Annotated in this window: 53 protein-coding genes (2 of these 53 cut by a window edge); 21 read left to right on the forward strand and 32 right to left on the reverse strand. The window is 46.2% G+C overall.

The features are described 5' to 3' along the window. The 3 genes from sufB to CLV42_RS17960 form a co-directional block, all read right to left on the reverse strand. Positions 1-1066, reverse strand: partial view of a Fe-S cluster assembly protein SufB gene (gene sufB, locus CLV42_RS17950; protein ID WP_106603309.1) — the 5' portion only. Its footprint begins 380 nt before the window's first position; 1066 of the gene's 1446 nt are visible here — the first part of the coding sequence; its start codon is at positions 1064-1066; its stop codon lies off the left edge, out of view. Positions 1067-1110: 44 nt separating this feature from the next. Then, the gene (locus tag CLV42_RS17955) at positions 1111-1440 is read right to left on the reverse strand and encodes a HesB/IscA family protein (protein WP_106603310.1); all 330 of its coding nucleotides are present in this window, start codon (positions 1438-1440) and stop codon (positions 1111-1113) included. A 118-nt stretch (positions 1441-1558) separates the two neighbouring features. Continuing rightward, positions 1559-2140, reverse strand: coding sequence for an NADPH-dependent FMN reductase (locus tag CLV42_RS17960; RefSeq protein WP_106603311.1), 582 nt, complete (start codon positions 2138-2140; stop codon positions 1559-1561). Positions 2141-2232: 92 nt separating this feature from the next. Here CLV42_RS17960 and CLV42_RS17965 point away from each other — a divergent pair, with 92 nt between their 5' ends. After that, entirely contained in the window at positions 2233-2886 is a 654-nt protein-coding gene (locus CLV42_RS17965; RefSeq protein ID WP_106603312.1) for a helix-turn-helix transcriptional regulator, read from the forward strand. A gap of 892 nt (positions 2887-3778) precedes the next feature. On the opposite strand, the gene CLV42_RS17970 is transcribed toward CLV42_RS17965, so the two are convergent. From CLV42_RS17970 to CLV42_RS18000, 6 genes are all read right to left on the reverse strand, one after another. After that, complete coding sequence (locus CLV42_RS17970) at positions 3779-4192, reverse strand: EamA family transporter (RefSeq protein WP_106603313.1); 414 nt, start codon at positions 4190-4192, stop codon at positions 3779-3781. 10 nt (positions 4193-4202) lie between these two features. Next, positions 4203-4694 carry a GNAT family N-acetyltransferase gene (locus CLV42_RS17975; RefSeq protein WP_106603314.1) on the reverse strand — a complete coding sequence of 164 codons (492 nt, stop codon included), beginning with the start codon at positions 4692-4694 and terminating at the stop codon, positions 4203-4205. A 693-nt stretch (positions 4695-5387) separates the two neighbouring features. Further along, positions 5388-6107, reverse strand: coding sequence for a hypothetical protein (locus CLV42_RS17985; protein WP_146154413.1), 720 nt, complete (start codon positions 6105-6107; stop codon positions 5388-5390). Positions 6108-6236: 129 nt separating this feature from the next. Continuing rightward, positions 6237-6791, reverse strand: a complete 555-nt coding sequence (locus CLV42_RS17990) for a GNAT family N-acetyltransferase (protein ID WP_106603317.1) — start codon at positions 6789-6791, stop codon at positions 6237-6239. A 9-nt stretch (positions 6792-6800) separates the two neighbouring features. Continuing rightward, the gene (locus CLV42_RS17995) at positions 6801-7901 is read right to left on the reverse strand and encodes an AI-2E family transporter (protein WP_106603318.1); all 1101 of its coding nucleotides are present in this window, start codon (positions 7899-7901) and stop codon (positions 6801-6803) included. Between the two features lie 56 nt (positions 7902-7957). Next, entirely contained in the window at positions 7958-8884 is a 927-nt protein-coding gene (locus CLV42_RS18000; protein ID WP_106603319.1) for a helix-turn-helix transcriptional regulator, read from the reverse strand. A gap of 392 nt (positions 8885-9276) precedes the next feature. On the opposite strand from CLV42_RS18000, the gene porG reads away from it, so the two are divergent. From porG to CLV42_RS18015, 4 genes are all read left to right on the forward strand, one after another. Next, the gene (porG, locus tag CLV42_RS18005; protein ID WP_146154414.1) at positions 9277-10188 is read left to right on the forward strand and encodes a type IX secretion system protein PorG; all 912 of its coding nucleotides are present in this window, start codon (positions 9277-9279) and stop codon (positions 10186-10188) included. Between the two features lie 323 nt (positions 10189-10511). Continuing rightward, the gene (locus CLV42_RS33715; RefSeq protein ID WP_146154415.1) at positions 10512-10850 is read left to right on the forward strand and encodes a hypothetical protein; all 339 of its coding nucleotides are present in this window, start codon (positions 10512-10514) and stop codon (positions 10848-10850) included. 231 nt (positions 10851-11081) lie between these two features. Next, the gene (locus CLV42_RS18010; RefSeq protein WP_106603321.1) at positions 11082-13007 is read left to right on the forward strand and encodes a menaquinone biosynthesis decarboxylase; all 1926 of its coding nucleotides are present in this window, start codon (positions 11082-11084) and stop codon (positions 13005-13007) included. Beyond that, a complete protein-coding gene (locus CLV42_RS18015; protein ID WP_106603322.1) occupies positions 12979-13470 on the forward strand; it encodes a hypothetical protein in 492 nt (163 codons plus the stop codon). The genes CLV42_RS18010 and CLV42_RS18015 overlap by 29 nt, the downstream gene beginning before the upstream one ends. Positions 13471-13822: 352 nt before the next feature. Here the strand turns inward: CLV42_RS18015 and CLV42_RS18020 are convergent, their stop codons facing one another. Then, positions 13823-15406: a peptide chain release factor 3 gene (locus tag CLV42_RS18020; protein ID WP_106603323.1), complete on the reverse strand. Its 1584-nt coding sequence runs from the start codon at positions 15404-15406 to the stop codon at positions 13823-13825. Between the two features lie 110 nt (positions 15407-15516). On the opposite strand from CLV42_RS18020, the gene CLV42_RS18025 reads away from it, so the two are divergent. From CLV42_RS18025 to CLV42_RS18035, 3 genes are read left to right on the forward strand one after another with little or no spacing between them, the layout of a single operon-like run. Next, a complete protein-coding gene (locus CLV42_RS18025; protein WP_170117556.1) occupies positions 15517-16731 on the forward strand; it encodes an ABC transporter permease in 1215 nt (404 codons plus the stop codon). A gap of 30 nt (positions 16732-16761) precedes the next feature. Beyond that, positions 16762-17772, forward strand: coding sequence for a tRNA (adenosine(37)-N6)-threonylcarbamoyltransferase complex transferase subunit TsaD (tsaD, locus tag CLV42_RS18030; protein ID WP_106603325.1), 1011 nt, complete (start codon positions 16762-16764; stop codon positions 17770-17772). A gap of 8 nt (positions 17773-17780) precedes the next feature. Further along, positions 17781-18509, forward strand: a complete 729-nt coding sequence (locus CLV42_RS18035; protein WP_106603326.1) for a tRNA1(Val) (adenine(37)-N6)-methyltransferase — start codon at positions 17781-17783, stop codon at positions 18507-18509. A gap of 6 nt (positions 18510-18515) precedes the next feature. Here the strand turns inward: CLV42_RS18035 and CLV42_RS18040 are convergent, their stop codons facing one another. The 3 genes from CLV42_RS18040 to CLV42_RS18050 all read right to left on the reverse strand — a co-directional run bounded on the left by CLV42_RS18040 (position 18516) and on the right by CLV42_RS18050 (position 21904). Next, positions 18516-19715: an NAD(P)-dependent oxidoreductase gene (locus CLV42_RS18040; RefSeq protein ID WP_106603327.1), complete on the reverse strand. Its 1200-nt coding sequence runs from the start codon at positions 19713-19715 to the stop codon at positions 18516-18518. A gap of 223 nt (positions 19716-19938) precedes the next feature. Continuing rightward, a complete protein-coding gene (locus CLV42_RS18045) occupies positions 19939-20967 on the reverse strand; it encodes an alpha/beta hydrolase (RefSeq protein ID WP_106603328.1) in 1029 nt (342 codons plus the stop codon). 88 nt (positions 20968-21055) lie between these two features. Next, positions 21056-21904: an AraC family transcriptional regulator gene (locus CLV42_RS18050; protein ID WP_106603329.1), complete on the reverse strand. Its 849-nt coding sequence runs from the start codon at positions 21902-21904 to the stop codon at positions 21056-21058. 123 nt (positions 21905-22027) lie between these two features. On the opposite strand from CLV42_RS18050, the gene xth reads away from it, so the two are divergent. Further along, positions 22028-22807, forward strand: coding sequence for an exodeoxyribonuclease III (gene xth, locus CLV42_RS18055; protein ID WP_106603330.1), 780 nt, complete (start codon positions 22028-22030; stop codon positions 22805-22807). Position 22808: 1 nt separating this feature from the next. Here the strand turns inward: xth and CLV42_RS18060 are convergent, their stop codons facing one another. From CLV42_RS18060 to CLV42_RS18135, 16 genes are all read right to left on the reverse strand, one after another. After that, positions 22809-23213 carry a hypothetical protein gene (locus CLV42_RS18060; RefSeq protein WP_106603331.1) on the reverse strand — a complete coding sequence of 135 codons (405 nt, stop codon included), beginning with the start codon at positions 23211-23213 and terminating at the stop codon, positions 22809-22811. A 69-nt stretch (positions 23214-23282) separates the two neighbouring features. Continuing rightward, complete coding sequence (locus CLV42_RS18065; RefSeq protein WP_106603332.1) at positions 23283-26510, reverse strand: error-prone DNA polymerase; 3228 nt, start codon at positions 26508-26510, stop codon at positions 23283-23285. 15 nt (positions 26511-26525) lie between these two features. Then, positions 26526-28031, reverse strand: coding sequence for a Y-family DNA polymerase (locus tag CLV42_RS18070; protein WP_106603333.1), 1506 nt, complete (start codon positions 28029-28031; stop codon positions 26526-26528). Position 28032: 1 nt separating this feature from the next. Then, positions 28033-28770: an ImuA family protein gene (locus CLV42_RS18075; protein ID WP_106603334.1), complete on the reverse strand. Its 738-nt coding sequence runs from the start codon at positions 28768-28770 to the stop codon at positions 28033-28035. A 172-nt stretch (positions 28771-28942) separates the two neighbouring features. Then, the gene (locus CLV42_RS18080) at positions 28943-29740 is read right to left on the reverse strand and encodes a helix-turn-helix domain-containing protein (protein WP_106603335.1); all 798 of its coding nucleotides are present in this window, start codon (positions 29738-29740) and stop codon (positions 28943-28945) included. Positions 29741-29799: 59 nt separating this feature from the next. After that, positions 29800-30636, reverse strand: a complete 837-nt coding sequence (locus tag CLV42_RS18085) for an oxidoreductase (protein ID WP_106603336.1) — start codon at positions 30634-30636, stop codon at positions 29800-29802. A 102-nt stretch (positions 30637-30738) separates the two neighbouring features. Then, a complete protein-coding gene (locus tag CLV42_RS18090; protein ID WP_245901680.1) occupies positions 30739-32772 on the reverse strand; it encodes a glycoside hydrolase family 65 protein in 2034 nt (677 codons plus the stop codon). A gap of 136 nt (positions 32773-32908) precedes the next feature. Beyond that, a complete protein-coding gene (locus tag CLV42_RS18095; RefSeq protein ID WP_106603337.1) occupies positions 32909-33973 on the reverse strand; it encodes an ArsO family NAD(P)H-dependent flavin-containing monooxygenase in 1065 nt (354 codons plus the stop codon). Positions 33974-34068: 95 nt separating this feature from the next. Then, entirely contained in the window at positions 34069-34560 is a 492-nt protein-coding gene (locus tag CLV42_RS18100) for a GNAT family N-acetyltransferase (RefSeq protein WP_106603338.1), read from the reverse strand. A 204-nt stretch (positions 34561-34764) separates the two neighbouring features. After that, entirely contained in the window at positions 34765-35538 is a 774-nt protein-coding gene (locus tag CLV42_RS18105; RefSeq protein WP_106603339.1) for a metallophosphoesterase family protein, read from the reverse strand. A gap of 10 nt (positions 35539-35548) precedes the next feature. After that, positions 35549-36631 carry an ACR3 family arsenite efflux transporter gene (gene arsB / locus CLV42_RS18110; protein ID WP_106603340.1) on the reverse strand — a complete coding sequence of 361 codons (1083 nt, stop codon included), beginning with the start codon at positions 36629-36631 and terminating at the stop codon, positions 35549-35551. A 17-nt stretch (positions 36632-36648) separates the two neighbouring features. Then, the gene (locus tag CLV42_RS18115) at positions 36649-37494 is read right to left on the reverse strand and encodes an arsenite methyltransferase (protein WP_106603341.1); all 846 of its coding nucleotides are present in this window, start codon (positions 37492-37494) and stop codon (positions 36649-36651) included. Positions 37495-37548: 54 nt separating this feature from the next. After that, positions 37549-37878 carry an ArsR/SmtB family transcription factor gene (locus CLV42_RS18120; protein ID WP_106603342.1) on the reverse strand — a complete coding sequence of 110 codons (330 nt, stop codon included), beginning with the start codon at positions 37876-37878 and terminating at the stop codon, positions 37549-37551. Between the two features lie 55 nt (positions 37879-37933). Continuing rightward, complete coding sequence (locus CLV42_RS18125) at positions 37934-38473, reverse strand: LOG family protein (protein ID WP_106603343.1); 540 nt, start codon at positions 38471-38473, stop codon at positions 37934-37936. A gap of 133 nt (positions 38474-38606) precedes the next feature. Next, the gene (locus CLV42_RS18130; RefSeq protein ID WP_106603344.1) at positions 38607-39341 is read right to left on the reverse strand and encodes an SDR family NAD(P)-dependent oxidoreductase; all 735 of its coding nucleotides are present in this window, start codon (positions 39339-39341) and stop codon (positions 38607-38609) included. Between the two features lie 81 nt (positions 39342-39422). Further along, positions 39423-39863, reverse strand: coding sequence for a nuclear transport factor 2 family protein (locus CLV42_RS18135; protein ID WP_106603345.1), 441 nt, complete (start codon positions 39861-39863; stop codon positions 39423-39425). Positions 39864-40167: 304 nt separating this feature from the next. Between CLV42_RS18135 and CLV42_RS18140 the strand changes: the two genes are divergently transcribed. Next, entirely contained in the window at positions 40168-40566 is a 399-nt protein-coding gene (locus tag CLV42_RS18140; protein ID WP_106603346.1) for a winged helix-turn-helix transcriptional regulator, read from the forward strand. 39 nt (positions 40567-40605) lie between these two features. On the opposite strand, the gene CLV42_RS18145 is transcribed toward CLV42_RS18140, so the two are convergent. Next, complete coding sequence (locus CLV42_RS18145) at positions 40606-41079, reverse strand: hypothetical protein (protein ID WP_106603347.1); 474 nt, start codon at positions 41077-41079, stop codon at positions 40606-40608. A 379-nt stretch (positions 41080-41458) separates the two neighbouring features. On the opposite strand from CLV42_RS18145, the gene CLV42_RS18150 reads away from it, so the two are divergent. The 3 genes from CLV42_RS18150 (at position 41459) to CLV42_RS18160 (ending at position 44123) form a co-directional block, all read left to right on the forward strand. Continuing rightward, positions 41459-42190 (forward strand): hypothetical protein, encoded by a 732-nt coding sequence (locus CLV42_RS18150; RefSeq protein ID WP_146154416.1) that lies wholly within the window; start codon positions 41459-41461, stop codon positions 42188-42190. Between the two features lie 10 nt (positions 42191-42200). Continuing rightward, positions 42201-42791 (forward strand): hypothetical protein, encoded by a 591-nt coding sequence (locus tag CLV42_RS18155; RefSeq protein WP_211303478.1) that lies wholly within the window; start codon positions 42201-42203, stop codon positions 42789-42791. Between the two features lie 675 nt (positions 42792-43466). Further along, the gene (locus CLV42_RS18160) at positions 43467-44123 is read left to right on the forward strand and encodes a hypothetical protein (protein WP_106603350.1); all 657 of its coding nucleotides are present in this window, start codon (positions 43467-43469) and stop codon (positions 44121-44123) included. Between the two features lie 108 nt (positions 44124-44231). On the opposite strand, the gene CLV42_RS18165 is transcribed toward CLV42_RS18160, so the two are convergent. Continuing rightward, positions 44232-45332, reverse strand: a complete 1101-nt coding sequence (locus CLV42_RS18165; protein ID WP_106603351.1) for an NADH:flavin oxidoreductase — start codon at positions 45330-45332, stop codon at positions 44232-44234. Positions 45333-45944: 612 nt separating this feature from the next. Here CLV42_RS18165 and CLV42_RS18170 point away from each other — a divergent pair. Beyond that, a complete protein-coding gene (locus CLV42_RS18170) occupies positions 45945-47030 on the forward strand; it encodes a chymotrypsin family serine protease (RefSeq protein WP_106603352.1) in 1086 nt (361 codons plus the stop codon). Between the two features lie 603 nt (positions 47031-47633). Here the strand turns inward: CLV42_RS18170 and CLV42_RS18175 are convergent. Next, positions 47634-48119 carry an Lrp/AsnC family transcriptional regulator gene (locus CLV42_RS18175; protein ID WP_106603353.1) on the reverse strand — a complete coding sequence of 162 codons (486 nt, stop codon included), beginning with the start codon at positions 48117-48119 and terminating at the stop codon, positions 47634-47636. Between the two features lie 131 nt (positions 48120-48250). On the opposite strand from CLV42_RS18175, the gene CLV42_RS18180 reads away from it, so the two are divergent. The 7 genes from CLV42_RS18180 to preA form a co-directional block, all read left to right on the forward strand. Beyond that, positions 48251-49708: a CoA-acylating methylmalonate-semialdehyde dehydrogenase gene (locus CLV42_RS18180; RefSeq protein WP_106603354.1), complete on the forward strand. Its 1458-nt coding sequence runs from the start codon at positions 48251-48253 to the stop codon at positions 49706-49708. 27 nt (positions 49709-49735) lie between these two features. Further along, the gene (locus tag CLV42_RS18185; RefSeq protein WP_106603355.1) at positions 49736-51088 is read left to right on the forward strand and encodes an aminotransferase class III-fold pyridoxal phosphate-dependent enzyme; all 1353 of its coding nucleotides are present in this window, start codon (positions 49736-49738) and stop codon (positions 51086-51088) included. A 112-nt stretch (positions 51089-51200) separates the two neighbouring features. Continuing rightward, positions 51201-52715: an NCS1 family nucleobase:cation symporter-1 gene (locus CLV42_RS18190; protein ID WP_106603356.1), complete on the forward strand. Its 1515-nt coding sequence runs from the start codon at positions 51201-51203 to the stop codon at positions 52713-52715. Next, positions 52699-54081: a dihydropyrimidinase gene (hydA, locus tag CLV42_RS18195; RefSeq protein ID WP_106603357.1), complete on the forward strand. Its 1383-nt coding sequence runs from the start codon at positions 52699-52701 to the stop codon at positions 54079-54081. The genes CLV42_RS18190 and hydA overlap by 17 nt, the downstream gene beginning before the upstream one ends. A 28-nt stretch (positions 54082-54109) precedes the next feature. Beyond that, a complete protein-coding gene (locus tag CLV42_RS18200; RefSeq protein ID WP_211303479.1) occupies positions 54110-54976 on the forward strand; it encodes a nitrilase-related carbon-nitrogen hydrolase in 867 nt (288 codons plus the stop codon). A gap of 227 nt (positions 54977-55203) precedes the next feature. Then, positions 55204-56571 carry an NAD(P)-dependent oxidoreductase gene (locus CLV42_RS18205; RefSeq protein WP_106603359.1) on the forward strand — a complete coding sequence of 456 codons (1368 nt, stop codon included), beginning with the start codon at positions 55204-55206 and terminating at the stop codon, positions 56569-56571. A gap of 69 nt (positions 56572-56640) precedes the next feature. Next, positions 56641-57671, forward strand: the 5' portion of a protein-coding gene (gene preA / locus CLV42_RS18210) for an NAD-dependent dihydropyrimidine dehydrogenase subunit PreA (RefSeq protein ID WP_106603360.1). 238 nt of this gene lie beyond the right edge of the window; the window shows 1031 of its 1269 coding nt (coding positions 1-1031); the start codon lies at positions 56641-56643; its stop codon lies off the right edge, out of view.

Raw genomic sequence — 57671 nt, forward strand, 5'->3', positions numbered from 1 at the left:
TGCGGGTATTACGGCCCAGGTGATACATCTTGGTACCGGTGTCAGCGATCTGCTTGTTACGGGTTACCGCTACAGAGTAGAATTCGCCTTCAGCATCGTCGCCCTGCAGTATCACACTTGGATATTTCCAGGTGATGGCAGAACCGGTTTCTACCTGTGTCCAGGATATCTTGCTGCTGTTGCCTTTGCAGATACCACGTTTGGTCACGAAGTTGTAGATACCGCCGTTACCGTCTTTATCGCCCGGATACCAGTTCTGTACAGTGGAGTATTTGATCTCCGAATGGTCCATGGCGATCAGTTCCACTACTGCAGCGTGCAGCTGGTTCTCATCACGCTTAGGCGCTGTACAACCTTCCAGGTAGCTTACGTAAGCATTGTCGTCGGCAATGATCAGGGTACGCTCGAACTGGCCGGTATTTTCCGCGTTGATACGGAAGTAGGTGCTCAGTTCCATTGGGCAGCGTACACCTTTGGGAATATATACAAAAGAGCCGTCGGAGAATACTGCAGCATTCAGGGCGGCAAATATATTATCGGAGTGAGGTACTACGGTACCCAGGTATTTCTTAACCAGTTCAGGATGGGTCCTTACTGCTTCACCGAATGAGCAGAAGATGATGCCCAGTTCGTTTAATTTTTCCTTGAAAGTAGTGGCAACGGAAACGCTGTCAAAAACAACGTCTACAGCAACGCCAGCCAGTGCTTTCTGTTCGTTGATAGGAATACCCAGTTTTTCGAAAGTAGCCAGCAGCTCAGGATCTACTTCATCCAGGCTGTTGAGTTGTTTCTTTTTCTTAGGTGCTGCATAGTAGGAAAGCTTCTGAAGGTCCAGTTCGGGCATTTCAAAGTGCTGCCATTTAGGGAACTGCATCTTTTTAAAGGCCTGGAAACCTTTCAGGCGCCACTCCAGCATCCATTCTGGTTCTTCCTTTTTAGCAGAGATAAAGCGGATGGTGTCTTCGTTCAGACCCACCGGCGCCATCTCCATTTCGATGTCGGTAGTAAAGCCAAACTCATATTCCCGGTTGGCTATATCATCTATTATTTCGTTGCTGTTTCTCATTTTCCGAGTTAATTAAGTAATGCAGAAGTCCGGGTGATAAAGGATTATACCGCGAAGCTTTCCCCACAGCTACAGGTACGGGTAGCGTTCGGGTTGTTAAAGTAGAGTCCTTTACCATTAAGACCATCTGAATAGTCCAGCTCTGTGCCATACAGGTACAGGAGGCTTTTCATCTGCACCACGATCTTTACACCTTTATCTTCGAAGGTCTGATCACCTTCCTGTTGGCTGTCCGCTTCAAATTTCAATACATATTCCAGTCCTGAGCAACCGCCGCCTTTTACGCCAACGCGTACGAAGGTGCCGGGAACATGATTCTCCTTAACCATAAGGTCCTTTATATATTCGCCTGCTTTTTCTGATACTGTTATCATAATGCTTCCTTTTATACGAGATTCACCTTAGTTATTATTAATTGACCGGAGTGTTATGGTGTTTGTTATCGGTTCTTTTCAATCCTGTCACCCTTATTCTCCGATCTTTTTCTTGTGGTCAGGGATTTCCGCTGGTATCTTTTACATGCTTTTTGTCCCCGATCCTGGAGTCTCCCAGCAGGGAGATCATCCTGTCGAATTTCTTTTTATAAGATGCTGTAAATGTTTTGGTTTCAGCATCATACAAGTGTTCTTTCATGATTGGCACTGAAAAAGGCAGCACCCATGCCCGGAGGGCTTTTGCTACCGAATCCATTGCGTTGATGCCCTGCATGGCGTGGGAACCGTCTCCCCAGCATACCAAAGCTACAACCTTTCCCGTTAAATAAGGATTACTGAGCTTGCTGGTCATTTCCAGCCAATCCAGTGTATTCTTCATCACACCGGTCATACTCCCATGATAAAGTGGGGTAAGCCATACATGGACATCCGCTTTCAGGAATACTTCACACATATGTTTAACGGAGTCAGGTGCCTCACCCTTAGGATATGCAAAGAACGGAATATGACCGTCAACAGGACTGAACACTTCCGTAGAAAATCCCTTTTGCCGGAACTGTTCTGCGAAATAGCCCGTTAACTGGTTTGCAGTGGTATAGGGGCTACTGTCCATTGTGCCGTTGAAGATCAATACGTTCATTTAGTGTTTCTCTGTTTTAAGCTGTTGTTCTGGCAACAAATTTTTTTAACTCCTACAAAATTACGACATTTGAGAATAAAACAAGTAATAACTTGGAAAATTATAGACCCATCACAAAAGCAACTGCCGACAAGTTTCTGCAGTTACTGAAGACGAAGGGGCCTCAATCGGCCGCTAATCTGGCAGCCGCATTACGTATGACAGGAGAGGGCGCCCGCCTGCAGCTCTTAAAGCTGGCAGAGGAAGGGCTTGTGGTGTCGGCTACAGCATCCAGGGGAGTAGGCCGGCCCGTTCAAATCTGGGACCTTACACCGCTGGGCCACGCTCACTTTCCGGATACGCATGTGGAGCTGACGCTACAAATAATAGAAACCATCCGCAAGGAATTAGGGGAAGAGGCGCTCGAAAAAGTAGTGGCTGCCCGGGAGTTCCAGCAGCAGGAAAAATATATCAAGGCTTTGGCGGGTATTAACGGCCTGGCAGAGCGACTGGCACAATTTGCTACTATTCGCTCCTCCGAAGGGTACTTGGCGGAATGGCGGGAGGAAGAGGACGGGTTCATCTTTATAGAGAACCATTGTCCTATTTGTTGTGCGGCTACACAGTGTGCGAATATCTGCACTTCGGAGTTGAATACCTTCCGGGCGATTATGGGAGATGGTGCAGAGGTGAAACGGGTTGACCATATTATTGCAGGGGATAGGCGTTGTGTGTATGAGATTAAGGAATTGGTTATCAGTAGGTAAAGGGTAGTAAGTGAATATATTTAAAGAGGTGCGTCTTTGACGCACCTCTTTTTTTGTGGCTTTAATTCACGCTAAGTAGCTCTCCAATTCACGCGAGGCGGCTTCAATTCACGCTAAGTAGCTCCGGTTTCAGTATGGGATGTCGGTCGGCGCCTCTCTGGAATGCTATTTCACGTTGTCAAGCGAATTTGGGGTGGGATATCTATTAGGCTGCATCTGTCGTGTCACCGGAGAGCCGAAGGCCCGCCATTCCCATCTGAAACCGCTGCTACTTCCGCTGCCCTAACGAGAATATTGGGGTCGCTATAATAGGACTCCTATAGGAGTCCCGTTGTTTGTAGCGCGGGGTGATAACCCCGGGGTCGTAATGCGCGGGGTAAAACCCTCGTGCGCGCGCATTATAAAAAAGAAAAATTCGAAAATGCCTTCCGTATTGATTTGATAATTAATGTCATTAAGACTGTCAATTTCCAGCTAAATCTCTTTCACTCATAACTATCTATCTCTTCTCATTTATTAGGTCTCGCTCTGATCTCGCTCTGGCTTCGATACTTCCATATCGCTTTACCGTCATTTCTATATCATTTCACCGACATCTCTATATCGAATCGATATACACATGCCGGTAAAGTGATATCCAGATGACGGTATAGCGATATGGAGATATAGGGATCAAAGCGAAGATTGACCGAAGACAGATGGAAAACGAGGCTAACTCTTCCCCCGAAAAGAAACAATCCGCAGCGAGTTGCATACCGCTGCGGATTGTTATGAAAGAATTGAATTTTTGATTGTGTCAACTATCCATAATTGACTTATAATCAATTTTTTGATATATGGATGAGACAGGTGTGTATGACACCCTTTTTTGAGTGATTGACAATGTCAACTGTCACAAAATCAATACCAGTGTCCCGGAAATGATCAGTATTGCACCGATCGCTGTCTTGAGGGTCAGGGCTTCTCCCAGAAACACGACAGATAATATAATGGTGAGTGCAACACTCAGCTTGTCAACCGGGGCGACCTGCGATACCTTACCCATTTGCAATGCCTTAAAGTAAAAGATCCAGGACAGACCTGTCGCCATTCCTGATAGGATCAGGAAGATCAGGCTGAACTTTGACAGATGTTGAAGCCCCTTATTCTCGCCCCTGAAAAATACGATGCCCCAGGCCATGATCAGGATGATGATCGTCCGAATGGCGGTTGCCAGGTCGGAATTGACGTTGGATACTCCGATCTTGGCAAAGATAGCCGTCAGGGAAGCGAAGAAAGCTGAGAGCAATGCATATAACCACCACATATGATGCGATTTAATAGATCCGTTTGCCGAGAATATTCAGGCTCCTTTCCACGCCGTCCAGTACGGCGATATTTGGCAGGTGCGCCCATTCTGTAAATCCCAGTTGTTCAAATAAACGAAGGCTGGGAAGATTGTGTGCGAAGATGAACCCGAGCAGCGTATGTACCCCGATAGACGGACATTGCTCCATGGCGTAACGCAGGATCGTTTTACCATATCCCTTGCCACGCTGGTCCTCATGCAGGTAAATGCTGATCTCGCAGGTGCCGTCATATGCCGGCCGGCCATAGAAGGACTGAAAACTGGCCCATCCTACAGTGACGCCATTGTCTTCTACCATCCACAAAGGACGTTTTTCGGGAGAGTGTACATTGAACCAGTGAATACGGCTTTCAACGGTAACGGGTTCAGTATCAGCGGTTACCATGCGGCCCGCAATAGTAGTGTTGTAAATAGCGACGATTGCTGGCAGGTCTTGCAGTGTTGCGTTCCGGTAAGTCATTGTATGGAGAATGATTATAAGGTTACAAACGTAGTGAAAACCGGTAATAACGACATCATAAAATAAACAGGAGGCCAGCTTTGAAGATGAGCGGCCTCCTGTTTGTTATGTAGTAACTCTTATGGCTGTAGCCACAGGATCTTTGTATTTTTCCCCCTTTTTTTGTCTCGACTTGCATAGTGACATATATATTGTTTGTCTGGTCGTAATCTGAAATCGTGAAAGCTGCAAGTTTGTAGCTCTTTTTTCCATTTTCAAACAGATACTGGCGGTCGGGAAGGGAATTCGTTCCATCTATAGAGTAGTAGAAGGCGTCACATTTGCTCACTCCTATAATACTGATTTTTTTGCCGGACTTCAGTTCGTCGATATTACGTTCTGTATCGTTCAGGAGTATATAGTTTTTATTGCCGGTGTTGAGATAACAGAACGATTTGAACTGTTGGCCCTCAAACAGCTGATTACCGGTATAGTCTCTCCGGAATGATAAAAAGGTTCCAGCCAGGAGGGACTTAATAGTTGGTCTTTGGGAATAAGAGCAGACGTTTTCATGACGCCATCCCTGTTAAATGTTGACACAGCGACATCACTTTGAAGGCCGGACCTTCGGCTAATATTTTAAATTGTGCGGATGCTAACTGTTGTAATGACAATAGCAATATAACGACGTGTAGAATTTTTTTCATTTGAAGATTAGTTTTTAGGCACTAGGGACTTAAGCGCAGTGCTATCGGCATTCCCCGCTCTGTTTAATGTACTGTCGGTTTTGAGTGGTTTATAATACTGTTTGTTATAGATCTCCAGGGATTGCTCCAGATGTTTTTTAGCTTTTTCAGTATGGTAGCGATGAAGCGCGTAACCAGCATAAGCAATAGCCAGACCAGGCAGTACACGTGCAATCCCTTGTAATAGAGACGTTGAATAGCCAGAATCTTCATTATCGCTTTTGGTGGCCGCGGAATACAATCCGACTCCTGCGGCAACTGTGCCAATGCCAACTAATGACCAGCCTTGAACGTTTCCACGTCTTCGCTGTTGATTCATTAGTGTCAACTGTTCGTTTGCCAATGGCGCTTTTACATAATAGGGCCTGAGCATATTAGCACGTTTATCCAGCCGTTTGAGTTCACCCCCATTTATGCGGATATAAGGCACTTTGACATTAGAGTAGGTCGGGGACTGGTAGCCCGGCAGACTGGGATTTGCTCCGGCAAGACGGTAGCCCGAGCTGGAATAGCTTGGGCCGGTAGTGGCCACCGTTTCTTTTTGATACACCAGCTCCAGCCTGGTAAAATTCAACGTTTTTCTAGATTTAAAAGAAACGTTTTTAGTGGCTGATGAATCTGTTTGCGCTTGAACAGATAATGAGAATGACAAGCATAACAATGCCATCAGAGTGATACGAAACTGCATAATAATAGACGTAGGTATAAGGAAACGCGAAGATAATACTCAGTTCAAATATTAAAATAAATTATATTGTTACGGGGTTGATCTAAATAGTATTTTATCCCATTTTTATCATGTAAATAACCAGACTACTCAAAATTGCATATCATACCTGTAATCCTTCTGCAACAAACTATAAATAAACGCATCCACAAACTTTCCCTTCTGAAAGAAACCCTGTCTCACCTTACCTTCCTGTTCAAATCCCAGTCTCTTGAGCAATTTACGGGAATGAGTATTGGCAGGATCGACATATGCTTCGATCCTGTTCATCTGTAAGTCCTCAAATCCATATTGCAGGAGGCGGTGTATAGTGTTGGTCATAATACCTTTGCCCCAGTAAGCAGGCAACAGGTCATAACCCATTTCCATTTTGTAATGTGTCCTGTTGATATGATGAAAGCCACAGGTACCGATCAGTTCATGATGCCCGTTGATGGTGATGGCCCATCGCATACCTTGTCCGCTGGCCAGCTTATCGCGGAAGAAAGCGATAAGTTGTACCGCCTCCGAGACGTTGGCGAAACGTTCAATATCCATAAAGCGCACTACTTTCTCTTGAGAGAACAGGCTGAATAGTGCGGCAATATCCCTTTCATCTATGGCCCGGAGACTGATATTGCCGGTCGTAAGTATGGGTATTTCCATCTTGATGCTTTATTCGCTGACAGGATCCGGTCCTTTAGGGATTGCCGGCTTAGCTTTCCTTTTCATTGTTACATCACCCAGCAGAATCGCCCAGGGATGCATATATTCTATATGTTCAAAAATGATCTTCAGGATGGCAATAAAAGGAATAGCGAGGAACATACCGGGAACACCCCAGATGAGATTACCTGCTACCACGCCCAGGATGGTTACCAGGGCATTGATCTTCACTTTTGAGCCCATAATCCGGGGCAGGAGGATATTACTATCCAGGAAATGCACGATCAGGAGGCCGACCCCGACCTCTATAGTAGTAGCCAGCGAACTGTTGGTCAAAGTCAGTACCATACAGATGACGGTCGCAATATAAATACCCAGGTAAGGAATGAGATTGAACAGCGCCGCCATAATACCCAGCAGGGGGGCGTATTTGATGCCCAGTATCCAGAACATGGTGCAGTTCACAATAGCGACTACGATGGTTTCTATCATTAAACCGGTTACGTATCCTTTGATGATGTAGCGGGTCTGTACAACTACAGCGAGGAGTTTATCCCGGTGTTTTCCCTTGAAAAGTTTTATCAGGAACGTAATGATCAGGGAGCGGTATAACAGGAGGAAAAAGGAATATAGCAGTACAAAGATGATGAAAATCAGAAGAGAAGATAAAGATAGCAGGGTGCTGCTGATAAAGGAGGTGGCAGTGCCCAGTGTGCCCATAGCCATTTGTTCCAGGTAATCCATCTGCTGGGCGGAATCAATATGAAACCGGACGTTTATCCATGTCTGTAAGGAGTTAAGCTGCGTCAACAATTGCTTCTGCAGTTGCGGGAAGTCTGCCACAAAAGCGCCCATCTGAGTACCCAATAACATCAGCACACCTACCAGTACTACCACAAAAAGCATGACAACAGTAAATGCGGCTATTCCCCGTGGAAAACGCCATTGCTCCAGCTGACTGGCAATAGGCAGCAGCATAATAGCAACAAGTGTGGCAAAGGCAAGAGGAATGATCAGCGTATGACCCAGGCGGGCAATATAAATGATCAGTATGATACATAGTAGGGTAAATGCCAGTCTGGCATTGAATGGCAATTTCACTTCATTCATGGACAGTCGTATTTCCCTCAAATATATATTTTAAAGAGGGAAAAGGAGAATGAGAGTTACAACAACTGCTTGAGATGTGGAATATAGATTACACAGGAGTTTGGTGCCACCAGTGAAATAAAGAAGTGGGTACCGCTCATTTTAAACACACCTTCTTTTACGTACCTGTCTATAAATTCATACATCGGAATACCTGCTGTCGCAAAATCCGTCGGCACCGGCAGTGTAATGTAATGCCCTCCCGGAATGCGTTTGGTCATGAGTTTATCCGCAATCGCCATTTGCAGGAACAGTGTGGTAATATCCTTATTGGGGATCAGAATACCGACATACATGCTCATACGTTCGTAGTCAGTCACGGGTACAGAATCCAGTGTGCTGGTGATGATTTTCGCATTGGGAAGGTTCAGTGCCGAAATGATACTACGCAAACGTTGTTCCTCCCGGGTCATTTTCATGATCATCTGGGCAATAGGATCCTGGCCGCGGGACAACAGCGTGTAAAACAGTGTGCTTTCGGGCAACTGATCCGTCTCGGTCATGTCGAAGCTGAACAGGGGAGTAATGGCGTGTCCCTTTTTATCAAAGGCCTGTACAATGAGATCTACCAGTTCGAGGGTACGTTTTTCGTTCGGGAGGATGTCAATCTTCCTGAAACTCCGGGGACTCCTGTTGAAATACTGGGTGAACGCCTTAGTGTAGGCCGCAACGGTAGCATAGCCGGTACGGTCACCGATCTCACTGATGTTAAAGCCGCTATGCCTCAGCAGACCGGCTGATAATTCCAGGCGGTGACGTTTAACATACTGCCAGTAGGGCTCTCCTGTCACGGTGGTAAAGCTGTGATAGAAGTAAGAGTAGGAGATTCCCAACCATTCTGAAACATCCTTCATCTCGAACGATTCAGATATATGGTCATCTGCGAAACCGAGTGCTTTGATCGCCATTAGCTCCATTTCATGAGCTGCAGGGTTGTGGTTCATAGTAAATGCTAGTTTGAGGTGTTAAATGGGTTTACGACGGTTTTCCTGACGTTTCTGTAAGCGTATTACTTGATCAATAATTCACATATTAAATAATTAATTAAGTGATAGTTATCGAATTTAAGATTTTGATGGTAGATAATAAAAAAACGTTTGAAGGTCTAACGGTTTATTGAGTACATTTTGTGTAGAAGACAGGAAAAGTATTAGATTTGCGGCCGCCTGTTTAGAGAATATTTAACAATTTTTATCTATTTCCGGCGTTAGAGTTATTATTAGTATAATTATTGCAATTATATTCCCTGTCCCTGTTTACCCCTTATGCCTGCTGAAATACCTCCGGATGATCCTCCGGCTGAATAAACATGATCTTTAATAAATCCCCTTTATTGATGCCAAATCTAAGTTTATTGAAAAATTGCCTGCCTGGTGCTGTATGGAAGAGAGTAGTTGTTGTTTTATTGATCTGTGCCCCGTTTAAAGGCTTTAGCCAATACTGGCAGGCCGGAGGTTTTCTCGGTATATCCAACTATAGCGGAGACCTGGTACAACAGCGGGTTGACCTGAAGTATACGCGGTATTCCATCGGCGCTCATGTAAAGCGGGATGTGAACCGCTATATCACTGTCCGGGCGGGTTTAACTTATGGCAGGATTGCCGGTGCTGACAGTACCAACACCGATACCATGCTGCTGAGACGTAACCTGAGTTTCCGTTCACCCATCCTGGAGGCGCAGCTGGGAGTGGAGTTTAACTTCCTGGACCTTGATGAAAAACGCATCACGCCGTATGTTTTCGGAAGTGTGGCGCTTTTCAGTTTCTATCCGACCACCAAAGATGCACAGGGCAATACGGTTAAACTCCGGGCGCTTAGTACGGAAGGACAGGGACTGGCGGCATATCCTACCCGTAAGCAGTATAATCTCCGTCAGATCTCCATTCCATTTGGAGCCGGTGTTAAAGTATTACTTACCGACAACTGGGTGGCAGGCTTTGAAATTGGTTTCCGTAAAACGTTTACCGACTATTTGGATGACGTGAGCCTTACTTATGTTGACAGGAACACCTTATTAAGATCCCGCGGTTCTAAAGCTGTAAATTTTGCTTACCGTGGCGATGAGGTGACTGGCGGACATGTTACTCCTGGCACTTATCCGGCCGATGGTACACAACGTGGATCTGCCAAGTATAATGACTGGTATGTATTTACAGGCTTTACTCTCAGCTATCGTTTTGGCGGTGGCGGTGGATATGGGCCTAATCGTTGGGGAAAACAGAAGGTTTCTAATTGTCCGAGATTTTAATTTATTATGTATAAAAAAAGGAGCGATGAGATAATCATCGCTCCTTTTTTTATACAGTCTTTCTCGTTTTAGTTTTTAAAATACGCGGCAAGTACTTAATACTCATCTCTCTGAAACAGGAAATTATTTTTTGGCATACTTCTTGAATTTTATTCACCAGACAGAACAAAACAACTGTCAGAACCGAATCCAAATACTATACATTAAAAAATACCGTTAATAAGAAAGCGAACCGAACACCATCATCTTTATCATCAAATTATTATTTCTTAACAGAGAGAACTATTCCAATCTATTTTTTCCAACAATTAAACGACAACAGTATGAAACAGATAGTATTATTATTACTGCTGATAGGGGGAGGTATACTCAGTGCACAGGCGCAGAAAAGAGGTCATGGACATTACCGTGATTACGAAGATGACAATTGCCGGGGAAGAAATTACAGAGTACACCATGGCCGTTGGGAAGATTGCAACCGTGATTATTATAGAGGTGCTTACTACAGTTGTCGTCCGGCGCCACCACCTCCTCAGGTTGTTTATGTGGAGCCAGCACCGGTAGTATATGTACCAGCGCCACCACCGCCACGCCCGAGGGTCGTATATCAACGTTCTCCGAGAGTGGTGATCGCTACTGGTCCTATTGTAGTCGGTTTATAAATATTCCAGACACCGGAACCCGTGATCAGGTATGTTTTACCAGCGTCGGTTTCCTGCAGGAAAGCAGCTAACTGCCGCAGTAAGCAAAACAGTGGCCCGGAAAGCAAATTTTCCGGTACCGGATAGTCCTCCGGTCGGCACCGGCCAGCGGAATTACGAATGACGAATTATGATTGTGTGTATCTTTGCACCGATTGTAATTCGTCATTCGCATTTATCGCAATTAGAAATATGGCATATAAGCACCTGAAACACTTCATAGATACATTAGAAAAGGCAGGAGAGCTGGTAAGGATTAAAACTTATGTAGATCCCAGGCTGGAAATAGCAGAGATCACCGACAGGGTGAGTAAGTCGCCCAACGGAGGGAAAGCGCTGCTGTTTGAAAATACAGGATACGATTTTCCCGTACTGATCAATTCCATGGGTAGCTACAAACGCATGTGTATGGCGCTGGGTGTACAGGAGCTGGATGACGTGGCGAATGAGATCGAGGCACTGATAAAATTATTGTCAAAACCCAAGGAAGGCCTGCTGGATAAGCTGGCAATGCTGCCCAAACTGGGGCAGTTCGCTTCTTGGATGCCGAAAGTAGTGAGCGGCAAAGGCGCCTGCCAGGAAGTGATCATGGCAGACCCGGACCTGACCAAAATTCCCGTAATGCAATGCTGGCCTAAAGATGGTGGCCCGTTCATTACACTTCCCGTCATTCATACGAAAGACCCGAATACCGGTACCCGCAATGTGGGCATGTACCGTATGCAGGTATTCGATAAAACCATGACAGGCATGCACTGGCACAAACATAAGGTGTCCGCCAAGCACTTCATGGAATATAAAAAGCTGAAGAAACGCATGCCTGTAGCCGTCATCCTGGGAGGAGACCCGGCATACACCTATTCTGCTACAGCGCCGCTGCCGGAAAATGTGGATGAATACATGCTGGCCGGCTTCCTGCGGAAGCAGAAAGTAGAACTGGTAAGATGTATCACGCAGCCGGAAATAGAAGTTCCTGCTGATGCCGACTTTGTGATAGAAGGTTATGTAGATCCGGAGGAAGAACTGATCTGGGAAGGACCATTCGGAGATCATACCGGTTATTACTCATTGGCCGACTGGTATCCACGCTTCCACGTGACGGCCATCACGCACCGCAAAGACGCAGTTTATCCATCTACGATAGTAGGTATTCCTCCTCAGGAAGACGCCTGGATCGGAAAGGCGACAGAGAGGATCTTCCTGGCGCCTATCAAGATGACCATGGTGCCTGAGATCATTGACATGGAAATGCCGGTGGAAGGGGTATTCCACAACCTGGTGATCGCACAGATCAAAAAAGACTACCCCGGACAGGCGCAGAAGGTAATGAATGCGATGTGGGGCGCCGGACAAATGATGTTCAACAAAATCCTGGCCGTAGCAGACGAAGGAACCAACATTCAGGACTACAAAGCGCTGGCCCGGTATATGTTTCAAAACCTCAATCCCGCTACAGATATATATTTCAGCCAGGGGCCGATGGATGTGCTGGATCATTCCTGCTCTAAAATGGGCTTCGGCGGTAAGATGTGCATCGACGGTACCCGCAAGTATGAAGAGGAGATAGAAGGTAGTGTCGAAAAGCTCACCAGTAACTATCCCTTCAATAAACAGGAGATCCTGAAACGTTTCCCGGAAGTAAAGGAGATCAATGATTCCCTGCTGAAGGAGGACATTCCCTGTATCCTGGTGGCTGTGCAGAAATCCCGTCCTTTACATATCAAAGAACTGAATGAACAGATCTATTGTCTGCCGGAAATGACTTCTGTGAAGATGGTATTGTATGTAGAACATACTGTTGATGTCAATGACCTGCCTTCTGCATTGTGGCGTTTCTGCAATAACCTGGATCCGCGTCGTGACAGCTTCGTTGTTCGTCCGCCATTACCGGGCCACCCTGATAAAATGGGCGCCGGCATTGGTATGGATGGAACACTGAAAACACGCCTGCTGGATAATTTCGAACGTGACTGGCCTAATATCATTGTTGCAGATGATGCTACTATCAAAAAAATAGATGAAAAATGGGAATCGCTGAACATTGGCTCATTCATAGCTTCTCCATCCCATAAATATAAATCTCAGATGTATGGAGAAGAAGCCGTGGTTCCGCAATAGCCTGTTACTGATATGTTGCCTGTGCGCCTGCCATATAGCAAGCGCACAGGTCCAACTGACCGATTTTCATTACCTCGACCGGATGGAAGGTTACTGGACAATGAAAACCCGCCTGGGCGTCTATGCTGAGAAGTGGAAACGGGTAGACGATCATACCTGGAAGGGGAGAACGATGCGCATCGAAGGGGGAGACAGTACCAAACTGGATGATATGTTCCTGTTCCTCGATGGCGACGCCATTTATTTTACAATAGCAGCAGTAAAGGACAAACAAACAGGAGAACCCATAAGATTCAGACTACGTGTACTGAAAGCTATCGGCTTTGTAGCTGAAAACCTGCAGAGTCCTTATCCTCAGAAGATAGTATATCGCTGGAAAGATGAGGAACATATGGATGCTCATTTCGAAGGTAAGGAAGAGAAAACCACCCGTGAGATTATTTTGCAATACACGAAGCGATAAGACAAGGTCGCGGCAATCAACAAAACATCATTAACAAACCATAATAGGACTCCGTAGGAGTCCCCTTGTTGTGCGCCTGGGGTGCAACCCGGGAAAACGGAATGGGGTGCATCTCCGGGAAAACGAATGGGGCCCCGGGTGACATGCAACCCGGGGGATGACAAACCCGCAATCATTTTGAATTCCCAATTGCGTAAATCAATTTCCCGATTGTATAAATGAATAACGCAAAGCTGACATAGCTTTGCGTTATTGTTTTACATACATAAGGACAGTCTGCAATTGTACTTCAATTTGAGTTGGTCGTACAATGCTACGAATACGCCACCCCTGATCCCAGGATGTGGCTTTTTTATTTATGAATTTCTGATGTAAAATGAAACTGGATATCCGGATTGTTGGCTCTTTCTGTATTCAGGTACCATTCTGACTGTGCCAGATATACGAGATGCCCGTCTTTATCTTCCGTAATATTTGCCTGTTTGAAACGGATAAACTCTTCTATTTTTTGTTTTTCCCCTGTGATCCAGCAGGCTTTATAGAAAGGCAGGGTATTGAACTGGCAGGAAGCGCCATATTCCTGTAACAGGCGGTATTGTATCACTTCAAACTGGAGGTCACCTACGCAGCCAATGATCTTACGGTTACCGTTGTGTTGTGTGAACAGCTGGGCGACACCTTCATCGGTCAGCTGACGTAATCCTTTCTCCAGCTGTTTGGTCTTCATTGGATCTTTATTCACCACTTCCTTAAACAGTTCCGGAGAAAAGCTGGGGATACCGGTGAAATAGAATTTTTCTCCTTCAGTGAGGGTATCACCGATCTTGAAGTTACCGGTATCGAAGAGACCTACTACGTCGCCGGGATAAGCATCATCCACGATATTCTTTTCACGGGCCAGGAAGCTATATGGGTTGCTGAAACGCATGTCCTTATCCAGGCGGACATGTTTATAGAACTTATTACGTTCGAAACGGCCGGAACATACACGGAGGAACGCGATACGGTCACGGTGACGGGGATCCAGGTTGGCGTGTATCTTGAAGATAAAACCACTGAATTTATCGTCGCTTACCTTTACCTCACGGGTACTGGACTCACGGTCGCGGGGAACGGGCGCAATTTCGACGAAGGTATCCAGCAGGTCTTTTACACCGAAGTTGTTTACTGCGCTACCGAAGAATACGGGGGCCATTTTGCCTTCCAGGTAGTCTTTATTGTCAAAGGTGTCGTAAACGCCTTCGATAAGTTCGACGTCGTTACGCAGCTGGGCAGCATCCTGGGCACTGAAATGCTGATCAACATAGCTGCTGCTCAGGTCACTCAGTTGAACGATATCATCGTCAGTCGCCTTTTTGTTGGGAGCGAAGGATACGAAGCTCTTGTTGTACAGGTTATATACTCCCTTGAAGTCTGTACCCATATTGATAGGCCAGCTCAGCGGGCGTACGCGTATGTTCAGTTTCTCTTCCAGTTCATCAAGCAGGTCAAAGGGATTTTTACCGTCACGGTCCAGTTTGTTCACAAAGATGATCACCGGGGTATCGCGCATACGGCATACATCCATCAGTTTACCGGTTTGTTCTTCCACCCCTTTTACGCAGTCTATTACAAGTACTACGCTGTCCACCGCCGTCAGGGTACGGTAGGTGTCTTCAGCAAAGTCCTTGTGACCGGGAGTATCCAGGAGGTTGATCAGCATATCGCGGTACTCAAAAGTCATTACGGAAGTCGCAACGGAGATACCACGCTGCCGCTCTATCTCCATGAAGTCGGAGGTAGTATGTTTTTTGATCTTATTGGACTTTACCGCACCGGCCGTCTGGATGGCGCCACCAAAAAGGAGGAACTTCTCCGTCAGGGTTGTTTTACCGGCATCCGGGTGGGCGATAATGGCAAATGTCTTCCTTTTATTGATCTCGCTTGCGTACTTCATATTACTTTATAACCAAAAATGTGTGCAAAGGTACGGAATTGTCACGTTTAATCTTTAATTTACATGTATCTATGATTGCCACGATCAAAATTTTGTGGAATAGCCTTAGAATGGCTATCCTCGAGCTGCGGGTCAATAAACTTCGCACCTTCTTATCCCTCCTGGGTATCACCATTGGTATATTCTGTATTATCGCTGTGTTGACCGCTACGAACAGCCTGGAAAAGAACGTCCGTAGCGAGGTGGAATCCCTGGGAAGCGACGTGATCTACATCCAGAAATGGCCTTGGGACGGTGGTCCTGATTTCCCCTGGTGGAAGTTTGTGAACCGTCCGCTGCCTAAATTCCAGGAATTGGGGCCGATCAGGGAAAAGGTCCATAGTGCAGGACTGTCTGCCTTTGCTTTCTCCTCCAACGGTAAGCGGGTGGAATACAAGGACGACTACATGGAAGGTACTGAATTGTTTGCCGTAAGTGGTGATTACGAGAAAATTCAGGCCATGAAGTTTGTCAGTGGCCGTTTCTTTGCCGGCAAGGAAAATGAAAATGGCGTCAATGTAGGCATTCTGGGAGCTAATATCTGGGAAGGGCTGTTTGGCACCCCGGAAAAGGCCCTGGGAAAAACAATTACTATCGCCGGCCGTCCCTGCCGTGTTATTGGCACCTTGAAAAAGAAGGGTGCCAGCCTGGTAGATGGTATCAACTACGATAACTGTGTTGTTGTTCCTTACCTCTATGGCCGTACCATTGTAGACGAGCGCCGCTTTGCAGATCCTTTCCTGATTATAAAAGCGGCTCCGGGCGCTACACTGTTGCAACTGAAAGATGAGCTAAGAGGGGTGATGCGGAGTGTTCACCGCCTGAGACCCAAGGAAGAGGACGATTTCTCCCTGAATGAGATCACCGCCGTAAGCGGAGACCTCAACAAGATGTTCGGCATGGTGAACCTGGGAGGAGGCTTCATTGCCTTTTTCGCCCTGGTAGTAGGAGGCTTCGGAATTGCGAATATCATGTTCGTAACGGTGAAGGAGCGTACGAATATCATCGGACTGAAAAAAGCGATCGGCGCACGTAAGAAAGTGATCCTCATGGAATTCCTGCTGGAATCCATTATTCTTTGCCTGATGGGTGGATTGCTTGGGCTCTTCTTCGTATACATCATCACGATTATTGTCAATAGTTTTCACTTCTTCGAATTTACACTCACTTTAAGCAACGTTATTTTAGGACTTTCCATCTCGTCGATCGTCGGTGTTATCGCAGGATTTATCCCTGCTTACCTGGCATCTAAGCTGGATCCGGTTGTAGCCATCAGGAGCAACTGATAAAGGCTATAATTTCCTACCTTTGCGGGCATGTCTGTAAAAATACTGGCCATAGAGTCTTCGTGCGATGAAACGAGCGCTTCCGTGCTGGCCGACGGGGAGATCCTGTCTAATTTTATTGCCAATCAAACTATTCATGAGCAATATGGTGGGGTAGTGCCGGAGCTGGCATCCCGCGCTCACCAGGAAAATATTGTTCCCGTGGTGGACCAGGCCCTAAAAGCTGCCGGTGTCCGTAAAGAGGAACTGAATGCGATCGCCTTCACCCAGGCGCCCGGGCTGATAGGCTCCCTGCTGGTAGGCAGTTGTTTTGCCAAGTCCATGGCACTGGCACTGGATATCCCGTTGATTGCGGTACATCATATGCAGGCGCATGTGTTGGCCAACTTCATTGGTAAGGAGAAACCTTCTTTCCCTTTTCTTTGTCTGACCGTTTCCGGTGGGCATACCCAGATCGTACGCTGCGATGGACCTCTTAGTATGAAGGTCATCGGGGAAACACTGGACGATGCTGCAGGTGAGGCCTTTGACAAAAGTGCTAAATTACTGGGCTTACCCTATCCGGGAGGTCCTCTTATCGATAAATATGCCCGGGAGGGAGACCCCAACAGGTTCAAATTTCCGGAACCCCAGATCCCGGGGCTGAACTTCAGCTTCAGCGGCTTAAAAACATCCATCCTTTATTTCCTGCAGGAGCAGCAGCAGAAAGATCCGCAGTTCACAGAGAACAATATGGCGGATATCTGTGCGTCTATCCAGCATCGTATTGTCAGCATCCTGCTGAACAAGCTGGCAAAAGCCTCTAAGGAAACTGGTATTAAACAGATCGGCATCGCCGGAGGCGTAAGTGCTAATTCCGGTCTGCGGACAGCCTTACAGCAGTATGGTGAAAAGTATGGCTGGCAGACTTACATCCCCAAATTCGAATACTGTACCGATAATGCCGCCATGATAGCTATAACAGCGTGGTATAAGTATCAGGCAGGAGAGTTTGTCGGACTGGATGCTGTACCTGGAGCAAGAGCAGGTTTTGATCATTAGTAAAGACGATGGCGAATCACTATTTCCGTTTTAAACAATTCACGGTACACCAGGAGGCCTGCGCTATGAAGGTCTGTACAGATGCGTGTTTGCAGGGCGCTAGTACAGCCGCATATCTACAGACAAATAAGCCAGGGATACAGCGTATACTTGATATCGGCACAGGTACCGGCTTATTATCCCTGATGCTGGCGCAGCAACTATCGTCCGCAACCATCACCGCTATAGAATTGGATGCTGCCGCTGCTGGTCAGGCGAGGTCAAACTTTATTGCTTCTCCCTGGAGCGAGCGACTGCAGGTGATAGAAACGGATGCCAGGGAGATGGCTGGGGATGTACAATACGATTTCATCATCACTAATCCTCCTTTTTACGAATCAGATCTGAAAAGCGGCAATCACCTGCGTAACCAGGCGATGCATGCCACTACGCTGGACTATAATGACCTGTTGACGGTAATTGACAGGCAATTGGCGGAAGGAGGGGAGTTCTCTATTTTATTACCCTATCGTCCTTTTGGCGAATTTGTGACGCTGGCCGGTGCTGCAGGATTTTATTTAAAGGAAGTAGTACATGTGAAACAGAGTGAACGGCATGCGTATTTCCGCAGCATAGGCATCTTTGGCCGGGAACAAAACAAACCCCAAGTGGCATCTATGGCTATCAGAGAAGCAGACCAGCAGGTTTATACACCGGCATTTGTTTCATTGTTGCAGCCGTATTATTTATACCTGTAGTTTTCCTCATTCCTCTACATAGTCCCTCAGATACTCAAACCGCTCTGTCAGGTCACCATTATGCGCAATAGTAGCATTATAAACAACCGCGCTATCAGGCCGCTGTAATTCATCAAACACATACTTCATCAGCTGGTCGCCAAAGTACTGCGACGCATCCCGCGGAAGTTCATTAGGTAGATTGCTGACGCACATCATATCCAGTGTATCCGGCAGGTAAGGAGCTGTCTGCTGTCTTGTATGCCTGTCTACGCCATATACAGGATCATCAATACTGGAATCTCCCAGATTGGAAGGAATAGAGCCATTCGTGTCATCTGTGATATCTGCGATGACCTTAATGCGGAAATTATCTTTTGCCAGGTCATTCCAGGTGAACAATGGCGGAATGCGGTGATCCCAGTAAATACCGTTCATAAGAATATCTGTAGCCGTCACAAATGGCAGGAAGCGACAATCATATTGCTCGGGATGGAGATGGAAGTCCTCCCTGCTATATGTTTTATCTGTTTTCCGGAGGTATAGTTCCCCTGCCTTGAGTTGTGTATATACCGGGTAAGCATAGGTATTGATCAGGAACTCCTCCGGTGGAATGTATTTGATGCCCAATAATCCCATCACTTCCAGTGTACCGGCAGCCACGCGGCCTGAGCCCGTAATAACGATCTTCAACGGGGGCAGCTTGGCTCCAAAATAATGATTGATCAGCTCTTTAAAATCATGACACCGATGTACCGGTACAAGGTTATACAGGCCGGTCTTTTTCCCATAGGTCAGCAGTCCATTATGTGCACCCACCACCCCGGCAAAGAACCCGAATCCCAATATCCGCTGACCGTCTTCATGCACCAGGCATTCATAATCGATCAGGGTAATATCCCGTTGCAGGATGGTCTGCAACATATGCTTGTTATGCGGCTGTTTTTTACGTGTATGGGAAAAGAATAGGTATTTTTTACCGGCTAACAGTTTTTCTGCAGGAACTTCCTTGATTCCTAACAACACCTCACAATGGGAAAGGTCTTCAGAAAGAGGAATACCGGCAGCTGTATATTCATCATCGGTAAAACATCGCCAGGCAGATGGCTGAACAGTAAAACTTACCTGTGGGTTGTGTTTGATGATCCACTGACATTGCTGTGGCGTAAATGCTACCCTGTTATCATGTGGTTGTTTCTCCTCTCTTATAAGACCGATGTGTAACATATCCGGGTTTTGGTGTAGCCAAATATAATACTTATTCGTGTTCGATCTTACTGGCTGCTGCGAAGGTGCATGGAGAGGAATCCGCCCTGTAATAATTCCACATTAAGTGGATTGTTACGGTTGTCTGGATTATTTTCATGGATAGGGATATATAAAACAGCGGCAACCCCTGACGGTATTCGAAATACCGTCAGGGGTTGCCCTTTTTTTAGTGAACCGTCGCTTATCTCAGGTAAACTTTCAATTCATTGCCTGCCTGCAACATTGCTGAGCGTGTAGTCGGTGTGTTTGCAATAGGATTCAGCAGACCATAGTCATGGATGGCGCCATTGTGTCTCACCATTGTAACTGTCACACCTGCAGCGTCCATTTTGCGGGCATATGCTTCGCCTTCATCACGCAATACATCGTTTTCGGCAGTCTGCACCAGTGCAGGAGGTAAGCCTTTCAGTTGTTCCAGCGTTGCCTGTAACGGTGAAGCATAAATTTCTTTTCTTGCTGCCAGGTCGGTAGTATAATTATCCCAGAACCATTTCATCATGTTTTTAGTCAGGAAACGCTGTTCTGCAAACTGGTTGTAAGAACCGGTCTCAAAGTTAGCGTCTGTCACAGGCCACAGGAGTACCTGTAATTTAATGGCAGGACCATTTTTATCTTTCGCCATCAGCGCTACTACAGCCGCCATATTACCACCAACGCTGTTACCAGCTACTGCCAGGCGCTTTCCATCTACATTAATTTCTTTACCATTAGCGGCTACCCATTTAGTGGCTGCATAAGCCTGATTGATAGCTACCGGATAATGCGCTTCAGGAGAAGGTGTATAATCAACAAATACCGCTGCAGCACCTGATGTTACTACCAGGTCACGTACCAGGCGCTGGTGAGTAGGGAAATCACCTAATACCCATCCGCCGCCATGGAAGAACATAAATACCGGCAATACACCTTTAGCGCCTTCGGGACGGACGATGTGCAGTTTTACAGTCTGTCCATCCTGTGTGATCGTCTTTTCACTTACTGTAATACCGGAAATATCCACTTTCACGCTCGATTGTGCGCCAATTAATACTGCACGGGCATCTTTAGGAGACAATGTTTCCAGCGGTGCTCCACCACTATTATTTAAAGCGTGGAGGAACGCCTTGGTATGACTGTCAATATTAGGATCATTGTCAGGATTAACATTCTGTGCTATTGCGCCTATACTTATTAAAGTTGAAGCCACGAGAGAAAGTACTTGCTTTTTCATTTTGTGTGTCGTTGAATGTGATTGTTTTAATTTGATAACACAAAACTACGGCAGCAGGCAAAGGGGAACAATGCACGAATGACGACACTTATTGTACTTTTTCCCCCTCCGTGTATTTTTTTCGGAAAAGGAGAGGGGATGTATCTGCCTGGTTGGTAAAAAGACGCACAAAATAGGCGGGATCTTCATATCCCAGCTTATAACCGATCTCTTTTACGCTAAGATCTGTATGTATCAACAGTCTTTTCGCCTCCAGGATAATACGCTCCTTGATGATATCATTGGGACTTTTGGAACTATGCCTTGAAATTCTTTTACTCAGCGCTTTGGGAGTGATGTTTAACAGGTTGGCATAGTCGGCCACATTATGATGCGTAGTATAATGAGCTTCTACCAGCTGGCTGAATTTCCTGATAAACTCTACCTCCTGCGCTATATTACTATCTGCCAGGTCATGGGTTTTCTTCCACATACGGGTGGAACGTATAATGAGCTGCTTCAGGTAAATACGGATCATTTCTTCCATACTACTTTCCTCATGAAGCGCTTCCTGTTTTATTTCCTGTATCAGCTGTCTGGTTTGCCGGGAGGCTTCTGCATCCAGGAATACCACAGGTATTTCATACACATTATTATATAAGAGACCGTCGCAGGCCACTTCCTTATCATGGATCTGTATACAGTAGAAATCGCGGTTATAATATAGTAAGGTTCCCTTGCCGGAGAATTTATACCATTGCCCATCCTTTATAAAGAACAGCGCATCCTGCTCCAGCGTATATTCCCGAAAATCCACCATTACCTCAGCACCCGCTTCAATAAAAAGGATCTTAATGAAGGGGTTGTAATCGTCATATCTGATGTCATCAACCGTCGTGGTGTCAAAATCCACGCATCCTATCGTCTTCGAAAAGAAATGTTTCAGCAAATGTTCCATCCTGCAAATTTATGGCCTTTTTCAATCGCAAGTTATAAACAAAGCCCAGCTTGGCGGTATGATCTTGCATAAGCCTTATCTTCGCTAAGGAAGTAAATACGCAATTGAACCAAGACGATTATTATGAAGATAGCTACTTATAATGTCAATGGCGTCAACGGACGCTTACCTGTCTTACTTCGCTGGCTGGAAGAGAAGCAGCCGGACGTTGTCTGTTTACAGGAGCTGAAAGCGCCGCAGGAGAAATTCCCTGAAGCCGCCATAAAAGACGCTGGTTACAATGCCATCTGGCATGGACAGAAAAGTTGGAATGGAGTGGCCATCTTAAGCCGCAATATGTCTGTAGAAGAGGTGAGACGTGCTTTGCCCGGAGATGAGGAAGATACCCATAGCCGATATATTGAAGCGGTGATCAACGGCGACTTTGTGCTGGGTTGTCTGTACCTGCCTAATGGTAATCCAGCACCGGGACTTAAATTTGATTATAAGCTCAATTGGTTCAAACGCCTGATAGCCCATTCAAAAGAACTGCTGTCCAAAGATTTTCCTGTCATACTCACCGGCGATTATAACGTCATTCCCACGGAACACGATGTATATAAACCGGAACGTTGGGTGGACGATGCCCTGTTCAGACCAGAAACACGGGCTGCTTTTCAGGAGTTAATGTCACAGGGCTGGACAGATGCTATCCGCAAACTATATCCGGATCAAAAGATTTATACCTTCTGGGATTATTTCAGGAATGCGTACGGTCGTGATGCCGGTTTACGTATTGACCATTTCCTGCTGAGTCATCATTTCGATAAACGCCTCAAAGCAGCGGGTGTTGACCGTGATGTGCGCGGCTGGGAAAAGTCAAGTGATCATGCGCCTGTATGGATCGAAGTAGCGGGCAAATAGCCTATTTTTTAACCGGCAGCATATGTATTTCCAGCAGGACGCCTTCCGGGTCTTTATAACCAATTACAAACTGCGCCTGGTTCAGTTTTATTACCTGGAATTGGGTCTGTTCCCTGGTTTGGTTGTCTGTGATCGTTAACAGCTTTTTGCTGGGATCATATTGCCAGTTGCCGTTCTCTTTTTTCCCGTTTTCAATAGACAACACGCGATTGTCTTTATAAAAGATCATTCTGTCTTCCAGCTGTTTGGAAGAAGGTGCCTGCTTTTTAGCACTGTCTCCGTAGAATGCTAATTTCCATTCTTTGGAGATCATATCAGCAAAAGTGGCAGGATTATCATATTGGGCATAACCCTGCGTCATCATACCAGATAGGGAAGCTAACAACAGGGCAAAATACTTTTTCATTGATGTCGTTTTAACAAAAGATACCATTATATCTGCATATATCCTGCCAGTTCCTACACCCTGCCAGGGCTATCTGAAATTCCTTGCCCCCGGGATCCTGATCTCCTGCGTATCTCCTTGAATCTCTGTAGGTTTGTCTTCCGTAAAGAGCATACCTTTCTCCATTTCCGCTGATGGCAACACCCCTGACATATTTTCTTCTTTGACCGCTGTCAGCTGATGCAATAACTTCGTCAGGTTATAGCAGCGTTTTACAATAACATGGATCACTTCCCCTTCACGTTGTACTTTCCCTTCCACCATCAGTAGTTTGGATTGCAGGATCTCTTTCCTGAATTGCTGATAGAGCTTCTGAAATACCACCAGGTTAGCATGTCCTGTCTCATCCTCAATAGTAATAAAACAGATACCACTGGCTGTTCCCGGTCGTTGCCGCACCAGCACAAGACCTGCTACCCTCACCGGCATACCATCAGTCATGTTTTCCAGTTCCTTGACGGAGCTGATATGCAGCATACTGAGTTTCTCCCTCACAAAGCTTACCGGATGCGCTTTTAAAGACAGGGACAGCGCACTATAATCATGTACTACATGTTCTGCATCTGTCATCTTCGGAAGATCTACCGGCTTTTCAATAGCACTTTCTGATTGTCCGCCGGTAAACATGCCAATAGGACGGTCGCCCAGGGCAGATATTTCCCATAATGCCTGTCGCCGGTCTAATCCTAATGACCGGAACGCATCAGCGTCAGCCAGTTTTTCAAGAGTAGTCTGTGAGATACCTGCCTCCCGGATGGCCAGGATCGTTGTAAAGGGTGTTTTTCTGGCAGATACGAGCACTTTGATCTCATCCTGCTGTAAACTCCTTATCTGACGGAATCCGAGCCGTAAAGCGCAGCATTTAGCATCTACTATTTCCTCTAAAGTATTATCCCAGTCAGAGTGATTAACATCCACCGGCCTCACTACCACACCATGTTCTCGGGCATCGATCACGATCTGCGCCGGCTGATAAAATCCCATAGGCATACTATTCAGTAAAGCACAGGCAAATACATCAGGATGGAAACACTTGAGATAAGAGGATACATATACCAGTAACGCAAAACTGGCCGCATGGCTCTCCGGGAATCCATAACTACCAAACCCTTCCAGCTGTTTGAAAATACGGCGGGCAAATTCTTCACTGTAATTTTTTGCTTTCATCCCCTCGATCAGTTTCTTTTCGAATTTGCTGACAATCCCCTTTGCCTTGAATGTTGCCATACTACGGCGCAATTCATCTGCTTCTGCTGCTGTAAACCCTGCCGCTACCATAGCGATCTGCATGGCCTGTTCCTGGAAGAGTGGAACACCCATTGTTTTGCTCAGTATCCCTTTCAATTCTTCTGAAGGATAATCCGGATCTTCTTCTCCATTACGCCTGCGCAGATAAGGATGCACCATTCCTCCCTGTATAGGCCCCGGTCGTACGATGGCTACTTCAATCACGAGATCATAAAATCTTTCAGGTCTCAAACGCGGCAGCATAGACTGTTGCGCACGACTTTCGATCTGAAACACGCCAATAGTATCCGCACGGCTAATCATCTTATATACTTCTTTCTCCTCTGGTGGTATATTGGCCAATGTGAAATCCTTATGATGGTGCACTTTCGCCAGATCAAACGCTTTTCGTATACAAGTCAGCATCCCCAGCGCAAGTACATCTATCTTAAGAAATCCCAGTGCATCAATATCATCCTTATTCCACTCAATACATGTCCTGTTCTCCATACGCGCATTCAGAATAGGACAGAGGTCGGAAAGTTTATCCTCAGTAATAACAAAACCTCCTGTATGTTGTCCCAGCTGCCGGGGGAAACCTACCATCTGTTCCGTCAGTTCCATGACTTTTTTGAGGTGAGGGTCATTCGTATCTAATCCCTGTTCTGCGACACGCTGTTCACTGAACTCTTCATCTGAATGATGCCAGATAGAGGAAGATAATCGATTGATAGTATCTACGGATAATCCCATCGCTTTTCCTACGTCCCTGATAGCCCCTTTGTGGTGTTGCTGAGTGACAGTGGCGACGATAGCAGCGCGGTCCCGGCCATACTTGTTATAGATGTATTGCATGACTTCCTCTCTGCGTTCATGCTCAAAGTCAACATCAATATCGGGTGGCTCATTACGTGCAGAAGAAATGAAGCGTTCAAACAACAAGTCTATTTGTGTCGGGTCTACTGATGTAATACCAAGACAATAACACACCGTGGAATTAGCCGCAGAACCGCGTCCCTGGCAAAGGATCTGCTTATCTCTGGCAAAACGTACAATGTCATATACCGTGAGGAAATAAGATGCATAATTCATCTCTTCCATAAACGCCAGTTCATACCGGATGGCAGACGAGATCTTTTCAGGGATATTCTCTCCAAAACGCTCTTTGGCGCCCCGCCAGGCAAGATGTGTAAGTTCTTCCTGTGGCGTACGGCCTTCTGTCGTAAGCTCATGGGGATAAACATATTTCAGACTGTCCAATGAAAACTGGCAGGCCTGGGCAATTTCCTGTGTATGCCTGACTGCATCAGGATACTGACGGAACAGGCGATGCATTTCAGGAATAGGTTTCACATATCTTTCCGCATTCTGATGTAACCGGAATCCTGCATTGTAGATCGTGCATTTTTCACGTACACAGGTCAGTATATCCTGCAGTTGTCGTCGCTCTGATTGATGATAATGTACGTCATTGGTCGCCACCAGTGGAATATGAAATGTCGAAGACAATTGTGAAAGCTGGTATAGTTTCTTCTGATCATCCCCCAGATAAGTACGGGTCGCTGCCAGATAAACCTGTGTACCTAAATGCTTGCGGTACTCCTTCAATGCCTCTTTAAAGAGGGGATCAAAATCAAAAGATGTTGTCAGTTGTTCCGGCGGAACGGCGATAAATTTTATCCCGTCTGCATGTTCATACACGTCTTTTTTGTACAGATGGCATTCTCCCTTTTCTGCCCGCAGATTCCCTGTTGTCAATAGTCTGCAAAGTCTGCTATACGCTGCTTTATCAGTAGGATAAGCCAACAGGCTGGGGCCATCCATCAGATCCAGCCTGCATCCAACAATGATACGCATCTCCTTCTTTTTGGCGGCAACATGCGCACGCACAATACCCGCCAGTGTGTTCCTGTCAGTAATAGCGATCTCCTTATATCCATAAGCCGCTGCCTGTTCCACCAGTTCCTCCGGATGAGATGCTCCCCGTAGGAAGCTGAAATTGCTAGTCACCTGCAGATCAATATAACCCATACAACATCCCTTTATCTATGCAAAAAAGCCATGAATAAACCATTGGGACTGATTTCCCGAATAATGCCCCGATCTGAACAACCAGTAACGTTGTCCTTCCGTATCTTCTACTGTATAATAATCTCTGTGTTCCCCACCATCTTTCTCCAGCCACCATTCCCGTTCTATCCGTTCCGGCCCGTCCGCTTTCCTGATCTCGTGCAGTTTACCTTTATAGCGGAATAACATAGGCGGATAATCCGGTATCGGTGCGGTCACTTCAACAGGTTCAGGTTTTGATAATAACTGCACCGGACGGGGTTTATCAGTACGCCATGCAGTAGCAGGTTTTTCTTCCAGGGAAGTAGCTTGTTGTATAGACCGTTCAGGCCAGTAATGTTCCGCCGGCAGATAACGGCGGATGCTGTCTTCCCCGATCTTGCCCGCCAGCCTGTCCAGTAGTTCTGCAACCGCTGGTGCTTTTAAACCAGGATTACCTATCCACAATACTTCCTGTTCCGAGGCTACGTCTTCTACCTTTGATGCTTCCAGTGTAAACAGTTCAATACCCAGAGCAGGCTCTATCGTCGGGATTTTCAACTCAAATAGCCGGAAAAGATGCTCCGGATGATGGGACGCGCGACTGGTACCGATTTCTGTCTGTACCATCCTGTTATCTACGCGATACCCTTTAAGGACAGCCGTACGCAGCCCTTTGCCCTCTTTCTGTAAACGGAGGCAGAGTTGTTCCAGTAATACTTTCAGGGCTATTTCAATACCTGGAGCTGTACGGATGGGTTCCAGGCAGGGTAGGCGTTCTTCATAGGGAGGTACCGGGTAAAGAGGGGCAATAGCCTCTGTCTCATATCCCAGTGCCTGGCCAAGCCGTATTAACAATGGCTGACCAAAACGCCTGCGTAATACAGATTGGGGCATATTCATGAAACTGCCGATCTGGTACAATCCCAGTTTCTGCAAACGGGCGAGTATGTCTTCTTCAAGTCGTAAAGCAGCAGGAGGCAGTCGCATCAATGCATCTGCCTGTTCTCCGCTATCGATAATAGGGGTGATTTTTCCGTAACGGGCTACTGCCCAGGCTGTGCCGATGGTGTCAGCCATCGCGCCGCGCACATCATAACCAATGGCGCGGAGTTTCGTAATGAGCTCTTTCAGGTAAGGTCGTTCTCCTCCCCAGAGATGCGTACAACCGCTTACATCCAGGATAAGGCTATCTGGCAGGTCTATTCCTACTACAGGTGTATAACGGATGCACCACTCACCCAGTGCTTTCAGCAATTGAGCGCCCCGTTCAGGTTCATCATCAAATGCCTGCAGGGAAGAAACGATCGCTTTGGCATCTGCCAGCGGCATGGAAGTCCTGATACCTTGTGCTTCAGCCGCCGGACTGGCCGAAGTGATGATCATTCTGCCATGAACAGGTGCTGCCAGCACAAAGGGCATGTGCTGCAGGGCAGGTTGCCTGCGTACATGCCAGTCAGTCAGCAGATGACGGAACCATATCGACATAAAACGCTTCGACATATCACCCTGCCTTTAATTGCTGTTCCTGTACAATAACAGGAGTAGCATTGTCCGGAATAACTACACATTTCCCATCTGTCCATTCCATCTTCCAGGCCCCGGGACGCCCATTGCGTACCTTTAGCAGTTCTACATGCCAGCGGGGAGCGCCAACACCCGGTATACCATCTTCCAGCTCACTGGACAATGGAGTGATCTTCCACCGCGTTACACAGGCTGTTGTACTGGCCGCCCTGGTAGATGTACGGAGAATAAAACCCGTCACCTTACTTTGTTCAACTACCAGTTGCAGGCGCCGCGATTGTGTAAAGCTGATCTCCGGTATCTCTGCAATCACCGCTGCAATACCGTCACATTTAAGCGCTTCCTCCAATGCCCAGAGTGCGTCTTTTATCCGTTGCAGATCTATAAAAATGACCTTGTCAGGCTCTATACCAAAGGTCTTCAGGGAAGGAGGGAAGAGCGTCCTGGCTACACTTATCCAGATACAGGCGCCTCCGCGTTGCATCAGATTGCCAGCCAGGGCGCTTACAAAACCAGTAGCTGCAGCAGCATGCTCCCTGAAGGCACAGAGAAATTCATGTACAGCGCCTGTCGGGAAAATAGCATTCGGAAAAGCAGTGTTCACAGGCCCCAGATCTATATCTGGCACCGTATCGGTCAGCTTTGACCTGAACCCTTGCATGCGAAGGATGTCTTGCTGCAATTGTGAAATAATATCTGCTTTTACTGCTGGCATACCTGATTACTGAATGAATACGAACAACTAATTTGTTTAGCAATATTACTAATAATATTAGTATTCTAAAAGGTGTTTTTTTACACCTTTTACAGTGCAGTTGCTTACAGAAAGATTATCAGTGAATTAAACAGGGTTCTGCGCAGAGAGAGTTGGCTGCCTGCTGATAATATCAGATCTTACTGGGCGCTAGTCCATACATTTTCTTGAACGCAAAAGAGAAGTGGGAGAGATCTTCAAATCCTACATCAATATACACATCAGATGGGGCTTCGCCTTTTTCTTTAATCCGGTAATGCGCTTCCTGTAATCTTCTGTGCTGCAGCCATTTGCCCGGAGTGGCATTAAATGTCTTTTCAAAATCCCGCTTAAAGGTCGACAAACTCCGCCCGGTTAAATAAGCAAACCTGTCCAGCGGCACATTAAAATGAAAATTCCTGTTCATAAAGGCTTCCAGGTCGATCTTCCCGGGTTCTGTCAGGTCAAATAGTATGTCTTTTAACGCCGGATTGGTTTGCAGCACTATGGCAATCGCTTCTTTTACCTTTAATGACAACAGCACTTCATTGTTACCATGCATCAATGCGTCATAGGGCTGCAGGGAATCTATATAACTCTTCAGAAGAGGATGGGCGTGTAACAACATGACCGGCGGCGTTTGCAGATGCTTCTCCGAAGTATACCCATACTCCATACCAAAACTCCTGAGTGTCTGCTGATCGAGGTAAACGGAGATGTTTTTATATTCACCATTTGCAGGCGGCTGCTTGGTGAATTTTATCAGGCTGTTTCTTCTGGTTAATCTGAAACAATCTTCATGGAAAGTATACTGTTTATCCCCATCCGACATCGTAAGTGTACCAGCTATCTGGTAACTGAACACATGTTCAGGCACAAATTGTTCACCTTCTCTCGTCTGATTGTAATAACAGGAATAAGTGATCTGTTTCAGTGGTTTTTGCTCGTTCATATCCAGAGTAAATGACCTGGCTGCCCCCTGACAGCCAGGTATAACAAAGCTAGAAATTATTATTTAGTATTATCCTCGTCTGTAGATTCACTTACCGTAAGCCATTTATCCAGCTCTTCCCGTCTTACAGCATCTGCCTGTTTCAGCAGATTAGTGGCGTCACTCCCTAAAACGAGGTGTACAGGTGGCTCCGGATGATCTGCCAGCTCAACCAGTACCTTTGCTGCCTTGTCAGGATTTCCTTTAGGGATGAATTGATTGTTCTTAAAGATCTCCGCCCTGCTATCAACGGTAGATTCATAACCTTCCACATGCGGTGCTACACTCATGGAAGTGCCTGCCCAGTCTGTACGGAATCCGCCTGGTTCTACGGATGTCACCTTTATACCCAGTGGTCCCACTTCCTTTGCCAGTGCCTCACTGAAGCCGGATAATCCCCATTTGGCACTCTGGTATATGCTTAATCCTATGCTGGTGATGCGCCCACCTACAGAACTCACCTGCAATATCCTGCCGGAACGTTGTTTTCTCATATGAGGAAGTACTGCTCTTGTAATTTCTACAGGCGCATACAGGTTTGTTTCAAACTGACTGCGTACCTGTTCATCTGTGAATGCCTCAGCTGCACCAACGATGCCGAAACCCGCATTGTTTACCAGCACATCAATACGGCCGAAATGTGCAATAGTATCTTCTACCGCTTTATATACCTGCTTATAATCTGTTACATCCAGTTGAACAGGCAGGATATTGTCGCCATATTTCTGTACCAGGTCATCCAGCTGTGCAGGATTCCTTGCCGTAGCTGCTACCAGGTCTCCTTTTGCCAGTACGGCAGTGGTCAGACTTCTTCCTAATCCCCTCGAACTGCCCGTAATAAACCAAACTCTAGCCATAATCTTTTGTTTTAAATTTTACCCAAAATTACAGCGTTAGAAATGGCCCAGGTTTGTTGCAAAGTTCAATTTAGTTTGTTATAAAGTTCAGATTTATTATACCTACTTTTTTATAGTATAAGTTTTCTTATCTGGTCCGACACCTGTTATAGTCAGACTTTTCCAGCCGGCAGGTAAAACAGATTTTACCTGTCTGATCCCCTGAGAGGTGATGTCTAGTCCGCCAAAGCCCATCATCACACATTGCAGAATACCACCGGCACCAGTGGCAAAATAGGGATTGGTACCGCCCTTTGTTTCCGCAATCACCCTGAATGGCGGATTCAGGTTAGGTTCGTAGGAATCTTTAAAGAAGTGAGTGGCTTTGTCTACATCCCCAAGTCTTGCATACAACAATGCAAAAATGGCCTGTGTCATGGCAGGAGTACCTTCATTGGGTACGCGCGTGGAATAATAGTCCAGGTCCTTTTTTATCTGTGAAGCGTCTGCAATTTCTTTTAAAGGATACGCCAGCAGGTTTACATCCGCCTGTTTGATGCCTTCTCCGTTATATGCCGCATGCTCTTTCGTTATTCCATTGTCGAGCTTTAAAACAGGAATATTGTCGGCAACATTTTTCCAGTCCGCATCAGGTGTAATACCCAACAATTTCGCGGCTTCAATAGCAGCATAAAGATTGGCTTTTGCTGCAGCATTGGTGAATGCATTATTATCAACGTTCTCAGCCCATTCATCTGCGGCTACTACATTTTTAATATCATATTTGCCAGGGCCATTACGCTCCACGCGACTTGCCCAGAAGTCTGCTGTGGCTGAAAGTATCGGCCAGCCTCTTTCTTTCAGCCATTCTTTGTCCTGTGTTACGTTGTAATACTGGAATGCAGCCATGGCTACGTCAGCAGTGATATGATGTTCAAACGGACCGCTTAATGCCCATACAGGTGTTTCTTCCACACCACTTTCTGCACTTTCCCATGGATACATGGCGCCTTTAAAGCCGTGAGAAAATGCATTGCGCTTTGCTGCATCAAGTCTTTTATAACGATACTCCACCATGTTCTTTGCCAGCTCCGGATGAAGCACTAATAAAGCGGGGTACATCCATAGATCCGCATCCCAGAAAACATGGCCGTTGTAACCCAGGCCAGACAATCCCATGGGCGATAAAGAATAGCCTATACCTTCCCTGCTGAACGCATACAAATGATATAGCATGCTATGTACGTCCTGTTGCGCCTGTGCATCGCCATCAATAGTAATATCGCTCTTCCATAAATCATCCCAGGCCTTGTTATGAAAGCTGATCAGCCTTTCCCGGCCTTCGAGCTTTGCATAGAGTGTCATACGTTCCGCTTCATTCAAAGGATCATCATGCTGTGCAGATGTAATGGAAGAACCAGCAATAGAATAATGGTAAGTTTCACCCGCCTTAATGAGGCGTGTAAACTTCATCAGGTGCATGTTGTTGTCCCACATCTCATGAATGACCTTAGGTTCTTTACCATGCGGCTCCGTAAATAAAAAAGTATTGGAAGCACACATGAGCAATTTACCCGTAGGACTTTTGGCGGTAGAAGTAAGCAGCGATATTGTTACATGCGGCCTGTCTATTTCATTGTAGTAATTCTGAACATCACGTAGTGCATCCGGTGCTTCCATGACGCTTGCACCGGTAATAGCGATATCTTTTTTAGCGGTTATTGCTACATCCATCAGCACCGTAAAAGGCAAATGGCGTAAGGCATAATAGCTTGTTGTGACAGCCGCTTTATCTGTATAATCAAATGAGGTGCTAAAACCTCCATGCTGCATATCGAGCGACTGTCGAAAGTTACTTACAGACTTCGCATCTACTCTTTTGCCATCCACTTCAAGATACATATTCAGCAGGTTGAAGCTCTTCAGGAAGTTACTCACCCTGCCACGGCCATACAGGTCATAAGCACCTGCAAGCACTACATCTTTCACTTTAAAAGGTTCCGGTGAAGATACAATACCGATCATCCCATTGGCAGCGGTTAAACCATAGTAATTGGATGCGTCAATCTTTTCGGCATTGATCTTCCATTTATCCTGTCCGAAAGAAGTTGTAGCTGATACAAGAAGGCAAATTGTAAGCACGAAGCGGGAGTACATCATTCAGATTTACTGGTGAAATAAATAGTATATCCACTACAGATGGATAGTGTAACATACGCTCATCGGTAGTGTACCTAATATACGGCTTTCTATCTTTTGATAATAGTGCTATTTGTTTCCCGCTCCGGTAGGATCAATGAAAGTGACCCTTCAAAAAGAACACTACTTCATCTATTGTCTTTTTAGCGGTACGCCCGACTCCGATCAATGTGGCAGACGCGAACCCTGTCCAGGAGCCGTATCCCACCAGCCAGAGCCCTGCAAGATTGATGGCTCTCGTTTCATGTGTATGGATCTTGCCATCTGGCTGAAAGATATTTAATGATGCCAGATGCTGTAACGCAGACCGAAAACCGGTGCAGAAAATAACGGCATCAACGGCTTCCCGCCGGCCGTCATGCCAGCCGATACCCTCCTCATAGAAATAATCAAAAGAGGGTAGTGCATGATAAACATCTCTTTCAATTGCCTCGCGCACAAGTGGCACCTGTACAATATGACCAAGCGAGGGCGGTTGATAATTGTTGCCTTCCTGCCGGGCTTTATAAAGCGCCGTAGCGGCATCAAAGAGATAGCGGCCATCTACATGATCAGGAAGGAATGAAGGCGCATTCCTGGTGGTCCATAATACCTCAGCAACCTTAGATACTTCCGCCAGTATCTGGGCACCGGAATTACCTTCACCGGCCACTACTACACGCTTGCCTGTAAATGGCGCCGGACTACGGTAATCAGCAGAATGAATGACCGTGCCTTTAAAAAGAGAATTGCCGGGGATATCAGGAATGATGGGATTCGAATAACTTCCGGTAGCACTTATCACAGCCCGCGAAGTATAGGTGCCCCGATTGGTGGATAAAATAAACAAACCGTCTTCTTTGATAACGCGGGTTACTTCAACAGGCCGTATTACAGGAAACTGATACCTGCTTTCATACTGCCGCAGGTAGGTAAGCGCTTCATCTCTTGTAGGATATTTGTCACTTCCTCCTGTCATGATAACGCCGGGCAATGAGCTCCATTGTGCGGGAGAAAATAGGGTGAGAGAATCCCATCCATGCTGCCAGGATCCTCCCGCTTCGTTTTCCTTGTCAAGCAAAACATAGCGAAGATTCGTCCTTCTTAAATAATAAGCTGTTGCCAGCGCACTTTGACCTCCTCCAATAACAATTACATCATAAAAGTTTTCCTGACTCATTACCTGAAGTTCTTACCTGCTAATTTACCTGCTTAGAGATTATTTTCGACAAACTGCCTGGAATACGCTTTGATCTGCTCACGCCCAGTACGGAATTATTCTAACCCCACAATCTTACTTCTTCTTTCCATCAGTACAGTATTTCTCCAGATGCCATTCATCTGTCCTATCTTTTCCCGATAGCCTACCTGTCTGAACCCCTGTTGTTCGTGCAGCCTGATACTCGCCACATTCTCCGGAAATATACCCGCCTGTAAAGTCCAGAACCCATGCCCCTCGCTTTCATTGATCAGCGCCTGCAACAGCTTACTACCGATTCCTTTCCCTCTGGCAGCTTCCCCGATATATACGCTAACCTCTGCCACACCAGCGTATACACAACGGCCGGATACAGGTGTGAGAGCAGCCCATCCCAGAACGGTATCATCTTCAACAGCTACCAGCCGGCAGTGTTGCGTATGGGCTTTGTCCCATTCATCCCAGGAAGGAGCGCTGGTCTGGAATGTTGCATTACCGGTGGCAATGCCGCTTTCATAGATAGTTTTTACCTGCTCCCAATGTGCAGGTTGCATGGAAATGATCTGCATACGTAATACTTATTTTGTGCAGCAGTCTGGCCTGCAGCAAATAGTGGCATTAGATTTTCTGCATAGACTGTTGATGAAAGATCTGTTTACCTCGTATCGCGATATTACAATGATAGTTTTAATTACCCAAAAAAGCAGGAGCGAGGCTTAACGCTCAAATAAAAAGCCGGATTTCTCCGGCTTATATTGGCTTTAAATGGAATGTTAAACGCCTTTACGCAGGCTTTCGGCATATGCGTTGGGTAGCGGACTGCTTTCTACAGCTTTGGCGGCTTTTTCTACATCGTACTCAAAACGTACAAATTCCACCTGCACGGTGTCTTTGTTAAAAATACTGCTATCCTCATTGATATGTAGCAGTACATATCCACCGCGGGAGTCGCCATCTTTAGGTTTGCCAACAGAGCCGATGTTTATTGCATGCCTGTAATGCTGGTTTTCTTCCGGTATCGCAGGTAAAACACGATGGTAGGGTTTATGGGTATGACCGAAGCACATAATATCTGCGTCTGCATCCTGCATAATGCGCAGCAGGCTTTTTTCGTCCCTGTCTTCAAACAGGTATTCGTTTATCTTTCGCGGACTGCCATGCACCAGCAGGAGGTTCAGCTTATCCTGATTTAACTGAAATTCCACTTTGATGTGTGCTGGTAAGGTGCGCAGGTATCTGCGCTCCTCGTCCTTTATGATCTCATTGGTAAAGGAAATGGACACAGCGCCATTGGCCTTTTCATCATCTGTTTTATAGGCGCAGCCGCAATCGTTGCTTTTCCTGCCAATACCAAAATCATAATTGCCTGCAATAGTCGGAATGCCGCGTCTGCGCACCTCGTTAATCACTTCATTAGGCCAGATATTGTATCCTACAAGGTCACCCAGACAATAAATGGCGTCCGGACGACGGGCTTCCACATCTTTAAAGAATGCTTCCAGGGCAGGCAGGTTGGCATGTATGTCACTAAATAATGCAATTTTCATATGAATAGGTTTAGGCGTTTTGAATCTGATTGTTTAAATAATACTTCCTTCTTAACGCAAAGGCGACATTTACTAAGGCAATGAGGGCAGGTACTTCTACCAATGGTCCGATCACGCCTGCAAATGCCTCACCGCTATTGATGCCAAATACACCGATAGCAACGGCTATTGCCAGTTCAAAGTTGTTGCCGGTAGCAGTGAAGGCGATGGACGCATTGCGCGCATAGTCAGCTCCCAACGCTTTGCCAATAAAAAAGCTCAGCAGGAACATAATTGCAAAGTATAGCACCAGTGGTATCGCTATGCGTACAACGTCCATGGGGATTTGTACGATTAACTGTCCCTTGAGGCTGAACATGACAACGATGGTGAACAATAATGCGATCAAAGTAATAGGAGAGATAAAGGGAATGAACTTTTTAGTCAGCCATTCTTCGCTTTTAATACTTATAAGTGCATATCGGCTGATAAGACCGGCGGCAAAAGGTATCCCCAGGTAAATAGCTACACTTTTGGCAATTTCACCAATGGTAATGTTTACAGTCAACCCTTTCATGCCGAATAAAGGGGGTAATACCGTGATGAATACGTAAGCATACACACTGTACAGCAACACCTGGAAAATACTGTTTAAGGCCACTAATCCTGCGGCGTACTCCCGGCTACCTTCCGCAAGTTCATTCCATACAATCACCATTGCAATGCAGCGGGCCAGGCCAATCAGAATAAGCCCGACCATATATTCCGGGTAACCATGCAGGAAAACTATCGCCAGTATAAACATAAGTATGGGACCTATAATCCAGTTCAGCAACAGCGAAGCACCTAGTACCCTGGTGTTGTTAAACACTTCTCCCATTTTCTCATAACGTACCTTTGCCAGAGGCGGGTACATCATCAGGATAAGGCCAATGGCAAGGGGAATATTGGTGGTGCCGCTGGACATTTGATTAATATAAGCAGGAACACCTGGCATGAAATACCCCATGCCTACACCTAGTGCCATTGCGAGAAATATCCAAAGGGTAAGATAACGGTCCAAAAAACTTAGCTTTTTCCGTTCATGCGCCGGCGCGCAATTATTAGCTGACATTGTTTTACTATTTAGCGTTAATTACAGCAGCCCGGAGCGCAACAGGGCGCCTCCGCTGAGGGTTTCTCTGCATATACGGTGATGCTATATATACCCGTCTGACCGTTTCTGAAATCTTTTATCTCATCTGCAGATAGATATCCGGACAGGATATCATCCGGTATAATAATAGCTTTCTCTTTCTGTACGGTAACATTGGCAAACCCATTGTCACGGATTAAACCAAGATAAGCCTGTTGCTGTATGGCGCCTGATACACAGCCTGCATACATCTCCGCCGCCTCCTGTATCGCTGGTGGAAGATCTCCCTCCAGTACAATATCGGAAATACTGAAGTGACCACCAGGTTTTAACACCCGGTAAATTTCTTTTATGACAGCATCTTTATTGGGAACAAGGTTCAACACACAATTGCTGACCACTACATCAGCTACATTAGCTGAAACCGGCATGTTTTCAATATCCCCCTGCCGGAATTCGACGTTATTGAACCCACGTATTGCCGCATTGGTACGCGCTCTTTCTATCATGGCAGGCGTAAAGTCTATGCCGATCACTTTACCCGTTTCACCTGTTTCGTGTCGGGCTATAAAGCAATCATTCCCTGCACCGCTGCCAAGGTCTATCACAGTATCACCCTTTTTGATCTGGGCAAACTGGGTAGGCAGGCCACACCCCAGCCCCAGGTCCGCATCTGCATGATACCCTTCCAGCGCACTATAATCATCACTCATGATGTTATATACTTCTGTGGAGCAGCAGCCGGAACCGCAACAGGATGCCTGGTTGTCGGCTTTATCCTGTAAAGCGATCTCACTGTACTTCTGTTTCACCATGTCTTTGATTTGCTGATCGTTTGACATAAAATGGAGTTTAAAGTATTATTGTAATATTACGATGAATAGGGGCAAAAAAAATCAACAGCATTTATTCCCCAGGCTTACCTCTCCGAAGAAGCTGTTAAACAATTGTTTATACTGCTTCCACACTGCCGGATTGATACAATAACATACACTGGCGCCTTCAATAGTCCCCTGAATGATCCCTGCGTTCTTTAATTCCTTCAGATGTTGGGAAGTCGTTGCCTGGGCAAGCCCTAATTCCTCCACCAGGTCCCCGCAAACACAGGCATTTGTCTTCACCAGGTACTGCAGAATGGCAATACGTGCAGGGTGTGCAAGTGCCTTCGCCATACTGGCAAGCTCATTTTGCTGTTCGGTGAAAAGGTCTGTTTTACTGGCTCCCATATCGCAATATTACGATGATAGTGCTAAATACCCAAAAAAAAAGAAGAAATATTTCTCAGGATAATCTGGTGCCAAAGATAGCTTCCGGTGAATCGACTACGGTAAAGGCACTTGCGGGATCAGCATACAGAAATCCTTTTTCTTTCATAATGAAGAACTGTTGTACCAATGGATCGTAGAATCCCGCCGAGTTAAGCAGAATGATTTTTTTATCATGAATACTCAGGCTGTTCCATGCCATCATTTCAATCACTTCATCCAGCGTACCATAACCGCCCGGAAGAATGATAGCAGCATCACAAAGACTGTACATCATCTTCTTCCTCGTATGCATGTCTTCCACAATGTGGAGCTGCGTTAGTCTATCATGTTTGAATTCTCTTTCGACCAGCGATTTAGGCATAACACCTATGACGTTCCCCTCATTTTCCAATGCCGCATTCGCGACAATACCCATAAGTCCACTATTGCCACCTCCATACACGAGTGTGATTTTGTGCTGTGCAAGTAAAGCGCCAAGTGTTGCTGCATGCTGTGAAAAGAGAGGATCACTTCCTGGTTTTGAACCACAGAAAACGGCTGCTGATTGAAACATGATATTGTTGATGATTAGGATGTAATATTAGCAGATAAGAGTGAAATATTTATGTTTTTTCTCACAGGGTACTGACTTTTAATATTCATTGGACAATCAATTGATGATTAAAAGTACGCTATGTCAGTACATGCTAGTCAGGGAACGAAATCCCTGTAGCCTCTCTGCAAGCGTCCAGAAATCTTTCCTGCAGTATGATATTGTTGGCTTCCGGTTTGTACGATTTTTCCATCTGATGAAAGAAATAGCGGCCGCTGACTTTAGCTTTATCATCGTTGCTTACAGCAAGCCATACCTGCGTTTCATAGCCCTTTTGCAAGCTATCCGGCGCGCCTCGTCCGCCCATCTTTGTTGGCACCCATCCCGGGTCAACAGCATTGGAATAGACATCAGTCCATTTGCGCGACACCGCTATAGAAAGCATTAGCAAAAGTAATTTTGAATCAGAATAAGTAATGCGGTTAATATCACTTTTAAAAAGATCAGGATTGGCAGTTCCTTGAAAGTGCATGCCTGAACTTAAGTAAATCAGTCGCTTGGGCTTTTGAATTAGGCAAGTAAGGATATAAGGGGCTAAGATATTGATATGGAAAATCTGCTTTGATGAAACATTGTATACTCCCGCATTATGGATCACAGCATCAAACATTCCCAACTCATTGACTTCATGAGCAAGCCTTTTTGTTTCTTCAATATCCGACAAATCGCCTGTTAAAATGCTTTCTGCATCTGGTACTTTTTTAAGCGCTTCGCTTTTCCTTTCTTTGTTACGTGCGTGCAAAACGACCTGATGCCCATTTTCTATCAAGGCTTTCGCCGATAATAGCCCAAGGCCATCTGATGATCCCGTAATGAATATTCTTGCCATAGATTGAAATCCCTTTCAATGGTGATATAGCTAGTTCCACTGTATGGAATTAGCTATATCTGCTGTTACTTATTAGTTATCCTAACTGTTTAATGGCCTTGCCTCTATAATCAGGAAGTGACCGGTACGTTCTTTTATTAACCATTTTCCATTTTGAAAAACATATTTGTCATCATATTTGACGCTATAGTCTGTAATAATATCCTTCCCTTCAGACGCTCTTATCATTTTGAGCTGAGAAAAAGAAATACCTGTCGCTGTATCGCCATCTATTTTTACAGTATGCTGTCCATTCATTGTAAAATAAGTTTTTACCAGGGAAGCATGTCCATTAAATTCTTTTTCCAGGTTTTCTGTTCCTGAAATATTGGCTACTAAAGAATTGTTCATATAAACCTTATACACAGCATCCGGTGTAAATATGCCCATTTGTTCCGAAATTTTCTTTTCATCGCCTAAAGATGCATAAGCGTCTATTAAATTCCTTAGTTCTTCTTTGGTTCTTAAGATTTCCAATGTCATGATTTTTTATTTAATATTTAAGAAATTATTATGGTTTAAAGTAGGTCGTCAATTGCTGACCATCGGTGCCTTATGCAGATAAGTTTTGTCGTAACCTTGTGCTCACTATGCAAAGCCTTCCCCTATCGGAAGAAGCCCTGCCGAGCCTGTTCCGCCAAATGTTGTACTATTCATTTTGTACTGGATGATGTTTGTAGAGAAGCTAAATATATTTCCTTTCTCAGGGGCAATATTAGCCTATATTTGATTACAATTTATTAGCTGTTACCTAAAGGTTAGCGACTAACTTTTTAAAATTGAGGTCATGAAGGAAGGAAAAGCAACGCAACAGGCAAACAAAGAGTTTACAGAGGAATGTGAAGTTTTAATAGGAGCAGTAGGCGATGCGTTATATGCTATCGGGGGTAAATGGAAGCTGATGATTATTATTGCCATTGCACGAGGTAACAATAGATTTACTGAATTGCAAAGACGAGTGAAAGGGATTTCAGCAAGAGTACTCTCTAGTGAACTGAAAGAAATGGAGCTCAATGGTTTCATTGTAAAAAAAGTGTCGGTAGGCTATCCGGTACTTATTGAGTATGAACTTACACCCTATAGCCATACCCTCGAAAAGGTTGTCGCAGCACTAACTGAATGGGGACTTCAACATCGGCAGAAAATAAAAGATGAACTATCTTCAGCGGGGGGCTCTCCATCTTAAAGTAAATTGAAGCAGATAATAGATGATTAGACTGTAAGATCAGCAGATAAAAGCGGGATACTCATGCATTGTGAATATATTGTGTGGTGCTTGGTAAAGATGTATTAATACTGCTTTAGATGATTTGAGAGATAGCTTTTCAATAGTTATTCCCTTCGTAGTCACGTCGACATGGACCTTTTCTCTGCAATTGAAATAGGCAACTTTAAGCCATAAACCGCTAAGCACTATTTTAGGTACTTTTTTATACCCTTTTTCTCTTTGAACATAAGCATTTGATGCCGCTGCCGGGGGTAAATAAAGTTCTTTTCCTGTTGGTCGGTAACGCGTAAAAAAAGCTTCAATATTGTCAGTATAAATTTTTATTTCGGTTAAGTTATCTTTTTTTAAGTTTGAGTAGTTGAATTCCGATAACTTCTTTACGAATGAAGTTATTGAAGAGAAGAAGTCAGCGTCACGCTTAACTGCTTCCCACAATGCCTCCGATAAAATCTGCAACTCCTTAATTAACATTGATCCTTTTTTAAAATTTCTAAATTTAATAGCTAACGTAAATATATATATTTAAACTTACAGTGATTGTTCAATAGATACTAGGATATAGGAATTTATAGAGCAGGCAAATAAATTGTCAATTTTAATAAAATTAAAATCATTTTTAATTTATACCCCTGTCACCCCCAAAAAAAAATTATCAAAACAATCATCTCCGAATCACCTAAACCCTTAAATTCGCGTCATTATCAATCACGTATAAACTAAATAAAACTAAAAATTATGAAAAATCTATCGCTTCTACTAGCACTACGACTACCGGTCCTACCACTACTACTACGTCTACAATCATCACGCGGACAAGTATCTCATCGTTCACCAAAACCGGTAAATGCAAATGAAAAGCTCAGTCAATTATATCCGCCATCTGAATGATTTCTATAGCTCACACGAGAGCGATCGCCTTCATGCGAATCATATCAGTCTCTATCATGCGTTATTTAGGATCTGGAACAAACACGAATTCGAAAACCCTATCCAGATCAGAAAAGAAGAAGTCTTGCGATTGTGCGGGATCGGCTCCAAAACTACCTACACCAAGTGCCTCAGGGATTTACACGATTTAAATTACATCATCTACAGGCCTTCGAAAACCCCCTTTACCCCAAGCGCTGTTACCATGTTGCCCCTGGCGAGAAATGGGACACATAACCCCGACCAAAATTGTTCCTCTACATATACCGAAATCAGTCCACATACAGATGGCAATTCTGCCTCCTATAATGACCCAATTCTGGGCCACTATATAATTAAACAATTAAACAGTAATAAAACAGGGAGTCAAACAGGGGACACAGCACCCAAAAAAATTATTCCAGATATAGAAGAAGCAATTGCATTTTTTGTTGCCGCCGGACAACCCCGTACCGAGGCAATCAAGTTCTTCTACCACAACCAGGCTATAGGCTGGTTGATGGGTGGTAATCCAATTCTCGATTGGAAAGCAGCCGCTAACAAATGGATAGAAAATACTCCCTCAATAAATCTCGTTAAAAATGCGAAACTATCAATCAGCACAGAACAACAATCCACAAACTCAGCAACCAAAGATTACAGTCAGCCATTATGATTACTACGATATGATCAAACATGTAGCTGCAAAAGGAAGAGAATACTATGGCAGCAGGTTTGAGGTTGATGATATTGACAGGCCGGTGATCACTAAGTTATTGGCGTATTTCCTGCGTGATGATGATGTCGCTGCAGCAGAAGGGCTGGATCTGAATAAAGGACTTTTACTTACTGGCCCCATTGGTTGCGGTAAAACCTCCCTGATCAGAATTCTGAGACTGCTAGCTTTACCAGCTTACAAGCCGGTCATTAAATCCTGTCGGGAGGTCTGCTTCGAATATGGCAATTTCGGATTTGAAATCCTACAGAAATATAGCAATAGGTCCTTTGAGCCTAGTACCTCAACGCCACGTGCTTATTGCTTTGACGACCTCGGCATGGAATCGTTGATCAATTATTGGGGAAATAACTTCAACGTCATGGCAGAAGTATTACTGTCCCGGTATGATCTGATGGTGAATTGCAGGATGCTCACATATGCTACTACAAACAAGAACGCTGAAGAATTGGAAGCGATATATGGCCCGCAGGTGAGAAGCCGTATGCGTGCAATGTTTAATCTCATCGCATTTCATCCGGAATCACGGGATAAGAGATAGTGATTTTAAATTTGTTTTTTTGATTTGGAAATTAAGGAGGCCCGGTATTTTGCCGGGCTTTTTATTACACAAGAACACCACTTGCAGGAGCTCTTACAACACGAATACTCGCAGGTGGTAACAGATTACGAGATGGGATCCTCATGGAAAATTTTCCCGCACTGGTCAACAGGATGCCTTTATCCCACCTGGCGCCTTATATGTAGGTTGTAAGTTGTTTAATATGATTCTTCTCCGGTTGAGATATCATACAGATTCGTTTGAGATAGCTTAATCCTCCCTTAATCTTCCCTTTAAAAGGGAGGATTAAGGGAGGATTAAGCTATCTCAAACGAATCTCAGGCGAATCTCAAACGAATCTCAGACGAGTCAACATCCCAGGTGTTTCAGTATAGTCCTTCTTTGAAGATATTGTATAAACCCGCTAGCAGCACAAGGACAGCCTGGTAAAGGGATGTGAAAGGCATGGTCATGTAGACCAATTTTGGCCCGTGTAAGCACATCACAAGACCAAAAATGAACCATGTAATATGAACAACTCTTCTTTTTCTGTGGATATTACGACGCGTTTTTTTATCTCTCTTATCAATGCCTTATCTAACTTTGAAACTGTTAACACAACTGAATTCGCCGGCGTAAAGAAGTAATTGTTGATCACAAAAAAAATAAAAAACAATGTCTAAAATAAAAGAAGCAAAATCATTTTGGGAGTGGTTTATGTCTAACGAGGATGTCTACCTGAATTTCCGCAATGCAGAACAAGATGAAAAGGAGAAATTGTTGGATGGGTTATTCGCCGAGTTACAGAACTACTCTAAAGAATTGGGGTTTTTATTGAACTTCAAACGCGGGCCCCGCCCGCAACTGACAATAACTGCAAAAGGAAATGCAGACTTGTTGGAGGACGTGATGTTCCTTACACACCACGCGCCTTTAACAGATAACTGGAACTTTATCAATTTTATATCTCAAACGGAGGTGCCCTATGGATTCTCTTATCAGGGCGTGTTATTGCATCCTGACAATATTTACTTTACAGCAAGGCGGAACAACAAACGTTACGGCTTATTGGATCTCTGTTTGTATATAAAAGCATCTAAAAAAACAATGCAGTCGGAAGACCTCTATGATGCAGCAAATCTTTTGTTGTTACATCTCCTGGGAGAGACAAACTTCGCTGCGTGTATAGGCACTTTTTCTGTCCGTGATATGCCGGTCGGCCCCATAATAAATCGTCTCCAGAAGTTGCGGGAGCTGCCGGAATTTGTATCTGTGCGTAATGTCATAAAGAAATTAGTTCCGGCAATGGAAAATCAAGGAATTGTAGTTTGAGAAGGGCGATAACTATGCCAACATAATTTAGAGCAGAGGGTTTAATAGTTCATGTTACAACAGCGCCCCGGTATCCACCGGGGCGCTTCTTTATACTAACAATTACAACTACAACAATTCCATTAATGCTTCTTTCGAAAATCCTTTCAGCTCCTCAGTCCTTCCTTCCTTAATCTTCTTCACCCAGTTCGGATCCGCAAGAATAGGTCTTCCCACCGCTACTAAATCAAAATCTCCCCGGTCAAACCTGCGTATCAGTTCCTCCAATGAACTTGGCTCAGAACTCTCACCTTTAAACGCAGCAAGAAACTCTCCGCTCAATCCCACAGAACCAACAGTAATAGTGGCCTTACCAGTGAGTTTCTTCGCCCATCCGGCAAAGTTCAGATCAGATCCTTCAAATTCTGGCTCCCAGAAACGGCGCTGTGAACAATGGAAGATGTCCACGCCCGCATCTGCCATTGGCTGTAGCCAGGATTCCATTTCTGCCGGAGTAGCAGCCATTTTGCTATCGTAAGCATAAGGTTTCCACTGCGATAAACGGATGATGATAGCAAAATCATCTCCCACACGCCTCCGTACTTCTTTAATCACTTCTACCGCAAATCTCGTCCGCGCTGCCAGTGTCTTACCGCCATAAGCATCTGTACGCAGATTGGTATTTTCAGAGAAGAACTGGTCAATCAGGTAGTTATGCGCACCATGTATCTCAACACAGTCAAACCCCAGACTTTTAGCATCCGCAGCCGCATCGCCAAATGCCTTGATCGTATCTGCAATACTCTTTTCAGACATCGCGATACCATTTGTATTGTCAGGCCTGTTAATACCCGAAGGACCCTCAAAAGGAGTGAGGGGCAGCCAGCCGGAATGGTGATTGTCCATTACACCCTGGTGCCATATCTGCGGCCCCATGCTACCACCGGCAGCATGCACCCCATTAATGACCTGCTGCCAGCCTTGCAGGGCACTCTCCCCATGAAAACGGGGAATGTTAGGATCAGCAGAAGATGCCGGACGGTTGATCACCGTACCCTCCGAAAGGATCAATCCTACCTCACCCTCCGCACGACGGCGGTAGTAGGCGGCCACATTATCTCCAGGAACGCCATTTGGGGAAAATGACCTCGTCATAGGAGCCATTACAATCCTGTTCTTTATATTCAGCGACTTCAGGCTGAACGGCTTAAATAAGCTCAGATTACTCATTCTATTTACGTTTGTGTGTATGTCAACCCAATAGGGGATAAAAGAATTTCCAGGCAAATATATCGGAGATTTCCGAAATGCCAATTATGTTTTACCCATAAATGACACTTAACCCCAATCCGACCGATTTGATTTCTGCCGAAAATGTCGTAGTTTGCTAAAGAGAGGATACTGAAAATGCCCCCAATATTTTAAGATAGTGAACAGTATATTTTTTGAATAGAACAGCATCCTTTCTACGAAAGTTAGTACCCCAAAAATTACTTCCATGAATATTTCCTCCTCTTCACCTTTGAAGATGCGTTATAACGACGCCGGAAAAACAATTGTTGAAAACATACCACTACCCGCAGCGCCCGTTCGCATTGGGGTGCATGCATTCACAATCTCTAATCGTACGATCCGGTTTATCCCCGGCTGCCGCGCATAGAATTCCGGGTTTATTATTCCGGATTTATACCTGGACCCCACGTTTATAACCCGGTATATATCCTCCGGTATGTAAAAAGGTATACGTCTCACAGAATTTTAATACGAGTTTAACAACACATTCACCACACACACTTGCAACACAATCAACGAATACCGATCTTTAGACAAAATCAATAAAGTATGAAATCGAGAGAACAACTGCAACGGGAAAACGAAATAATCCAGGACATGCTGAAAAGCGGGGTAGAAGACCTATTGCTCAAAATTCCCGGTGTACGTCACGTCAGCATTGGATTAAAAGAAGTAAACGGACATATCACAGACACCCTATGTATCAGGATTTACGTCGTGGAGAAAAAGGACAACAGCCAGTTACCTTCCCATGAAGTGCTGCCCTCAGAGATCAATGGCATCCCTACTGATGTAAATGTCATTCCCAACTTTAGAGCCTCTATGGATGAAAATCTCTATCGCCCTCTCCGCGGAGGTATTCAAATAACGAATCGCATCGTCGTCCAGGACCCGGAGAACTTCGGTAATGAAATCGCCCATGGTACCCTGGGTTGCCTGGCTACAGATAACGAAACCGGCAAAACCGTACTGTTAAGCAACTGGCATGTACTGATGGCCAACAACGCAAAAGTGGGCGACAGAATATACCAGCCAGCTCCCGCGGTACCCGACCTGAACTTCTCGGAATTACCTTACCATCCAAAAGATAACGTCAATGCAGTGGGCACGATCGTGAAAGCTACCATCAGCAGCAAAATAGATGCAGGTATCGCAGTCATTGATTATCCCCGCATCAACGGCGACGCCCAGCATATCAACGAAATCAACGGACTTTGCCTGAACGGCATACCTGAGCAAAATGTAATCGTCGGACAGGCCACCGCCATCGCCGGACAAACAGTCTTCAAGGTAGGAGAGGTCTCCGGTCGCACAGAAGGCAGGATAGTAGATATCAATTATCCCGTAACAACCTTCCCGATTGAAGGTGTCAACCGCACCTTTACCGGCCAGATCGCCATTCAGCCCCTCAGCAAAGACATGCACTTCTCTGAAAAAGGCGACTCCGGTTCCGTCATCATCGACATCCACAACAACATCATCGGACTCCTCTTCGCCAGCAACGGTAACGCAAGACCCCAGATCACCCTTGCCAACCACATTGCCGACGTCGTTGAAGCCATGAACATCAGCATCAATTTCTCTCCCTCCCAATCCGTCGTTGTATCTCCAAGTGAACAGAAACAGGAACTATAGCGGGCAGTCACTAATGGATAGAATGGCATAACAGAATGAAACAATATGAATATAATGGAATAATGAATGAAACAATGAAACAATGGAATCATGGAACAGCATAGTGGAATAAAACAATAAAATGGAATAATAGAATATAACGAAAAGTTTGGTCCATATCAAAAGATCAGATGGAATCAAATGGAACCAGACGGAGACGGGATCAAAAAGAATCAATTAGAAATAGAAACAGAAATAGAAATAGATATAGATATAGATATAGATATAATCAAATAGAAACCGGAAGAATTAAAACAGCACAAGCTAAGAAGAACGCAATTAAAATAGGACCTCCACAACCCAGCAACCACTCCCAAAGTATAAGCCGGTTTGAGGTGGAGACAAAGGGCCTTAGCCTTTGAGAGTGTTCACACGCTTGACAGGGATTTAATCGACATTCCAAAGCCCCTACGCTTGACAAAGCCTGATAGCAAGGGCTCGAAAAGGGTACAGCCCGCAGTCCCACACTCAAACCGCGCCACACTTCCCTCCCCACACCCCAAAAAAATCGCGTCATCCCCAAAACGTCAACAAAACATCATCCAACAAAACATCAGCAATACGTCACCTCTTCAGCAACATCAAATCCGGCTGCGCATATTTATACACCTTAAAATATATCGTCGTATTCGTCTGATACACCCCCTCAAACGTCGACAACCTATCCACGAACGCCAGCAAATGATCATTATCCCTGCACATCACATTCACCTCAAGATCATACGCCCCCGACGTCATCGCCAGAAAACTCACCTCCGGCAACACCGCAATCCGCTTCGCCACAGCTTCCTTCAACGTCGCCGGGCGAACATACACAGCAATATGCGCATAAGACCGGAAACCGACTTTCTCCGGATCAACCCTGCCAATAATACTGATCGTCCCATCCTCAATCAGCCTGTTGAACCTTGTACGTACAGTACCAATAGAGACATTCAGCTTTTCAGCGATGATAGTAAAAGAGACCCTGCCATCCTGTTGCAGGTAGGTTAAGATTGAAAAATCAAGGTCATCCAGGGGAAGCTTGTCAGTGGATTTAGTCTTTGCCATTTCCTGTTCGAATATAGGAGTTAAATGAAATGTGCAGAAATGTCAGAAAGTACATACTAAATGTACATTTTTTTCAGTAAATTAAGGGTATCGTATAAAAAATGCATTCATAACCCAAATTCCCCAAGGCAATGAAATACGAAAGGGTCAGGAATTTCATTAATGGAAGTTTTAAAGATGTCGCCTCGCAACGCACACTCCCTGTTATCTCTCCGACAGACGGTAGTCTTTTAGCAGAAATGCCCTGCTCTACAGCAGCAGACGTAGCAGACGCCGTGCAGGCCGCAAAAGCCGCTTTCCCAAAATGGAGTAAGACACCCATTAAAGAAAGAGTACAGGTCTTCTTCAGATATAAATACCTGCTGGAACAATACCTGCAGGAGCTCGCAGAACTGATCAGTGAAGAGAATGGTAAGACGATGAGCGAAGCCATAGCAGAAGTAGAAAAATGCATTGAACTGACAGAATTCGCTACCTCATTGCCCCAGCTGATCAGCGGAGAAGTGCTGGAAGTCAGTGCCGGAGTAGAATGCCGCACCGCCCACGTACCGCTGGGAGTTGTCGCCTCTATCGTACCATTTAATTTCCCGGCAATGGTGCCCAACTGGACGATTCCGAACGCTATTGCCCTGGGCAATTGTATGATCATAAAGCCATCTGAGAAAGTGCCGCTCAGCCTGGGAGTACTCGCGCGACTCCTGAAAGAAGCCGGCCTCCCCGATGGTGTGCTGAACATCGTCAATGGCGACAGCGAAGTAGTGAACGCCATCTGCGATCATCCCGACATAGAAGCAGTATCTTTTGTAGGCTCTACTAAGGTGGCGAAAATCGTCTATCAGCGCGCTACCCAGACACTGAAACGCTGCCTCGCCCTGGGAGGTGCAAAGAACCACCTCGTCGTATTACCCGACGCCAAACCCGGTATGACAGCACAGAACGTGGCCGCATCTATGAGTGGTTGCGCAGGACAACGTTGTATGGCCGCATCGGCCATGATAGGCGTCGGAGAGGTAGATCATATCATAGACCTCGTCTGTGAAGAGGTGAAGAAGATCATCCCCGGACAAAACCTCGGCGCTGTCATCAGCAAAGAATCAAAAGAAAGAATAGAAAAATATATCACCGAAGCCGAAGCCCAGGGCGCTAAGATCCTCGTCGATGGCCGTGGTGCAAAAGTGAGTGGTAAAGAAAACGGTACCTATGTAGGACCCACTGTCATCGACCATGTCACTGCTGATATGGCTGTGGCGAAAGAAGAGATTTTCGGTCCCGTTATCAGTATTATGCGTACGAATACGGTGGATGAAGCATTGGTCATTGAAAACGCCAATCCTTATGGCAATGCGGCTTCCGTATTCACGCAGAATGGTGGTATGGCGCGTTACATCGCAGAAAGGGCCAGCGCTGGCATGATCGGTGTTAACGTAGGTGTGCCTGTACCCCGTGAACCCTTTTCCTTCGGAGGTTGGAACGAAAGCAAATTCGGCGTAGGCGATATCACCGGCAGAAGCTCCATAGAATTCTGGACAAAGCTAAAGAAGAGTACTACCAAGTGGAATCCCGAAGAAGGCGTAAACTGGATGAGTTAGCACTATTGTTCACCCAAATTGACTATTATGTCAGAAAAAGGGACTATATCCCATGCACAGGAGATTATCCAGGAAAACCTGGACTATACCTTATTCTCATGGAGTAAGCAAAAGGGCATTGCCCCCATCGCCGTAAAATATGCCGCAGGCGTTTATCTCTATGACTATGATGACAAACGTTACCTCGATTTTTCCTCAGGACTGATCAACGTCAACATCGGCCATGGCCATCCACGCGTCGCTGCCGCCGTCATGAAACAGATGCAGGAAGTCAGTTATGTCACCCCCGGATGTGTAACAGAAGCCCGTGGTAAACTGGGACATAAACTGGCAGAGATCACACCAGGCAATCTGAAAAAGACCTTGTTCACCGTTTGCGGTGCCAGCGCCATAGAGAACGCGATCAAGCTGGCACGCTTATATACCGGCCGACATAAGATCATCGCCCGCTACAGGGCTTTTCATGGGGCTTCCTACGCCGCCATGACTGCCGGTGGCGATCCCCGCAAACTACCAAACGACGGGCAACAGGCGCCGAACTTCGTACACGTGGAAGATCCTTACTGCTACCGCTGTCCCTGGGGAAAAGAAATAACGACCTGTCACCGTGAATGCGTCAGCCACATAGAAAGGATCATCGAGTTTGAAGGCCCAGAAACCGTAGCAGCTATCCTGATGGAAGGCGAAAGCGGTTCCTCCGGTTGTATTAAATACCCTCCGGATTATCTGCAGAAGGTCCGGGCGCTCTGCGACAAATACGGCATCCTGCTGATTGCTGACGAAGTCATGAGTGGTTTCGGCAGAACAGGAAAATGGTTCGCCTGCGATCTCCATGGTGTAGTACCCGATATGATCGCTACCGCGAAGGGAATTACAGCCGGATACATCCCCCTGGGCGCTTTAATCGTTAGTGACAAAATAGCGGCCCATTTCGATGATAAAACACTCTGGCTGGGATTGACCTATTCCGCACACCCTGTGGCCTGTGCAGCGGCTGTAGAAGTGCTGAATATCTATGAAGATGAACACCTCATTGAGAACGCCGCCGAAATGGGTGCCTACATAGAACAGGAAGTAACCGTCATGAAACAGCATCATCCCTGCATCGGCGATTTCCGTAACACGGGCCTGCTGGGATGTATAGAGCTCGTAAAGAACCGCGACACAAAAGAGCCGATGGCGCCCTTCAATGCAAAGCCAGAGGAAATGGCGGTTATGAATAGGGTAGCGGCCCGTCTCAGGCAATTGGGAATGTATGCATTTGTTCGCTGGAACTATGTATTTATTGCACCACCTTTAAGCATCACAAAGGCACAGATTGACGAAGGACTCGCAATGATCAGCGACGCCCTCTCAATCGCCGATGAATATGTTGTCTGATATACCAGATATACCAGGAACAAAACGCAATGGAACAAAACATCAATCGGCTCCGTAGGTGCCGTCTTGTTTGTAACCCCGGGTGATAACCCGGGGAGCTAAACTAATAAATATGGACGTCCACATCAACCAAAACATCCCCCACACGACGCTCTACAGCGAGGACCTCGCCCCTGTACCTCCATCCCGGCGTACCTGGAACACCTGGAACTACGCCAGTCTCTGGATCAGCATGAGCTTATGCATCCCTACTTACATGCTGGCGAGCTCCCTGATAGAAGGAGGGATGAACTGGTGGCAGGCGATCCTTACGATCTTCGCCGGTAATACCGTCGTCCTGATCCCCATGATCCTGAACGGCCATGCGGGCGCCAAATACGGTATTCCCTTTCCGGTATTCGCCCGCGCGAGCTTCGGTACCAGGGGCGCCAATATCCCCGCGATGCTGCGCGCTATTGTTGCCTGCGGATGGTTCGGTATCCAGACCTGGATCGGCGGATTTGCCCTGTATCAGATGTTACAGCTGTGGATCCCCAGTCTTGCAACCTTACCTCCGGTATTCCCGGCTGCTTTTGGCCTCGCCACTGGTCCAGCCATCTGTTTCCTGTTATTCTGGTTGCTGAATATGTACATCGTTTATTTGGGGATTGAAAGCATCCGGAAACTGCTGGTCTTTAAAGCCATCTTCCTGCCGGTAGCGGTACTGGCGCTGCTGTTTTGGGCCATAAACGCCGTAGAGGGAGGCCTTGGTCCTATCCTGACACAACCTTCAAAGTTCAGCTCCAATGCTGCCTTCTGGGCCTTCTTCATTCCAGGTCTCACAGGTATGGTAGGCTTTTGGGCAACGCTTTCACTCAATATCCCCGACTTTACCCGTTATGCGGTCAGCCAGAAAGCACAGATCAAAGGACAGGCCTTAGGACTTCCGCCATCCATGACCTTATTCTCTTTCATTGGGGTGGTCGTGACCTCCGCTACGACTATCGTATACGGCACAACGATCTGGGACCCTGTGGTGCTGGCTGGTAAATTCGATAACAAGATCCTCGTCAGCATAGCGATGATCGCAGTGGCAATTTCCACCCTGGCCACTAACATTGCGGCGAATATCATCAGCCCTGCCAACGACTTTGCCAACCTCGCCCCTAAGAAGATCAACTTCCGCACCGGCGGTTATATTACCGGCATCATCGGAATACTCATTTTCCCCTGGAAATTGGTCGCTGACCCTACGGGTTACATCTTCACCTGGCTGGTGGGTTATTCGAGCTTATTAGGCCCCGTAGGTGGCATTATGATCGCCGATTACTACCTGATACGCAGGCAGCAACTGGTAGTAGATGAATTATATGATCCGCAGGGAGCCTACAGTTTCTCCAATGGCTTCAACCGATATGCCATGGTCGCATTGTTGCTGGGGATTATCCCAAACATTCCCGGCTTCCTGACAACGATCAAAGTCATATCCCCGGATGCTGTCCCCGGCTGGATCAATCAATTATACAGTTACGCATGGTTCGTAGGATTCTTTGTGTCCGGCATCAGTTACTACCTCATTATGCGTTCTTATAGTATCATTACCACTACCGGAAAAAACAACGAAATCAATTATGTCACTGCTGATTAAAAACGGAAGGATCATTACCGCCACGGATGATTACCTGGCGGATATATTGGTGGAGGGCGAACAGGTAGCTGCTATCGGTAAAGACCTGATCGCAGATGCCGAACAAACGATCGATGCTACCGGTATGCTGGTCATGCCCGGAGGGATCGATCCGCATGTACACCTCGACATGCCTTTTATGGGCACATTTTCCAGCGATACACATGAAACAGGTACCCGGGCTGCCCTCTTTGGCGGCACTACGATGGTGATAGATTTTGTGCTGCAGAAACAGGGACACAGCCTGCGTGAAGCACTGGATGAGTGGAACAGCAGGGCACGTGGCACTACCGTGGGCGACTACAGCTTCCACATGGCAGTGACCGATTTTAACCCCGGCACCAAAGCGGAAATAAAGACCATGGTAGAAGAAGAAGGGATCACTTCCTTTAAGACGTTCATGGCCTATAAAGGCGCCCTGATGATCGACGACCGGCAGATGACAGCACTCATGCAGGAAGTAAAACAACAGGGAGGTATGGTCACCGTACACGCTACTAACGGCGATGTCATCGACTATCTCGTTGCAAAACATCTCGCAGAAGGAAAAACATCGCCACTATACCATTACCTTTCTCAACCGGAAGTAACAGAGGCAGAAGCTTCCGCCCGCTTTACTGATCTGGCAAATTATACCGGTTGTCCGGCCTACATCGTACACCTTACCTGCGAGGGCGCCCTCAATGCGGTACGCAACGCCACCCGTCGTAATCAGAAGGTTTACGTTGAAACCTGTATCCAGTATCTCACGCTCGATGCTTCGAAATACGACAAAGGCTTCGAGAGCGCGAAATGGGTCATGAGTCCGCCTCTCCGTGAATTGAAAGACCAGGAAACACTATGGGCGGGTATCAACCAGGGATTGGTCAATATTGTCGCTACCGATCACTGCCCCTTTATGTGGAAGCAAAAGATGATGGGGGAAGACAACTTCGCAAAGATCCCCAACGGTCATCCCGCCATCGAGAACAGGATGGAACTGCTGTTCAGTGAAGGGGTGAAGAAGAACAGGATCACCCTCAATAAATATGTTGAAGTGGCCTGTACCAACCCCGCGAAGATCTTTGGTATGTTCCCCCGTAAAGGTACTATCGCCATCGGCAGTGATGCAGATATCATCATCCTTGATCCGGAACAGAAACATACGATCAGCGCAGCCACCCATCACATGAATGTAGACTACTCTGCCTATGAAGGATGGGAGTTGACTGGTAAGGTAAAGACGGTGCTCTTAAGAGGCAGAATAGCGATTGACAACAACGAATGCCTGGTCCCCAAAGGCTACGGACAATTCATCAAACGTAATAAGGTCAGCGGAAAGATCTGAAAAATTCATTACCCTAAAATAGATCCTCATGTCGCGTATTATCAAATCAGGACTTATTCAAATGAGCTTGCCTAAAACAGAAGGGGAGGGAACGATCGATGAGATCAAGGAGGCCATGTTCCAGAAGCATATCCCGCTGATCGAAGAAGCAGGAGAGAAAGGTGTACAGATCCTCTGCCTGCAGGAGATCTTCAACACGCCCTATTTCTGCCCTGGTCAGGACACGAGGTGGTATGCTTCCGCCGAAACTGTTCCCGGGCCTACTACAGAGAGGATCGCTGCCTATGCAAAGAAGTACAGCATGGTCATCATCGTGCCTGTCTATGAGAAAGAACAGGCAGGTGTACTATACAATACGGCAGCTATTATTGATGCCGATGGCACATACCTTGGGAAGTACCGGAAGAATCACATTCCGCATACCTCCGGTTTCTGGGAGAAGTTCTTTTTCAAGCCCGGTAACCTGGGTTATCCTGTCTTCCAGACCAGGTATGCAAAGGTCGGTATCTACATCTGTTATGATCGTCACTTTCCCGATGGCGCCAGGGTATTAGGCCTGAATGGAGCTGAGATCGTATATAATCCTTCCGCAACAGTGGCTGGTCTGTCGCAGTATCTCTGGAAACTGGAACAACCTGCACACGCTGCGGCCAACGGATATTTCATGGGCTGTATCAACAGGGTAGGAGTGGAAAAGCCCTGGAACCTGGGTAAGTTCTACGGATCATCTTATTTCGTTGATCCCCGTGGACAGATCTTTGCCAGTGCTTCTGAAGATAAAGATGAACTGCTCATTGCCACCTTCGATCTTGACATGATCGACGAAGTAAGAAATGTATGGCAGTTCTTCCGTGACAGAAGGCCTGAAACATATGGTAAGCTCACAGAACTGTAGATAGTCATATTTAGCTGAATGCCGAAGGTTTTAAATTCGCTGCATTCAGACTCCGTAGGAGTCTCGTTGTTTGTAGCCCCGGGTTGCAAACCCGGGGGACCGATAACCCGGGGGACCGATAACCCGGGGGGCCGATAACCCGGGGGGCCGATAACCCGCGGGGACGAAAATCCGGGGGGCGGGAACCCCGAACCGCGGGAACCCGATGAAACGATAAAATCAATATTATGGCAGTACGTAATAACCGATTATCTGCTGAAGAATACCAGCAGCACTTCAGTGACATTCATCCGCCTTTTGAAACGCGCGATGCGGCACTGGTAGAAGCAAACCGCTGCCTCTTCTGCTATGATGCACCCTGTACCAAAAGCTGCCCCACCAGCATTAACGTCCCGAAATTCATCAAGCAGATCACAACAGACAATCTCAAAGGATCTGCGTATACTATTTTCTCTTCCAATATCATGGGCGGCGGTTGTGCAAAGGTCTGTCCTGTAGAAAAACTCTGTGAAGGATCCTGCGTATACAACTTCATGGAGGAAGAGCCGATCGCTATTGCCCGCCTGCAGCGTTATGCCACAGAACGGGCAATAACAGAGAAATGGCCTTTGTTCGAAAGAAAACCATCCACCGGGAAAAAGGTAGCCGTCATTGGCGCAGGCCCGGCTGGGCTGAGTTGTGCGCACGCCCTGTCAAGGGAGGGCGTCGACGTAACTATCTACGAAAAGGAAAGTAAAGGTGGTGGCCTCATGACCTACGGTATCGCTGCTTATAAAGTCACGCCGCAATTCTGTCAGGAGGAAGTAGATTATATCATTGCTATCGGCGGAATAGAGATCCGTTATAATACAACATTCGGGAAAGACATCACCCTCGACGAGCTGCAGCAGCAATACGATGCTGTTTATCTCGCCTTCGGCGTGGGCCTTGCGCGTCAGTTATATATCCCCGGAGAACAACTGGATGGGGTAGTAGATGCTATCAGTTTCATTTACGACATCCGCAACAGTGGTTTTCCTGCCGTTCCTGTCGGCGATCAGGTGGCAGTAATCGGTATGGGCATGACCGCCATCGACGCCGCTACGCAGGCGAAGCGACTAGGTGCAAAGGATGTGACCCTCGTCTACCGGAGAACCCAGCAGGAAATGCCGTGCACCGAAGCAGAGATGAATATCGCACTACTGGATGGCTGCAAAATCATCTGGCTGGCTGCACCAACAGAGATATTGGGTGAAGATGGCAAAGTAACACAACTGGTCTGCAACATAGTCAAACTCGAAGACGCCGCCAATGGCCGCCGTCAGCCGGTAATCACCGACGAGCAGATCATCCTGCCGGTAGATATGGTCATTAAGGCCGCCGGACAAATGCCTTTTGAAGAATTAGTACACAGCCACCAATTGAACAATGATCACGGAAAGATCGCCACTACCAGCAACGGCGTTACCAGTATAGCCGGCGTTTTCGCTGGCGGCGATTGTGTAAACGGCGGCAAAGAAGTAGTGGATGCAGTGCAGGCAGGAAAAGACGGTGCTAAAGCAATACTGGAATACCTGCAGCATAGGAACGGTAATAATGACGGCAACCACTTATAAATGTTGCTATAAGATCCAGACTAAGTAATAAACATTTCACGCTGCTAACAGCTTTTAAATACGTTAATCATGGCAGACATCTCAGCAAACTTCCTTGGCATTAAATCCCCCAATCCTTTCTGGCTGGCGAGCGCTCCTCCCACAGATAAGAAACTGAACGTGCTGCGCGCTTTTGAAGCAGGTTGGGGTGGCGTAGTATGGAAGACCTTAGGCAGCCAGATAAAAAACGTATCCTCCCGTTATTCCTCCGTAGACTACAACGGTAGTCGCGTAATGGGTTTTAACAATATTGAACTGATCAGCGATCGTCCTCTTGACCTCAACCTCAGGGAGATTGCAGAATGTGTCAGGCTCTTTCCTGACCGTGCAATGATCGTATCTCTCATGGCAGACAACAATCGCCAAAGCTGGCATGAACTGATCAAAAAAGTAGAAGATACCGGTGCTCATGGTTTAGAACTGAACTTCGGTTGTCCGCATGGTATGACAGAACGCGGTATGGGTGCCGCCGTCGGACAAGACCCTGACATTGCTGCCCGTGTTGTAGAATGGGTAATGGAGGCCGCTACTACGCCCGTTATCACCAAGCTGACACCCAACGTCCATTCCGTCGTGCCCACCGGTCGTGCAGCCGTAAATGCCGGTACGAATGCCTTGTCACTCATCAACACTATCCAGTCCGTCACCGGCGTGGACCTCGATACGTTCGTCCCCAATCCCAATGTCGGCGGACAATCCACCTTTGGCGGCTACTGCGGTCCTGCTGTAAAACCTATCGCCCTGAAGATGCTCACGACTATCAGCCAGGACGCTGTCACTGCTAAAGTGCCTATATCCGGTATCGGAGGCATCAGCACCTGGAAAGACGCCGCCGAGTTCATGCTCCTGGGGGCCACGACTGTACAGGTATGTACTGCTGCCATGCATTATGGCTTCCGCATCATCGAAGATCTCTGTGATGGCCTGAATAACTGGATGGATGAGAAAGGCTTCAAAACCATTGATGACTTCATCGGTCGCTCGGTACCTACACTCACCAACTGGGAAGAGCTGGACATCAATTATCATATCATCGCAAAAATTAACCAGGACAAGTGTAT

Source organism: Chitinophaga ginsengisoli, from assembly GCF_003014595.1.
Lineage (GTDB): Bacteria > Bacteroidota > Bacteroidia > Chitinophagales > Chitinophagaceae > Chitinophaga > Chitinophaga ginsengisoli.

Coding starts and splice junctions, on each gene's coding strand:
- CLV42_RS17955 (WP_106603310.1), bottom strand. CDS start 1,440: ATGATAACAGTATCAGAAAAAGCAGGCGAATATATAAAGGACCTTATG.
- CLV42_RS17960 (WP_106603311.1), bottom strand. CDS start 2,140: ATGAACGTATTGATCTTCAACGGCACAATGGACAGTAGCCCCTATACC.
- CLV42_RS17970 (WP_106603313.1), bottom strand. CDS start 4,192: ATGTGGTGGTTATATGCATTGCTCTCAGCTTTCTTCGCTTCCCTGACG.
- CLV42_RS17975 (WP_106603314.1), bottom strand. CDS start 4,694: ATGACTTACCGGAACGCAACACTGCAAGACCTGCCAGCAATCGTCGCT.
- CLV42_RS17985 (WP_146154413.1), bottom strand. CDS start 6,107: ATGCAGTTTCGTATCACTCTGATGGCATTGTTATGCTTGTCATTCTCA.
- CLV42_RS17990 (WP_106603317.1), bottom strand. CDS start 6,791: ATGGAAATACCCATACTTACGACCGGCAATATCAGTCTCCGGGCCATA.
- CLV42_RS17995 (WP_106603318.1), bottom strand. CDS start 7,901: ATGAATGAAGTGAAATTGCCATTCAATGCCAGACTGGCATTTACCCTA.
- CLV42_RS18000 (WP_106603319.1), bottom strand. CDS start 8,884: ATGAACCACAACCCTGCAGCTCATGAAATGGAGCTAATGGCGATCAAA.
- porG (WP_146154414.1), top strand. CDS start 9,277: ATGCCAAATCTAAGTTTATTGAAAAATTGCCTGCCTGGTGCTGTATGG.
- CLV42_RS33715 (WP_146154415.1), top strand. CDS start 10,512: ATGAAACAGATAGTATTATTATTACTGCTGATAGGGGGAGGTATACTC.
- CLV42_RS18010 (WP_106603321.1), top strand. CDS start 11,082: ATGGCATATAAGCACCTGAAACACTTCATAGATACATTAGAAAAGGCA.
- CLV42_RS18015 (WP_106603322.1), top strand. CDS start 12,979: ATGGAGAAGAAGCCGTGGTTCCGCAATAGCCTGTTACTGATATGTTGC.
- CLV42_RS18020 (WP_106603323.1), bottom strand. CDS start 15,406: ATGAAGTACGCAAGCGAGATCAATAAAAGGAAGACATTTGCCATTATC.
- CLV42_RS18025 (WP_170117556.1), top strand. CDS start 15,517: ATGGCTATCCTCGAGCTGCGGGTCAATAAACTTCGCACCTTCTTATCC.
- tsaD (WP_106603325.1), top strand. CDS start 16,762: ATGTCTGTAAAAATACTGGCCATAGAGTCTTCGTGCGATGAAACGAGC.
- CLV42_RS18035 (WP_106603326.1), top strand. CDS start 17,781: ATGGCGAATCACTATTTCCGTTTTAAACAATTCACGGTACACCAGGAG.
- CLV42_RS18040 (WP_106603327.1), bottom strand. CDS start 19,715: ATGTTACACATCGGTCTTATAAGAGAGGAGAAACAACCACATGATAAC.
- CLV42_RS18045 (WP_106603328.1), bottom strand. CDS start 20,967: ATGAAAAAGCAAGTACTTTCTCTCGTGGCTTCAACTTTAATAAGTATA.
- CLV42_RS18050 (WP_106603329.1), bottom strand. CDS start 21,904: ATGGAACATTTGCTGAAACATTTCTTTTCGAAGACGATAGGATGCGTG.
- xth (WP_106603330.1), top strand. CDS start 22,028: ATGAAGATAGCTACTTATAATGTCAATGGCGTCAACGGACGCTTACCT.
- CLV42_RS18060 (WP_106603331.1), bottom strand. CDS start 23,213: ATGAAAAAGTATTTTGCCCTGTTGTTAGCTTCCCTATCTGGTATGATG.
- CLV42_RS18065 (WP_106603332.1), bottom strand. CDS start 26,510: ATGGGTTATATTGATCTGCAGGTGACTAGCAATTTCAGCTTCCTACGG.
- CLV42_RS18070 (WP_106603333.1), bottom strand. CDS start 28,031: ATGTCGAAGCGTTTTATGTCGATATGGTTCCGTCATCTGCTGACTGAC.
- CLV42_RS18075 (WP_106603334.1), bottom strand. CDS start 28,770: ATGCCAGCAGTAAAAGCAGATATTATTTCACAATTGCAGCAAGACATC.
- CLV42_RS18080 (WP_106603335.1), bottom strand. CDS start 29,740: ATGAACGAGCAAAAACCACTGAAACAGATCACTTATTCCTGTTATTAC.
- CLV42_RS18085 (WP_106603336.1), bottom strand. CDS start 30,636: ATGGCTAGAGTTTGGTTTATTACGGGCAGTTCGAGGGGATTAGGAAGA.
- CLV42_RS18090 (WP_245901680.1), bottom strand. CDS start 32,772: ATGTACTCCCGCTTCGTGCTTACAATTTGCCTTCTTGTATCAGCTACA.
- CLV42_RS18095 (WP_106603337.1), bottom strand. CDS start 33,973: ATGAGTCAGGAAAACTTTTATGATGTAATTGTTATTGGAGGAGGTCAA.
- CLV42_RS18100 (WP_106603338.1), bottom strand. CDS start 34,560: ATGCAGATCATTTCCATGCAACCTGCACATTGGGAGCAGGTAAAAACT.
- CLV42_RS18105 (WP_106603339.1), bottom strand. CDS start 35,538: ATGAAAATTGCATTATTTAGTGACATACATGCCAACCTGCCTGCCCTG.
- arsB (WP_106603340.1), bottom strand. CDS start 36,631: ATGTCAGCTAATAATTGCGCGCCGGCGCATGAACGGAAAAAGCTAAGT.
- CLV42_RS18115 (WP_106603341.1), bottom strand. CDS start 37,494: ATGTCAAACGATCAGCAAATCAAAGACATGGTGAAACAGAAGTACAGT.
- CLV42_RS18120 (WP_106603342.1), bottom strand. CDS start 37,878: ATGGGAGCCAGTAAAACAGACCTTTTCACCGAACAGCAAAATGAGCTT.
- CLV42_RS18125 (WP_106603343.1), bottom strand. CDS start 38,473: ATGTTTCAATCAGCAGCCGTTTTCTGTGGTTCAAAACCAGGAAGTGAT.
- CLV42_RS18130 (WP_106603344.1), bottom strand. CDS start 39,341: ATGGCAAGAATATTCATTACGGGATCATCAGATGGCCTTGGGCTATTA.
- CLV42_RS18135 (WP_106603345.1), bottom strand. CDS start 39,863: ATGACATTGGAAATCTTAAGAACCAAAGAAGAACTAAGGAATTTAATA.
- CLV42_RS18140 (WP_106603346.1), top strand. CDS start 40,168: ATGAAGGAAGGAAAAGCAACGCAACAGGCAAACAAAGAGTTTACAGAG.
- CLV42_RS18145 (WP_106603347.1), bottom strand. CDS start 41,079: ATGTTAATTAAGGAGTTGCAGATTTTATCGGAGGCATTGTGGGAAGCA.
- CLV42_RS18150 (WP_146154416.1), top strand. CDS start 41,459: ATGAAAAGCTCAGTCAATTATATCCGCCATCTGAATGATTTCTATAGC.
- CLV42_RS18155 (WP_211303478.1), top strand. CDS start 42,201: ATGATCAAACATGTAGCTGCAAAAGGAAGAGAATACTATGGCAGCAGG.
- CLV42_RS18160 (WP_106603350.1), top strand. CDS start 43,467: ATGTCTAAAATAAAAGAAGCAAAATCATTTTGGGAGTGGTTTATGTCT.
- CLV42_RS18165 (WP_106603351.1), bottom strand. CDS start 45,332: ATGAGTAATCTGAGCTTATTTAAGCCGTTCAGCCTGAAGTCGCTGAAT.
- CLV42_RS18170 (WP_106603352.1), top strand. CDS start 45,945: ATGAAATCGAGAGAACAACTGCAACGGGAAAACGAAATAATCCAGGAC.
- CLV42_RS18175 (WP_106603353.1), bottom strand. CDS start 48,119: ATGGCAAAGACTAAATCCACTGACAAGCTTCCCCTGGATGACCTTGAT.
- CLV42_RS18180 (WP_106603354.1), top strand. CDS start 48,251: ATGAAATACGAAAGGGTCAGGAATTTCATTAATGGAAGTTTTAAAGAT.
- CLV42_RS18185 (WP_106603355.1), top strand. CDS start 49,736: ATGTCAGAAAAAGGGACTATATCCCATGCACAGGAGATTATCCAGGAA.
- CLV42_RS18190 (WP_106603356.1), top strand. CDS start 51,201: ATGGACGTCCACATCAACCAAAACATCCCCCACACGACGCTCTACAGC.
- hydA (WP_106603357.1), top strand. CDS start 52,699: ATGTCACTGCTGATTAAAAACGGAAGGATCATTACCGCCACGGATGAT.
- CLV42_RS18200 (WP_211303479.1), top strand. CDS start 54,110: ATGTCGCGTATTATCAAATCAGGACTTATTCAAATGAGCTTGCCTAAA.
- CLV42_RS18205 (WP_106603359.1), top strand. CDS start 55,204: ATGGCAGTACGTAATAACCGATTATCTGCTGAAGAATACCAGCAGCAC.